The 57,671-nt window shown below is 37.4% G+C and carries 54 protein-coding genes, 2 tRNA genes and 2 pseudogenes (1 of these 58 running past the window's edge); 40 read left to right on the forward strand and 18 right to left on the reverse strand.

All coding sequences use genetic code 11. The features are described from left to right. Together FZ945_RS06335 and FZ945_RS06340 are read left to right on the forward strand one after the other, a co-directional pair. Positions 1-259: pseudogene (locus tag FZ945_RS06335) on the forward strand (methyl-accepting chemotaxis protein); the annotation flags it as partial. A gap of 163 nt (positions 260-422) precedes the next feature. Continuing rightward, positions 423-497, forward strand: a tRNA-Asn gene (locus FZ945_RS06340). 644 nt (positions 498-1,141) lie between these two features. Here the strand turns inward: FZ945_RS06340 and FZ945_RS06345 are convergent. Continuing rightward, complete coding sequence (locus FZ945_RS06345) at positions 1,142-2,164, reverse strand: hypothetical protein (protein ID WP_148803340.1); 1,023 nt, start codon at positions 2,162-2,164, stop codon at positions 1,142-1,144. 146 nt (positions 2,165-2,310) lie between these two features. On the opposite strand from FZ945_RS06345, the gene FZ945_RS06350 reads away from it, so the two are divergent. The 6 genes from FZ945_RS06350 (at position 2,311) to FZ945_RS06375 (ending at position 10,195) form a co-directional block, all read left to right on the forward strand. Then, complete coding sequence (locus FZ945_RS06350; RefSeq protein ID WP_148803342.1) at positions 2,311-3,789, forward strand: DUF2779 domain-containing protein; 1,479 nt, start codon at positions 2,311-2,313, stop codon at positions 3,787-3,789. A gap of 61 nt (positions 3,790-3,850) precedes the next feature. Beyond that, positions 3,851-4,693: an SIR2 family NAD-dependent protein deacylase gene (locus tag FZ945_RS06355; RefSeq protein ID WP_148803344.1), complete on the forward strand. Its 843-nt coding sequence runs from the start codon at positions 3,851-3,853 to the stop codon at positions 4,691-4,693. A gap of 11 nt (positions 4,694-4,704) precedes the next feature. Beyond that, a complete protein-coding gene (locus tag FZ945_RS06360) occupies positions 4,705-5,031 on the forward strand; it encodes a hypothetical protein (protein WP_148803346.1) in 327 nt (108 codons plus the stop codon). Between the two features lie 41 nt (positions 5,032-5,072). Continuing rightward, the gene (locus FZ945_RS06365; RefSeq protein ID WP_148803348.1) at positions 5,073-6,296 is read left to right on the forward strand and encodes a PDDEXK-like family protein; all 1,224 of its coding nucleotides are present in this window, start codon (positions 5,073-5,075) and stop codon (positions 6,294-6,296) included. A gap of 119 nt (positions 6,297-6,415) precedes the next feature. Next, on the forward strand, positions 6,416-8,410 hold the full coding sequence (locus FZ945_RS06370; protein WP_148803350.1) for an AAA family ATPase: 1,995 nt from the start codon (positions 6,416-6,418) through the stop codon (positions 8,408-8,410). Positions 8,411-8,512: 102 nt separating this feature from the next. Next, positions 8,513-10,195 (forward strand): DUF262 domain-containing protein, encoded by a 1,683-nt coding sequence (locus FZ945_RS06375; protein WP_148803352.1) that lies wholly within the window; start codon positions 8,513-8,515, stop codon positions 10,193-10,195. 63 nt (positions 10,196-10,258) lie between these two features. Here FZ945_RS06375 and FZ945_RS06380 read toward each other — a convergent pair whose 3' ends face one another. Together FZ945_RS06380 and FZ945_RS06385 are read right to left on the reverse strand one after the other, a co-directional pair. After that, positions 10,259-10,561 (reverse strand): vWA domain-containing protein, encoded by a 303-nt coding sequence (locus FZ945_RS06380; protein ID WP_148803354.1) that lies wholly within the window; start codon positions 10,559-10,561, stop codon positions 10,259-10,261. 66 nt (positions 10,562-10,627) lie between these two features. Continuing rightward, on the reverse strand, positions 10,628-12,055 hold the full coding sequence (locus FZ945_RS06385) for an arginase family protein (RefSeq protein WP_148803356.1): 1,428 nt from the start codon (positions 12,053-12,055) through the stop codon (positions 10,628-10,630). 115 nt (positions 12,056-12,170) lie between these two features. Between FZ945_RS06385 and FZ945_RS06390 the strand changes: the two genes are divergently transcribed. Beyond that, a complete protein-coding gene (locus FZ945_RS06390; RefSeq protein ID WP_148803358.1) occupies positions 12,171-12,503 on the forward strand; it encodes a hypothetical protein in 333 nt (110 codons plus the stop codon). Here the strand turns inward: FZ945_RS06390 and FZ945_RS06395 are convergent. Genes FZ945_RS06395 through FZ945_RS06410 form a run of 4 tightly spaced genes read right to left on the reverse strand, consistent with a single transcriptional unit; the run spans position 12,485 to position 15,406 of the window. After that, the gene (locus tag FZ945_RS06395) at positions 12,485-13,060 is read right to left on the reverse strand and encodes a metallophosphoesterase family protein (RefSeq protein WP_148803360.1); all 576 of its coding nucleotides are present in this window, start codon (positions 13,058-13,060) and stop codon (positions 12,485-12,487) included. The two genes, FZ945_RS06390 and FZ945_RS06395, sit on opposite strands and share 19 nt — an antisense overlap. Positions 13,061-13,066: 6 nt before the next feature. After that, positions 13,067-13,603 (reverse strand): type II toxin-antitoxin system death-on-curing family toxin, encoded by a 537-nt coding sequence (locus FZ945_RS06400; RefSeq protein WP_148803362.1) that lies wholly within the window; start codon positions 13,601-13,603, stop codon positions 13,067-13,069. Positions 13,604-13,616: 13 nt separating this feature from the next. Next, a complete protein-coding gene (locus FZ945_RS06405) occupies positions 13,617-14,534 on the reverse strand; it encodes a helix-turn-helix transcriptional regulator (RefSeq protein WP_148803364.1) in 918 nt (305 codons plus the stop codon). A 53-nt stretch (positions 14,535-14,587) separates the two neighbouring features. Then, positions 14,588-15,406 carry an SIR2 family NAD-dependent protein deacylase gene (locus FZ945_RS06410; protein ID WP_148803366.1) on the reverse strand — a complete coding sequence of 273 codons (819 nt, stop codon included), beginning with the start codon at positions 15,404-15,406 and terminating at the stop codon, positions 14,588-14,590. A 130-nt stretch (positions 15,407-15,536) separates the two neighbouring features. On the opposite strand from FZ945_RS06410, the gene FZ945_RS06415 reads away from it, so the two are divergent. From FZ945_RS06415 to FZ945_RS06455, 10 genes are all read left to right on the forward strand, one after another. Further along, entirely contained in the window at positions 15,537-17,228 is a 1,692-nt protein-coding gene (locus tag FZ945_RS06415; protein ID WP_148803368.1) for a DUF262 domain-containing protein, read from the forward strand. Between the two features lie 101 nt (positions 17,229-17,329). Further along, the gene (locus tag FZ945_RS06420; RefSeq protein ID WP_148803370.1) at positions 17,330-17,917 is read left to right on the forward strand and encodes a hypothetical protein; all 588 of its coding nucleotides are present in this window, start codon (positions 17,330-17,332) and stop codon (positions 17,915-17,917) included. Positions 17,918-17,926: 9 nt separating this feature from the next. After that, on the forward strand, positions 17,927-18,823 hold the full coding sequence (locus FZ945_RS06425; RefSeq protein WP_148803372.1) for a hypothetical protein: 897 nt from the start codon (positions 17,927-17,929) through the stop codon (positions 18,821-18,823). Positions 18,824-18,953: 130 nt separating this feature from the next. Further along, complete coding sequence (locus FZ945_RS06430; protein WP_148803374.1) at positions 18,954-19,298, forward strand: hypothetical protein; 345 nt, start codon at positions 18,954-18,956, stop codon at positions 19,296-19,298. A 226-nt stretch (positions 19,299-19,524) separates the two neighbouring features. Beyond that, the gene (locus tag FZ945_RS10630) at positions 19,525-19,674 is read left to right on the forward strand and encodes a hypothetical protein (RefSeq protein WP_410369046.1); all 150 of its coding nucleotides are present in this window, start codon (positions 19,525-19,527) and stop codon (positions 19,672-19,674) included. A gap of 217 nt (positions 19,675-19,891) precedes the next feature. Then, positions 19,892-22,321 (forward strand): type I restriction-modification system subunit M, encoded by a 2,430-nt coding sequence (locus FZ945_RS06435; RefSeq protein ID WP_148803376.1) that lies wholly within the window; start codon positions 19,892-19,894, stop codon positions 22,319-22,321. Then, positions 22,318-23,397, forward strand: a complete 1,080-nt coding sequence (locus FZ945_RS10250) for a restriction endonuclease subunit S (RefSeq protein ID WP_262367173.1) — start codon at positions 22,318-22,320, stop codon at positions 23,395-23,397. The genes FZ945_RS06435 and FZ945_RS10250 overlap by 4 nt, the downstream gene beginning before the upstream one ends. Before the next feature lie 3 nt (positions 23,398-23,400). After that, the gene (locus FZ945_RS06445; protein ID WP_148803378.1) at positions 23,401-26,478 is read left to right on the forward strand and encodes a type I restriction endonuclease subunit R; all 3,078 of its coding nucleotides are present in this window, start codon (positions 23,401-23,403) and stop codon (positions 26,476-26,478) included. Next, on the forward strand, positions 26,475-27,161 hold the full coding sequence (locus tag FZ945_RS06450; protein ID WP_148803380.1) for a M48 family metallopeptidase: 687 nt from the start codon (positions 26,475-26,477) through the stop codon (positions 27,159-27,161). The genes FZ945_RS06445 and FZ945_RS06450 overlap by 4 nt, the downstream gene beginning before the upstream one ends. Before the next feature lie 143 nt (positions 27,162-27,304). Beyond that, on the forward strand, positions 27,305-29,323 hold the full coding sequence (locus FZ945_RS06455; protein ID WP_148803382.1) for an AAA family ATPase: 2,019 nt from the start codon (positions 27,305-27,307) through the stop codon (positions 29,321-29,323). Between the two features lie 34 nt (positions 29,324-29,357). Here the strand turns inward: FZ945_RS06455 and FZ945_RS06460 are convergent, their stop codons facing one another. The 4 genes from FZ945_RS06460 to FZ945_RS06475 form a co-directional block, all read right to left on the reverse strand. Next, the gene (locus FZ945_RS06460) at positions 29,358-29,819 is read right to left on the reverse strand and encodes a DUF1643 domain-containing protein (RefSeq protein ID WP_148803384.1); all 462 of its coding nucleotides are present in this window, start codon (positions 29,817-29,819) and stop codon (positions 29,358-29,360) included. A 308-nt stretch (positions 29,820-30,127) separates the two neighbouring features. Beyond that, on the reverse strand, positions 30,128-30,409 hold the full coding sequence (locus FZ945_RS06465; RefSeq protein WP_148803386.1) for a hypothetical protein: 282 nt from the start codon (positions 30,407-30,409) through the stop codon (positions 30,128-30,130). Further along, complete coding sequence (locus FZ945_RS06470) at positions 30,390-31,280, reverse strand: hypothetical protein (protein ID WP_148803388.1); 891 nt, start codon at positions 31,278-31,280, stop codon at positions 30,390-30,392. Before FZ945_RS06470 ends, FZ945_RS06465 begins: the two co-directional genes overlap by 20 nt. Positions 31,281-31,339: 59 nt before the next feature. Further along, the gene (locus FZ945_RS06475; RefSeq protein WP_262367174.1) at positions 31,340-31,819 is read right to left on the reverse strand and encodes a macro domain-containing protein; all 480 of its coding nucleotides are present in this window, start codon (positions 31,817-31,819) and stop codon (positions 31,340-31,342) included. A 508-nt stretch (positions 31,820-32,327) separates the two neighbouring features. Here FZ945_RS06475 and FZ945_RS06480 point away from each other — a divergent pair. The 6 genes and pseudogenes from FZ945_RS06480 (at position 32,328) to FZ945_RS10635 (ending at position 35,801) form a co-directional block, all read left to right on the forward strand. After that, entirely contained in the window at positions 32,328-32,813 is a 486-nt protein-coding gene (locus FZ945_RS06480; protein ID WP_148803390.1) for a PepSY domain-containing protein, read from the forward strand. A gap of 44 nt (positions 32,814-32,857) precedes the next feature. After that, entirely contained in the window at positions 32,858-33,481 is a 624-nt protein-coding gene (locus FZ945_RS06485) for a hypothetical protein (protein WP_148803392.1), read from the forward strand. Positions 33,482-33,567: 86 nt separating this feature from the next. After that, positions 33,568-33,849, forward strand: coding sequence for a response regulator (locus FZ945_RS10255; protein ID WP_262367180.1), 282 nt, complete (start codon positions 33,568-33,570; stop codon positions 33,847-33,849). A 155-nt stretch (positions 33,850-34,004) separates the two neighbouring features. After that, on the forward strand, positions 34,005-34,181 hold the full coding sequence (locus FZ945_RS10260; protein ID WP_262367175.1) for a winged helix-turn-helix domain-containing protein: 177 nt from the start codon (positions 34,005-34,007) through the stop codon (positions 34,179-34,181). Further along, positions 34,165-35,151 carry a type I restriction enzyme endonuclease domain-containing protein gene (locus FZ945_RS06495; RefSeq protein ID WP_222862616.1) on the forward strand — a complete coding sequence of 329 codons (987 nt, stop codon included), beginning with the start codon at positions 34,165-34,167 and terminating at the stop codon, positions 35,149-35,151. The genes FZ945_RS10260 and FZ945_RS06495 overlap by 17 nt, the downstream gene beginning before the upstream one ends. Continuing rightward, positions 35,141-35,801: pseudogene (locus FZ945_RS10635) on the forward strand (M48 family metallopeptidase). Before FZ945_RS06495 ends, FZ945_RS10635 begins: the two are co-directional and overlap by 11 nt. A 117-nt stretch (positions 35,802-35,918) precedes the next feature. On the opposite strand, the gene FZ945_RS06505 reads toward FZ945_RS10635, so the two are convergent. The 5 genes from FZ945_RS06505 to aspS form a co-directional block, all read right to left on the reverse strand. Then, positions 35,919-35,995 (reverse strand) — tRNA-Ile (locus FZ945_RS06505). Between the two features lie 123 nt (positions 35,996-36,118). Next, positions 36,119-36,637 carry an inorganic diphosphatase gene (gene ppa, locus FZ945_RS06510; RefSeq protein WP_009294194.1) on the reverse strand — a complete coding sequence of 173 codons (519 nt, stop codon included), beginning with the start codon at positions 36,635-36,637 and terminating at the stop codon, positions 36,119-36,121. Between the two features lie 69 nt (positions 36,638-36,706). After that, the gene (locus FZ945_RS06515; protein WP_103612022.1) at positions 36,707-37,045 is read right to left on the reverse strand and encodes a NirD/YgiW/YdeI family stress tolerance protein; all 339 of its coding nucleotides are present in this window, start codon (positions 37,043-37,045) and stop codon (positions 36,707-36,709) included. 107 nt (positions 37,046-37,152) lie between these two features. Further along, on the reverse strand, positions 37,153-37,722 hold the full coding sequence (locus FZ945_RS06520) for an adenylate kinase (protein ID WP_103612023.1): 570 nt from the start codon (positions 37,720-37,722) through the stop codon (positions 37,153-37,155). A 186-nt stretch (positions 37,723-37,908) separates the two neighbouring features. Next, positions 37,909-39,666 (reverse strand): aspartate--tRNA ligase, encoded by a 1,758-nt coding sequence (gene aspS / locus FZ945_RS06525; RefSeq protein WP_103616351.1) that lies wholly within the window; start codon positions 39,664-39,666, stop codon positions 37,909-37,911. 92 nt (positions 39,667-39,758) lie between these two features. On the opposite strand from aspS, the gene FZ945_RS06530 reads away from it, so the two are divergent. From FZ945_RS06530 to mrdA, 13 genes are all read left to right on the forward strand, one after another. Beyond that, the gene (locus FZ945_RS06530; protein WP_148785069.1) at positions 39,759-40,634 is read left to right on the forward strand and encodes an NAD(+) kinase; all 876 of its coding nucleotides are present in this window, start codon (positions 39,759-39,761) and stop codon (positions 40,632-40,634) included. Continuing rightward, entirely contained in the window at positions 40,627-42,147 is a 1,521-nt protein-coding gene (locus FZ945_RS06535) for an AAA family ATPase (protein ID WP_187424174.1), read from the forward strand. The genes FZ945_RS06530 and FZ945_RS06535 overlap by 8 nt, the downstream gene beginning before the upstream one ends. 88 nt (positions 42,148-42,235) lie before the next feature. Next, positions 42,236-43,492, forward strand: a complete 1,257-nt coding sequence (locus FZ945_RS06540) for a diguanylate cyclase (RefSeq protein ID WP_148803394.1) — start codon at positions 42,236-42,238, stop codon at positions 43,490-43,492. After that, the gene (locus FZ945_RS06545; protein WP_148803396.1) at positions 43,489-44,274 is read left to right on the forward strand and encodes a TatD family hydrolase; all 786 of its coding nucleotides are present in this window, start codon (positions 43,489-43,491) and stop codon (positions 44,272-44,274) included. Before FZ945_RS06540 ends, FZ945_RS06545 begins: the two co-directional genes overlap by 4 nt. Positions 44,275-44,339: 65 nt before the next feature. Beyond that, a complete protein-coding gene (locus FZ945_RS06550) occupies positions 44,340-45,551 on the forward strand; it encodes a lytic transglycosylase domain-containing protein (RefSeq protein WP_148803398.1) in 1,212 nt (403 codons plus the stop codon). Then, entirely contained in the window at positions 45,538-46,398 is an 861-nt protein-coding gene (locus FZ945_RS06555; protein WP_148803399.1) for a septal ring lytic transglycosylase RlpA family protein, read from the forward strand. Before FZ945_RS06550 ends, FZ945_RS06555 begins: the two co-directional genes overlap by 14 nt. A 15-nt stretch (positions 46,399-46,413) precedes the next feature. Continuing rightward, the gene (hisB, locus tag FZ945_RS06560) at positions 46,414-46,989 is read left to right on the forward strand and encodes an imidazoleglycerol-phosphate dehydratase HisB (protein ID WP_187424175.1); all 576 of its coding nucleotides are present in this window, start codon (positions 46,414-46,416) and stop codon (positions 46,987-46,989) included. Further along, a complete protein-coding gene (locus FZ945_RS06565; RefSeq protein ID WP_004317467.1) occupies positions 46,986-47,474 on the forward strand; it encodes a KdsC family phosphatase in 489 nt (162 codons plus the stop codon). Before hisB ends, FZ945_RS06565 begins: the two co-directional genes overlap by 4 nt. Next, a complete protein-coding gene (gene lptC / locus FZ945_RS06570) occupies positions 47,465-47,992 on the forward strand; it encodes an LPS export ABC transporter periplasmic protein LptC (RefSeq protein WP_148803403.1) in 528 nt (175 codons plus the stop codon). The genes FZ945_RS06565 and lptC overlap by 10 nt, the downstream gene beginning before the upstream one ends. Further along, positions 47,965-48,441: a lipopolysaccharide transport periplasmic protein LptA gene (gene lptA, locus FZ945_RS06575; RefSeq protein WP_148803405.1), complete on the forward strand. Its 477-nt coding sequence runs from the start codon at positions 47,965-47,967 to the stop codon at positions 48,439-48,441. The genes lptC and lptA overlap by 28 nt, the downstream gene beginning before the upstream one ends. Further along, the gene (yihA, locus tag FZ945_RS06580; protein ID WP_148803407.1) at positions 48,438-49,049 is read left to right on the forward strand and encodes a ribosome biogenesis GTP-binding protein YihA/YsxC; all 612 of its coding nucleotides are present in this window, start codon (positions 48,438-48,440) and stop codon (positions 49,047-49,049) included. The genes lptA and yihA overlap by 4 nt, the downstream gene beginning before the upstream one ends. A gap of 1 nt (position 49,050) precedes the next feature. Then, entirely contained in the window at positions 49,051-49,542 is a 492-nt protein-coding gene (locus tag FZ945_RS06585) for a hypothetical protein (RefSeq protein ID WP_148803409.1), read from the forward strand. Continuing rightward, positions 49,539-51,359, forward strand: coding sequence for a penicillin-binding protein 2 (gene mrdA, locus FZ945_RS06590; RefSeq protein WP_148803411.1), 1,821 nt, complete (start codon positions 49,539-49,541; stop codon positions 51,357-51,359). Before FZ945_RS06585 ends, mrdA begins: the two co-directional genes overlap by 4 nt. A gap of 603 nt (positions 51,360-51,962) precedes the next feature. On the opposite strand, the gene lon is transcribed toward mrdA, so the two are convergent. After that, a complete protein-coding gene (gene lon, locus FZ945_RS06595) occupies positions 51,963-54,380 on the reverse strand; it encodes an endopeptidase La (RefSeq protein ID WP_148803413.1) in 2,418 nt (805 codons plus the stop codon). Between the two features lie 8 nt (positions 54,381-54,388). Beyond that, positions 54,389-55,036: an outer membrane protein assembly factor BamD gene (locus FZ945_RS06600; protein ID WP_009294177.1), complete on the reverse strand. Its 648-nt coding sequence runs from the start codon at positions 55,034-55,036 to the stop codon at positions 54,389-54,391. A gap of 112 nt (positions 55,037-55,148) precedes the next feature. Here FZ945_RS06600 and fliW point away from each other — a divergent pair, with 112 nt between their 5' ends. Both fliW and FZ945_RS06610 read left to right on the forward strand, forming a co-directional pair. Next, a complete protein-coding gene (gene fliW / locus FZ945_RS06605) occupies positions 55,149-55,535 on the forward strand; it encodes a flagellar assembly protein FliW (protein WP_021087648.1) in 387 nt (128 codons plus the stop codon). A 185-nt stretch (positions 55,536-55,720) separates the two neighbouring features. After that, positions 55,721-57,671, forward strand: partial view of a hypothetical protein gene (locus tag FZ945_RS06610; protein WP_148803415.1) — the 5' portion only. Its footprint extends 2,270 nt past the window's final position; only the first 1,951 of its 4,221 coding nucleotides appear in the window; the start codon lies at positions 55,721-55,723; its stop codon lies beyond the right edge, outside the window.

Below are 57,671 nucleotides of genomic sequence, written 5' to 3' on the forward strand. Positions count from 1 at the left end.
AAAGCTAGCTGAAAGAACTCAAAAATCTCTAGGTGAGATAGAAGCAAATACAAATGTCCTAGCTCAATCAATAAATGAGATGAGTGAATCAATCAAAGAGCAAAGTGAAGGTATAAATATGATAAATCAATCAGTTGCTCAAATAGATAATCTGACAAAAGAAAACGTAGTAATTGCAAACCAAGCAAACGAAGTAACATCAGAAGTAGATGAGATGGCTAAAGCTATAGTTGAAGATGTTAGGAAGAATAAATTTTAAAATACTTCTGGTTTAGAGTTTTAAATAAGTTTAAACAAGACTACTCATGCAAATTTGCTTGAGTAGTCTTAAATATATATTTTATAATAAAGCAGCTAAAATTTTTAGTTATTTAAGCTGTTTTTAAATGATTGCTAACTATAATACGACTTCTTTTAAGTGTTCCGGATTAGCTCAGCGGTAGAGTAGGTGACTGTTAATCACTTGGTCGCTGGTTCGAACCCAGCATCCGGAGCCATTCTTCTTTAAAAATCCTTTTAAAACCAGATTTTAACGATGTTTCAAGAACTTTAAGCTTCTTATTTTTTGCATTCCACCTTTATTTTCCATCAGGTCTATTTAATATTCTAAAATTCTTCTATTTTGATCTAATATGTTTTTTGTATATTATTTTTTGTTTTTAAAGAGTTATAGACAAAAACATAAAATATTTTTACCCTAATTCGCTCTAAGTTGTCCTATAATTGACGTTAATAAAGAATTAGACAACTTAATGCTACAAAAGCAAAATCCAAGAAGTTAAGAATGTTAGTAAAATTCTTTAAAGCTAAAAACGGCGGTAGTGTTGCGGGTATTAACTATCTTTTGCAACTAACAAACTTGAGCAAAAAATACGAAAATCATTCATTGTCACAAGAGCAATGTCAAGAGCTACAATAGAATTCAAAGAAGTCGCTAGAAGGTATGCATTAAGTCATGCGCAAAAAGATGTTAAGATCGATGTAGATGTGCCAAAAAAGAGAGATATTGGTGGTATGGGGTTTGATTTTTGATTGGGAGATTAAATATAAATTTTTATCTCCAAATATATCTATGCTAATATAAGTGCAATGATTAGGTTATCTATCTATTTAAAATCCTACATTTTATAAGCCCTCCACCCTAACAATAATCAAGCGGATCAAGATCACTATACTCTTTTTCATAGTCTATATCTTCAGCCCAGTAATCAAAGCACCCAAGTTCTTTTAACGCTAGTCTTAGCTTCTTTCGCTCAAGATACTCATATCTAAGGCTTAATGTACGCTTTAAAATCTCTCTTATAAATTTCCTGTCGCTGCCAAAATGTTGTGCCGCACTTTTTAAAGTTGCTATGACATTTTTTATAAATACACCTTTATAATAAGCCACACTTAGAGCCTGAAGCAACATTATTTTTGCCTTGTCAATAACTTTATTTTCATAGAAAATTTCTGCTATTTTTATACATATTAGCGTATCTGTTTCAAAGTAAATTTCGTTATCCCAAAGGCCAAATTCGCTTGATATTTTATGCAAACATATATTTTCTTCTACACTGCAGTTATTATAGGTGTCAAATTCGGCATCAGGTCTTAAAAACCACTCAAATTTTATCTTTGCATTTTTGCAGATGACGTAAGTTTGCCAGCTTTTTTTAGAAATTCTTATGGCATAGTTAAATAGCTTGTACTCGAGTTTTATGAAGTAGCACTTGCTTTTTAGTGGGATTATCTTCACTGCTTCGCTTTTTGAAATTTGGTCCGCGATCTCTTTGTAGTATGAGAGCGGTTTTATCTCTCTTTTGATATATTTTTCTGCCTCATCGGCTACAATGAAAAATTCTTCTTTTGTTGTGGCGGTTTTTATGAGTTTTTTGAAACATTCGCGAGCCCATTTATGAAAGCCTATGTGTGAAAAAAGATCGTCTTCTAGTTCATACACTCGCCCAAATATCTCAGCTTTTTTGTTCTTTTGCATGAGCTTAAAAATAGCAGCTGCGCCAGCTATGCCGTTTTCAGGCCTACCACACATCGTGCGGTATATCCATCTTGCACAGACGAAACATTGATTTGGTGCATCATTTAGCAAGTGACCTAACATATCCTTTGCTTGCTTCTCTTTGCCAGCTTCAAATAGCTCTTTTATCTGTTTGATCTTCTTCATCGCCACTCCTTTTTGGGATGAATTCTAAAGTAAAAAATGGACAAAATTTATTCCTATTTTGTTGGTATAATTTTGTAAAAGGATGTTAAAAGCAAAGATATTTTTGACGATATATAAAAATAAAACAAATTTTTAAGGCATAGATAATGGCACTATCTAAATCCCTCTACATCCGCGGTATTCAGTGTGAAAAGAGCTTGTGGCTTAAAAAGAAAAAGCCTGAGTTTTTGCAAGCCCCAGATGATGGTGCGCAGGCGATATTTGACACTGGTACATCAGTAGGCGAGCTAGCCTGTGAGCTATTTAGTGGTGGCGAGAGGATAGAATACACTGGCGACTTTGGCTCGCAGATGGCAAAGACCAAGGAGCTTATGGGACGCGGCACAAAGGTCATATATGAGGCTACGTTTTGCTTTGACGGCATCCTTGTGATGGTCGATATCCTTCGCATCTACGAGGATGGCCTCATCATCAACGAAGTAAAGAGCTCAACCTCGGTAAAAGAGGTCTATATCGATGATGCAAGCATCCAGTACTACGTCATTAGCTCGCTTGGCTACAAGGTGAGTGCCGTAAATATCATCCACATAGATAATAGCTATGTAAGAGGCGAGAAGCTCGAGCTTGAGAAGTTTTTTCACACCGAAGACGTGACCGAGCAAGTAAGGCAAAAACAAGCAGATATCCCTCAAATTTTAAGTAAATTTGATGAAAATCTTAGCAAAGACACTGAGCCAGAGGTTGATATCGGTCCTCACTGCTCAGATCCTTATAATTGCGACGCTTGGGAGTACTGCTGGCGCGGGCAGCGAGGCATCCCCGAGTATAGTATTTTTGATATTAGCGGCTTAAGAAGTAAAAAGAAATTTGAGCTTTATAAAAGCGGCATAGTTAAATTTGAAGATATCAAAGAGCTAGATAAATTTAACGCCTTTCAGCAGATACAAATCCGCTCTGAACTATCCAAAGAGCAGATCATAGACAAAGAGGCTATCAAAGAATTTCTAGACACACTTAGCTATCCGCTCTACCATCTTGACTTTGAGACCTTTCAGCAGGCCGTACCTGAGTTTGTGGGGCTTAGTCCATACGAGCAGATACCTTTTCAGTTTTCTATCCATAAAGATAACGGCAAGGGAAATTTAGAGCATTTTGAGTTCTTGGCTGAGGTCGGGGCCGATCCTAGATATGAGCTGGCACTAAATTTGATCAAATTTATCCCACAAGATGCTTGCGTGCTAGCCTATAATATGAGCTTTGAAAAAAGGGTGATAAGACGTCTTGCTGAAATTTATCCGCAAATTTCAAATGAGCTTATGGCTATCCACGACAACATAAAAGACCTGATGGCGCCATTTGCTAGCAAAAGCTACTACCACCCAAAGATGCAGGGCAGCTACTCTATAAAATACGTCCTGCCAGCGCTCGTGCCTGAGTTTGAGTCAGCGTATAAGGACCTAAATTTGATCCACCATGGCGGCGAAGCGATGCAGGCCTATGAGGCTATGGCATATATGCCAGCTGATGAGCGAGAGGCCTACAAAAAGGCACTTTTAGCATACTGCAAGCTAGATACCCTAGCGATGGTTAAGGTTTTAGAAAAACTGCGCGAAGTGGCAAAATAGACAAAAAAGTGTCTGCTTTGCCGGCTATAATGCCAAAAGCATTTAAGCCATAGGAGGCAACATGGACACAGATAAATTTAAGTCATTACAAGAAACAATACTTCAAGCAAAAGAGATCATCAAAAACGCAGACGCCATAGTCATCACAGCAGGTGCTGGTATGGGTGTGGATAGTGGTTTGCCTGATTTTCGTGGAGATCAGGGCTTTTGGAAGGCATATCCGCCGCTAAAAGATAAGGATCTGGGCTTTACCGATATAGCAAATCCACAGTGGTTTTTTGACGATCCAAAGCTAGCTTGGGCATTTTACGGCCATAGGCTAAAGCTTTACAACAAAACCGAGCCTCACGCTGGCTTTGCCATGCTAAAAGAGCTTTGCGCGCAGAAAAACGAAAACTACTTCATCTGCACCTCAAACGTCGATGGACACTTTGCCAAGGCTGGATTTAACAAGGATAAAATTTATGAAGTTCATGGCTCCATTCACTACGCTCAGTGTATCCACGACGACGATGGGACGATATGGAAGATGGATGAGAGTAGTGTTGAGGTAGATGAGGAGAAATTTATCGCCACAAAGATGCCAGTTTGCCCTGAGTGTGGCTGCGTGAGCCGTCCAAATATCATGATGTTTTACGATCACGAGTTTAATCCAAAAAGAACATGGGCACAGCGCAAAAGATATGAAGCGTGGCTAAGTGAAAATGAAAACTCAAAAATAGCCATAATAGAAATAGGCGCAGGCCTAGCGGTACCAACCATCAGAAAGCACGGTGAAGCACTGGTAAAACGCTTTAAAAATGCAACTCTTATCCGTATCAATCCAAAAGATAGTGACCTAAACCCACAGCTTGGCATCAGCCTAAAGCTAGGCGGCCTAGAAGCGCTAAATCAAATTTTATAGCAGGAGAGAGAATGGAGCACACCAGCATCTTTGAAACTTGGTATAAAAATGATAGTGGCGAGTCGAAGCACATGGCTATATTTAGGGCAAAGCAGGACATATATGCGCTTAGTCAAAGCATATCCGATAAGCTCTTGGCACTACTTGAAAATGCAAAGGGCATCGAGATAAATTTAAAAATTTCTAAAGATATGCCACTTGACGCTGTGATCAAGCTTTGCTTGGAGCAGATAAGAGATACGCTTTGTGATGAGTGTAAATTTAATGCGATCATCACTGATGATCTAGCTTATGTCGATGAGCGGATCATTGATATAAAGGCGACTATAAAATACTGAAAAATAGACGATATAGATATCAAATTCTAAAAGGAGAGAGGATGGAGATAAAGTCAAAAAAAGAGCACTTTAAAAAGCTTTTTGCAGATATGAGCAAAGGCTACATGGCGGCAAAATCGCAGGCAGACAGGCAAAGGGCCATGGGCAAGCACGACTATAATATCTTTACTTTGTTTCATGGTTTTAGCGATGAAGTAAATTTGCACTCAAATTTCATAGCTTCGCTACTTGATCCAAACGGTGATCACTACAAGAGTGATCTATTTTTAAAGCTATTTTTAGAGACGTGTGGCATAGATGACTTTGGCATAGACACGAGCAGGGCGACCGTTTTTAAAGAGTTTAAGCATATAGATATCTACATAAGCGACGGCAAGAAGCATATCATCTTAGAAAATAAAGTATATGCAAAAGACCAACCTACGCAGATAGCAAGGTATATCAAAGCTATTCAAAATGAAGGTGCTAAAGAGAGCGACCGCGTTAAAGATGAGGATATATATGTTTTATATCTGCATCCAGATGGAGAGCTACCAGATAAACAAAGCTTTGGCGATTATTATGCCAAGCTACTAGGAGAAAATCCGTCTATAAAATTTAAGGTCATTAGCTATGGCAAAGAAATTTTAGAGTGGATAGATAGGTGCAAAAATGAGGTGTCAAATATAACTGACCTAAATATATTTTTATCGCAATACAAGGACGTGATAGAGATGATTTATAATAGATACAAAAGGATAGATAAGATGGAAACAGCAAATTTGGTGGAAATTTTTAAAGAAAATTATACTGCGGTGTCGGAGATAGCAAATAAATATCAAGAGACGAGAAAGAAAATAATAGATGAATTTTTTAAAAATGTAAAAGACATTTTAGAAAATGACTTAAAAGATAAATATAGTATTGAATTAAATAGTGTAGCTTACAGACCTATAGTAATAAAGAATACAACATCTCAAGATAAAAAATGGAAAAATTTTTACTTCACAGTCGAATTTCAAAAATCAAGCACGTATTCTATGCCATATGTTGGTTTTCGTAGGGTAGATGATAATATAGACGATGAAAAATTAGAAAATCCATTCAAGCAGCAGCTCCCAAATCAAACAAAATATTTTTTGGCTTATAGTGACAAAATTTTTAAAGAAGATATTTGTGAAAATATAATAAAAGATAAGCTTAGTCCAGAAGATTTTGCAGGGATAATAAAAGGCATTTTAGAGCAGTTTGAAAAATATAACTTAGTCGAAAGAAAACAAAACTAACCCCAGATTTTAGTGGCTCTATGCCACTAAATTTCAAATTTAAGAGCAAATTTTATAAAAATAAGACATACAAAAGTCCAAAAAGCTAAGTATCATCTCAAAATAAAAAAGGAAATGAGATGAGAAATTTTGACAGACTTGTTACATTTTATCTGTTGCGTGCAGTGCTTTATTACGGGCTGTTTGACAAAGTAAATGGACATACAGCTGATAGGGCTATAGAGGGTCTTGGCTATGGCGAGGAGCAGATAAAAGCGATAGGCGGCATGTCAAATTTCTTAAAAGAGCTAAAGAAAAGGCATGATGATATCTTAAAAAATTTGCCAAAATTTCCTGCTTTGCTAGATAAAAATTTACAAATGCTTAGCGAAAAGTTAAATTTGGATGAGACGCAAAAGCAAATTTTAGGCTTTTTGATCGTCGTATCAAACTCAAATACGCTTGAAAACACTATCGGCAAGATAGCAGATATAAACAATAGAGATTTTAATAAAATGATCGCCACTATCTTAAATTTACCGCAACGCGCTGTAAATAACGCACTAAAATATGATGCGAAATTGCTAAGCTCAGGGCTACTCGTAATGGAGAGATATAAAATTAATTTTCTTGCTAAATATAGCTTTTTAAATGATGACTTTGCTTTTGAGATGTTTGATACCAAAAACTATATAAGCAAAATTTTCTCAAAAAGCGTAGTGCCTTGTGGCAAGGGCGATCTAAAGAGCTGTGACTTTGAGCACATAAAGGACGAGCTATCTCTTACGCTTGAGTATCTTAAAAATGCCATTAGCACAAAAAGGCATGGGATAAATATCTTGCTTTACGGACCTGCTGGCACTGGCAAAACAGAATTTGCAAAGCTAGTGGCAAAAGAGATCGGACTTGAGCTTTTTGAAGTGGCTTATAATAAATTTGAAAACGACAAAAGGGCTACAAAGAGATATCTCGCCTACACGGCGGTGCAAAATATCTTTTCTAATAATATTTTATTGATGTATGACGAGGCTGAGGATATATTTAGCCTGGATAATGGCATCATGATAAACAAGGCTGCGATAAATCGAGCCCTTGAAAACAATAAAATAGCGACTATATGGATAACAAATAAGGTGCAAGATATGGACGAGGCTGTCTTAAGACGCTTTGATATAGCCATAAATTTACCTATCCCAGATGAAAAAACACGCAAAAGGATAATAGAAAAATACTCAAACGGCCTTAGCACAAATGAGAGCATAAAAAGGCTTTTGGGCTACACTTCTCTCTCGCCAGCTGTCATACAAAAGGCAGCCAAAGTGGCGTTAAGTTTAGATAAATTTGACAAGCAAAAGGCGTTTGAAATGGTGATAGACAACACTCTAAAGTCGCAAGGACATGACAAAGAGAAAATCGCCGATCAAGGTCTATCTTTGCCACAAAGCTACAATGTGGAGTTTATAAACGCAAACACCGATCTTAACAAACTTGCTTGTGGCATAAAAGAGAGCTGTAACGCTAGGATATGTATATACGGCGCAGCTGGCACTGGCAAAAGTGCCTACGCTAAATACATAGCAAAGTCGCTAAACAAGCCACTTGTTCTAAAAAAATCAAGCGATCTAATAAACTCATATATCGGTGAAACAGAGAAAAATATAGCTCAGGCTTTTAAAGAAGCTAGAGAAAAAGGCGCTGTGCTTGTTTTTGATGAGGTCGATACCTTTTTGCAAGATAGAAATAACGCGGTTAGAAACTGGGAGATAAGTCAGGTAAATGAGATGCTAGTGCAGATGGAGAACTTTGAGGGCATATTTATCGCTACGACAAATTTGCTTGACAGGCTTGATAGCGCGAGTATGAGGCGTTTTGATATGAAGATAGAATTTAGCTATCTAAAAAGCGAGCAAGCACTTAGTCTTTTTAAAAAAGAGTGTGAAATTTTAGGGCTAAAGGCTAGCAGTAGCGATCTAAAACTTGTTGGTTCATTCGCCTTTTTAACGCCTGGAGACTTTGCAGCTGTGCTAAGAGCAAATAAATTTAGTCCGGTAGCAGACGCGAGCGAATTTGCAAATCGCCTAAATGACGAGATCAGATATAAAAAGATAGAAAACGAAAGAAGAGTTGGGTTTTAAAAATGTGATCTTTAGTTATAAAAATTATAAGTCAAAAGTAATCTAGGTTTATATAAACTTTTAGAAAAATGCTTTAAAACATTTTAAAAGGAGATAATTGTAATGGAAGCAAAAACAACTATTAGAAGAATGTTAAGTGGTAACTTTATTCGTGTGCCAAACTACCAGCGAGCTTATTCATGGGATAAAGATAAGCAAGTTAAGCAATTTTTGATTGATTTAGATGACTATATAGATAGTGGCTCTACTACTCCGTATTATTTCGGACATTTTCTTTTTGAGCAAAAAAGTGAAGATTTATACAACATAATTGATGGACAGCAACGTTTAACTACAATTGAAATTTTTCTCTCATCAGTATTTAAAAGACTGGCAAATATCAGATCTTTAACAGAGGATGATAAAGAAATAAAAGAAGATGTGATAAAGAGAAATAGTAAATATAGATTTTCGACCGTCGAATATGATAATCCATTTTTTAAGGACTATGTAATTGATCAAAAAGATATTTCAAGAGAAAGTCTAGAAACGTTATCGGCTGTTAGAATTATGGAAGCTTTTGATTTTTTTGAAAATAAATTAAAATCAAAAGATGAAGTAAGTTGCAGACAATATATAAATTGCGTAATAAATTCAGCTTGCACAACACACATTGTAAACGAAGAGGCTGAAGCTATACAAATGTTTATATTTCAAAATAATAGAGGAAAAGACCCTACAAAACTTGAGATTGTAAAAGCGCAATTCATGTATGAAATTTGGATTTCAAATATCAACCAAGAAGAAAAATCAGAAAAAATAAAAGAGCTTCAAGAGAGATTTGAACATATTTATAAGTCTATATCGGTTATTGAAAATAATCTTAGCGAAGATGATGTTTTGCTATATGCTCTACGGGTTTCTTTTAATACACTTGATATCGATGTCTCTATGGAAAAAATTGAAAAAGAGCTTAAAGATAAGAACAATGCTACAAATTTTATAATGAATTTTACACTTGAATTAAAAAATAGTTTTGATAGTCTAAAATTATTTTTTAAAAATAGGAAAATTTATGAGATCTATTCTTTAGCGCTTTTAGCAGAAACACAAGTAATGCCATTTGTAATAAAATCATATAAGTATAAGATATCAGATGAAGATAAAGCAAGGTTGTTTGCTGAGTTAGAATCACTTGTTATAAGACATAGAATAATTGGAACAAGAGCTCACCTTGAAGATAGAATTAAAAAGGTTTATGAAAAATTTACGGAAGAAAATAAAGATGTATATCAAATTATTGATCGTATTAGATGGCTAAAAAAAGAAACAAATAATAATGACTTGTGGTGGTATTATTATTGGTCTGATGCAAAATTTAAGGAGGCATTGCAAGGAGCCCTAGATCATAAAATAGCAAAGCATATTCTTTGGAAATATGAAAATTATCTAATATCGCAAGAAAAACAAGGCTACGGATTTATGCAAATGGAGCAGATCGCAAGCCCTGAATTAGAGCATATTGCGCCGATAACACCTTCAGACGGAACTCCTATTGCCAAATGGTATTGTGAATATGATGAAGAATTTAAAAATATGTATTTAGACTGCATTGGTAACTATCTTTTGATTTCAAAATCCCATAATTGCTCAATCGGAAATGTTTCATTTACGGATAAATTAAACTCTTATAATGTTTTAGCTCAACAAAGGGAGATAAAAGAGATAGCTAAAGATAAGTGGGATAAGAACGCTATCAAAAAACGCCATGACAAAATAGTAAAATTTGTGGTAGAAGAAATATAGTTTTACAGCGACAATTTTAAATGAAATAAAATATAAAAAAATATTTTATTTCATTTTTTTGTTTTAATAGTCTATCATCTCATCAAAAAACTCATCCTTTGCCTTTTCAAAGCCCACATTTAGCCCGTAAAATCTCGCTGTATCTATCTCATCTTTTGATAAATTTATCTTTGCAAACTCAAAGTTGCTTATCACTAGCATGTCTGCATTTTTAGTTAGATCAAACGAGCTGATATTTATACTAAAATTTATGAGATAGCATACACGTTTTTGGCTTACTGCGGTGTTTGCCATATATAGCGCAACGCTTTTTGCAACCATTTCTCGTTTGCCTATCATGCTACCGCTTGTATCTATGCAAAGCACCGCAGGACCTTATTTTCTAGGCTATTTTTGTAAAATTTCTGATGGTTTTTATATTTATCTCATATATCACGCCTTTTCATTTCTCTTTTGCACGATAACGCAGAGCATATCTTCTACAAGGCTTTTATAAAAATGCACCATCTCCTTGTGACGTGCATCTTGAAAGGGATCTGAACTAATGCAAACACAAAGAGGCATTTTGTTATCTCTTGCTAAAGCAGTCACGACTGCATCACGCTCGTTTAGCAAATTTGCATCTACATTAAAAAAACCAGACGTCATAGTCACATCTGAGCTATAGATGATGAGATCTGGCCTTATCTTGCTTATAGCTTTACTAAGCCCATCTTTTATATTTTGCAGATATTGCTCTTTTGTGGTATTTGGCAAGACGGAGTCACAATAGACATTATCTAATTTGGGGCATATATCCTTAGCAACTTCATAGCCTCTTGTGTAGACCTCATAGACCCAAAGGCTCTTATCATCTTGCGCTAGTTCAAAGACGCCTTCACTTTTTTTGTTGCCAAAATTTACATATAAAATTTTAAGATCTGGCCTATCTTTATGAAGCTTTATAACGCTTAGCGCTATGTCGTTATATGGGGCTCTTACTGCACCAGAGTTTTTAGTGGAATATCCAAAGCCACCACGAGCGTTTATGGCAAAGCCTAGCTCAAGCGCTAGTTTGCACGCATGTAAAGTCCCTTCGCACATCGCTTTATATGCGTCTAAAACGCTTCTTGAGATCATATCTAGCGGTACATATTTTGATATCATAAGCCCAGTTATTTGCTCAACAAATTCATAGTCTTTATATAGCTTTGATAAATACTCCTTGCTATGGAAACTATCTAGATCTATAAAGCTTTGAGTTGGTGTTTGTCTAAAACGGGTGATAAAATTTTTATAACTTTTTGGCAAAATTTTATATTCAAAATCAAACCAAGAGGTCAAAAAACTGTTACGAATATACATATTGTCAAAGTCTTTCAAGGTGCTTGCCTCTCTAACGCCCTTTGGCAGATATATGTTGTAGTCATCAGAGCTTACAATAGGCATCCAAATGAGCTTCTCGTTGAGCGCAGCACTTATTTTTTCCTTTTTGTAGTATAGCCTTGGCTCAAAATGCCAACATATATCATCAATAGATAAAATTTCTTCTATAGTTATTGAGGCGCTATGCATCTTAGCGAGTATGATCGAGCAGTCAAAGCCATGTGGTCGCCCGTCATAGCATAGCTCTATACCACTAAGATCATCATCATCTTCAAAGTAAAAGTCCTGTAACTCAACAGAGAGAATTTCCTCCTCGTAGTCTTTCATATAAAAACTAACCTCGCAGACAATGTCTATCATATCTTTATCATGGTCAAGATATGTCTTAAAAAGCTCCTTAATGCGCAGATACTCTGCCGTCATCTCGCGCTGTATCTCAAGAAGCTTTTGATCAAAAACTACCAAAAGTTCTTTTTCTTCTTTGGTACAAACCATTTTTTACCTCCTAAAAATTTAAGAGGATATTAGCGAGAGTTAAAGACATAAAAATGTCTGTTTTTGGGATATTTTTGTCCAAATTTTTATTTATAATAAAAAGATAGGAGCGAAAATGAGCGAGCAAAAACTTTGGCAAGAGTATGATGAGTTTTCTTTTTTGGCGCAGGCAAAATCAAGCTATGATTACGTAAATAATGCTAATTTTATGAAATATAGCAACACAGAGATGTCAAAAGATTTTTACAAGCAAGCTGTCAAGGCATTAAGCAACCCACATGATGTCATTGCTGAGAGTAAATTTATACTGCAAAATCTAAAAAACGACTTTGGCTGTGAGAGCGAATTTATAAAAGAGATATGCTTGCAAATTTTAAATATAAAAATGACCCCCTACGAGCACCAAGAAGTGGCTAAAATGATAGAGAACTATAGCTCTATCATTTGATAAAATGGCTCTTTTGTACCGCTACTTGCTGAGTTATAAATTTTAACTCCGTTTAAAGTATCCGCGTGTGATTTTGGCTCGTGGATATGCCCACAAAGGATGATCTTTGCATTTAAAAGATTATTCTTAATAAGCCTTGTAAGCTCTATATCTCCGTGATCCTTTTCGTTTTTGCTGATGCTTGTTTTTGTCTTTGCTGGCGGAACGTGAGTCAGCAAGATATCACACTCTGCAAATTCAAGCAGATCATCACACAAGTAAGGTGCGCAGCCAAATTTAACGCCGTTTATAGTCTTTATAGCGCCATCAGAGTATATGCCACTTATAGAATTTAGCCAAGATGGCGGCATATCGTGGTTGCCAGAACATACAAATACCGACTTTTTAAAGCTTTTTAGCCACAAAGTAGCTTGCTCTTTTTCTTGCGCACTCTCTTTGTATAAAAAATCACCGCTAAAACAAAAAATGTCAAATTTATCTTGAAGGGCCAAAATATAGTCAAAATAGTCAGCATTAAAGTGTAGATCGCTAGCGTGAAAAAGTTTTAAGCCGCTCATTTGTTTTTAATCCCCAAGCAAATTTGTGATCAAATTTACCACCATATCTTTTTGCTTTGGCTCACTTTGAGCGATGAACAGTGCAAGTGTAACAAGGGCGTTGTCGCTCATCCTTAGCTCGCCACTACTTTTAAAAAGAAGCTTGCACTTTGATAAAAACAAGATAAATATAAATGATCCGATGCGTTTGTTGCCGTCGCTAAAAGGGTGGTCTTTGATGATGTAGTAGATCAAATTTGCTGCTTTTTCTTGCGGGCTTGCTAAAAGATCAAGTCCGCTAAATGTCTGATATATATTTTTTATTATCCCTTCAAATTCATCTGCCTTTTGAACGCCAAAGATATTTGACGCCTCGCCCCTTTTTATAAGCTCTCTTTTTAGCTCATCCACTGCCGTTAGCGCTTCGTCATATCCAAGGGTAAAATTTTCGCCCACATCGCTTTTGCAAAGACCAAGTGAGCCATCATCAAATTTTTGCAGTAGCGACCAGCTCTTTTTGTAGTATCTAATAAGCTCTAGCGTCTCTTTATCGTTGCTGCTCATAGCGCCTCTTAGATTAGAAATTTATCTCTTTTAGATACTCGCTGACATCTTTTTTGACCTCGTCAGCCAGCTCTTTTGGCTCAAGCACCTTGATAAATGGCAGGTAGTAGTATATGAGCGGCTTTATCTCCATTATGTGCGTAAATTCTATCTCTATCTCGACTGAGCCGTCGCTATCTTGACCAGTTATGCGTTGTTTTGCGTGTGGCTTTCGCTCGAAGTATTTCGCCACTTCTGGCGCTAGTAGTAGTCTTACTATTTTTGGGGCTTCTAAATTTGCCCATGCTGAGTTCATCGCCTTTACACGCTCATCTAGCTCGCTACTTAGTTCAAATTTATCCCCGCTATGCTTTATATCTTTTATGCTTTTTAGGTGAAATTTCTTAAATTTATTACCCTTTTTGCTATCAAGCAAGAGCAGATACCAAAATCCCTCAAAAAGTGCTAGCTTTAGAGGCTTTACAAGAAACTCAAAGCCGTTATACGTGCATGTTATCTCCACTTTTTCTCTTATAGCATCCTCAAGCATTTGAAAATTTACAAGATCATCCTCGCTTAGCTTTTCGTTGTTTATGTTTGTCAGTATCGGGTGGTTTAGCTGCTGAGAAATTTGCTCTAGAAGCACGTGAGCCTTGCTGTAAAAATTTGAGCCCATGTTTTTTGCCACGTTATCAAGGATATTTAGCACCACTCTGTCATCGCCGTCTAGTCCGTCGCTCGCGTCCTCATCATTTAGGCTCCAGTAGTGCCCCTTTTTGACGGCACCATACTCTCTAAGTGTGTCGTAAAGGTCGCGCTGGATGGTCTTTGAGGTCACTCCAAGCATAGCTGTTAGCTCTTTTATCGTGTGCGGTCTCTCTCTTAGCTTTAGGGCTATAAAATTTATGCGTTCAAATTTGCTGTTTTCTTGTTTGGTTATGATGGGTTTCATTTGGCCTCCTAGTTTGGGGATTATATCCAAACTAGGACTAGAGGGTGTCTTTTCTAGCATAATATCTGCCTAAGACCATCTAGCGCGCCACATTTTAGACTTATGCCGATATACTCTGAGATGTAGCTATCTCGTGGGTTTATGCGGATAAGTGTTGCTTTTTCGGAGCGCTTGACAAATTTCTCACCAAAATTTCTGATTGTTGGCACCGCAAGACCTGCACCTAGCTCTATGATCACAAAGCGGCTATCTTTGTTTTGCTCTAGCCATGCTTCATATCTTTTGTGCTGTGCCAAGGTTCTTTTTGAGTTAAACTCATGATCGTAAAACATCATGATATTTGGGCGGCTCACGCAGCCACACTCAGGGCAAACTGGCATATCTAAAGCTATAAATTTTTCTTCATCTACTCTTATATCGCTACAAGTCTGCCATATAGCACCATCACGCTTGTGGATGCACTGAGAGTAGTGTATAGAGCCATGGCACTCATAAATTTTATCTTCGCTAAAGCCAGCCTTAGCAAAGTGTCCATCGACGTTTGAGGTATAGACAAAGTAGTTTTCGTTTTTGCTTTTTACAAGATCTAAAAGCAGCCTAAAGCCTTCGTGAGGCTCTGTATTTTTGTATAAATTTAGCCTGTGACCATAAAATGCCCATGCTAGCTTTGGATCATCTAAAAACCACTGCGGATTTGCCATATCTTCAAAGCTTAAATTTTTATCCATTAAAAGTGGATAGGCTCTCCAAAACCCTAGATCTCCCCTAAAATCAGGCAATCCACTATCCACGCCCATGCCAGCACCTGCTGTGATGATAACCGCATCGGCCTCTGCGATGATCTTTTTGATCCTATCTATCTTCTCTTGCATTTTGATCCTTTTGTAAGAAATTTTGGTAATTGTAATGAGTTGATCAGACATTTTTGTGTCCGATGTTTTTAATATATTTACTTTGACAAAAAGTAGTGATATAATCAATTATTTTTTTAAAGGAGATGCAATGAAGGCGAATGAAGGTAATTTTGGATTTATGGAACAAGAAAATAACATAGAAATTCCATTTTTTCAGCGTCCTTATGTTTGGAGTAAGCCACAGTGGGAACAGCTTTTTGAAGATCTTTTTTATAGCTTCAAAGAAAGAAGACCTCACTTTTTAGGTTCAATCATACTGAAGCAATTATCAAGCTCTATGGGAGATGGAAGTCGTAGAAGCTTGATAGATGGACAGCAAAGACTAACTACTTTTTCTATATTAGTTAAATCTATATATGATATGCTGGATGAAGTTAGAATGAATGATTATGCAGGATACTTATATGCAAAGCCAAGAAGTGAAAAAAATCCAAAAATTAAGCACTCACATATAAATAGAGCTTCTTTTGAATCTATTATAAAAGCAAAAAACTATTTGGAATTTTATGAAGCAAAAAATGATGACAAACTGATTTCATGCTATAAATATTTTTCTGAAAGATTAAAAAATAGTAATTTAGAAAGTAGTGATATTGTTCGTTTCTTGGACTATATATTAGAGATGAAGTTATGGGTTGTTATAAATTTAGATGAAAATGAAGATGAACAAAAAATATTTGACTCTATAAACTCAGCAGGTTTAGTTTTATCGTCAATGGATATTATCAAAAACGCAATATTTGATAGACTTATAAAATCTGGAAATATGGGTGATGAAAAAGCAAAGGAAATATACGATAAGTGCTGGAAAAGTATATTTGAAGGTTCAAATGAACGTTTAAAATTTTGGGAAGAAAAAGCTTCAAGAAGATATAGAAGTGAGATTTTACTTTATGCTTATGCGCTTATAAAAGGCTTTTTTAATATAGAAAAGCATACACAAGATGGACTTAGTATGCTATATAAAGAGTATATAAAAGATAAAAGCCAAGACGAGGTTTTGGGTATTATAAAAGAGATAAACTGGTATGCAAATCTTTTTTATGAACTTCCTTGGGCGGATAAGGGCGAAACCTTTAAATTTAGCGATAACGAAAAAAGATTGCTTCATATAATGAGTATATCGGAATATAATATTTTTATACCTCTCGTGTTAAAGCTACGTAGTTTAGAGCTTGATAAAAAAGAGCTTGACGAGTGCTATGCAATACTTGAAAATTTTATAATCAGACACTGGATGTGCGGGAAAGTAACAAATAGCATAAATAAAGTTATCGGTAGGAATATTAAAAATATCAAAGGTAAAGTTGATATGCAAAAATTTATCGCTAACTTTGAAATAACCAACGATGATGAGATAAAGGAAGCATTGTTGGATATAGACAATAAACGTGCCAGCTTAGTGCTATTTTGGATAGAGTTATATAATTGTAGAAGCGAAAAAAATGATATTAGCGAGTTGCAATATACCTATACGCTAGAACATCTTATGCCGCAAGCTTGGCAAGAAAACTGGTCAAATGTTGGTAAAAATGAGGAAACGGCAAATGAACTAATATATCAAATAGGAAATATGGCGCTTCTAAAAAGCAAGCTAAATACCGCTATACAAAACAACAACTGGGATAAAAAAAGAGAAGAGATACAAAAACATGCAATGCTTAAAATAACGCAAGAAGTTATAAAAAATAGAGTTTGGAATAAAAGTAAAATAGAAGAACGCTCAGAAAAAATATTTAATGATTTTCTTGAAATTTGGCAAAATCCAACAATAAACTAACTCTCTAAACTAGAATGGACATTTTTTGTCCATTCTAGTTGCTATAATTTCACAAATCGCAAAAAATGTATCGGCGATAAAAATCAAAAAAAGGATAATCAATGATCTACGAGCAACTTAAAATTCTCACACAAACAAGCGACAAAAAGGCTCTCTCAAAAGCACTTGGCTATGTTAGAGAGCAAAATTTCACAAGAGCACTTGCAAATTTAGAGACAGCAAAGAGCCTTGATGAGTTTATCACAAAGGGACACTTTGACTGGGCGCACAGCTCAGAAACGCTCATCCTAGCCCTTAGCAAGCACTTTGCTCTTAACATAGACACAGAGCTTGGCGAGGTGCAAAAACTCTACAACGAGCGAGTAAAATTTAGAGGCTCATATATCTATATAGATACGGATTTTAAGCGCAAGAGTGAGCCTATATTTGCCCTTGCTATGGCGCAGCATCTAAGGTATATCAGCCTAACACCATTTTTAGATGAGCTTTGTTTTAAAGCATTAAATGAGCAGCTAAAAGCTATCTCAAAGATCACTAAAAACTACTATCAAAAAACGCAAACTTTGCCTATTTTTGGAGCTATAACTGGCTTTAAACTCTATTTTTTAGGCAAAAACTACTCGATTGATACGGATGGCAAATTTGTTGATAAAGAAATTTACGAACAAGTTGCGACGATTAAATTTTAAAGGACAAAAATGAGACAATTTACAAAGGAGCAAAGGCGAAAGCTAAATAGCATAAACGAAAGACTTTATGATTTTGAACAGCGAGTTGTGCCACGTGCAAAGCAGATAAATATGTCGGTAAAAGATGTAAAAGAGGCATGGGATCATGAATGCAGCCTTATACTCTCTTTTTACTCAAAAGATGAACTTCTTATGCGATATTGGGAGTATATGAAACTCATAGATGACTACTTTTATACGGAAAATCAAAACGAATTTAGAAACTGGCCCACACATGAGATGTCTGGCGAGTGGCACTGCTGGTTTTACCACTGCTTATATGACCATACGGATCTTAGCTGGGATGAAATTTTAACTATCGACAGGATGGAGGGCAAGCTTCGCTCATGGTACGACTATACGCCCATAGATCTTTGCCTAAAAAAGCTAGAGTGCAGCGAGAGAGAAGAGTATATCTCTGATGCCAACAAAGATCAGTGGGAGCAGATAGAGAAGATAAATAAAGCGCTAGCTAGCTATCAAGATATTCTAATAAGAGATGCAAAAATGCTTGAAAATAGGCTAAAAGCAAGGGTTGAGGGTGGATTTATTGAAGACTATGCTATGGAATTTCGTTTGGTCTTTTATTTGCGCGAAGACGATCCAGATTATGATGAAAATGACGATAATTTCTTAGCCATCATCAATGAGCCTATCGTTCCTGGCGAAATGAGCAAGCAAAAGAGCCGCTGGACACAAAACTGCAATGAATATTTTGGTAGCTCTGTCTATTTTGATAAGAAGGCATATTTTTGCTATCTATTTGCAGCTTTTAACAATAACACACATATCAATAAGATCAAAGATATACTTCGTATAGGCTCTGTTGATATGGCACTTTGTTGGGATGAGTACTATGAAATTTAAAGTAAGATAAAAAATATTAAATTTTTAATTCAAATTTCTAAATATGGACATTTTTTGTCCATTCTTCTTATTATAATTTCACATGTCACAAAGATATCTTGACAAAAAAGATTAAAACAAAGGAGAAAAAATGGCAAATAAAAAAGTTGTTAAAACCGCTCCAATAATTGAGCAGTTTGCAGATTTGGCTAGCACACAAAGAGAGCTAGCAGATGAATTAGGAGCTAAGTTTTTAGAATTTTGTAATGAATATCTAAATGAGGAATGTGTTCTTACTAGAAGTGAATTTTCATATCAAAACTTTTTACCTACAAATATAGATATTGAAGCCTACACTAAAAAACCGACTTCTGACGCAGCAGTAGTAGATGCGCACATTTGTAATGTGCGTTTTGTGTTAAATTATGATTATACATATAAAGAGTATCATGATGACCATTTTAAAGATGAATTAATTAAGTTCTTAAATAAATAACATTTTATAGTAAAAATGAACCTCTACAATATAAGATCGTGCTAGTCTAGTGCAAAAGCTTGAGATAGGTGAAATTTTGCTGTACTAAAAGCAGGGATGAAAATCCCTGCAACAGTCATCTTGGTGACTAATTTATTCTACTTTCGTACTAGCTTATCATGCTGGTTTTGAAAAAGGAGTAGTATAAAATTTGGCCATATTATTTCCGCAATTTTCATCTCACCTTATGAATATACATAGCAATATCAAAGACCTTGAAATTACATTTGTAAAGAAATTTTACTACCATCCAAAAATGTGCGTAAGTTCATCTATTAAGAAAGTTCTACCAGCTATAGTGCTTAACTTTAAAGATGCGTATGTAAATTTGAATTAATCCATAACGGTGGAGAGGCAATGAATGAGTATGCAAAGTTAAATAGCAAAATAAAAAAGAACAAGATGTGATTATAAAAGCGCTTTGGGGGTATTGTAAACTAGATACACTAGCTATGGTTAAGGTTTTAGAAAAGCTAAAAATATATAGTGCATTGTCTTTTATAATTTAATGATATAATTTAATTAAATTTTTTAAGCAAAAAAAGGTGATTTATATGGCATTAAAAAAGACAGAACTTTATTCATCGCTTTGGGCTAGTTGCGATGAACTGCGCGGCGGCATGGACGCAAGCCTTTACAAAAATTATGTTCTAACGCTCTTATTTTTAAAATACATCTCAGACCGCAAAGACAGCACGGTTTTGGAGCTACCTACGGGTACAGATTACGCAAGCATTGTCGCGCTTAAACACAAACCGAGCATAGGCGATGAACTAAACAAAAAGATAGCCTCTATCGCAGAAGCAAACGACCTTCAAGGCGTTATAAATCAAGCTGATTTTAACGACGAGGATAAATTAGGCAAAGGAAAAGAGCTGGTTGATAGGCTTAGTACGCTAGTATCGATTTTTGAGAACCTTGACTTTTCGTCAAACAGCTCTGAGGGCGATGACTTGCTGGGCGATGCATACGAGTACCTCATGCGCCATTTTGCGACGGAATCCGGTAAATCAAAAGGACAATTCTATACCCCAGCCGAAGTATCGCGCATCATGGCGCAAATCATAGGCATTCCGCCTACCGCCAACCGTTCTACAACGGTTTACGACCCAACTTGCGGGTCTGGCTCACTCTTGCTTAAAGCTGCCAATCAGTCAGAATTAGGACTTAGCATTTACGGTCAAGAGATGGATGTAGCCACATATGCACTTGCTCGTATGAATATGATACTCCATGGCAACGACACTGCCGACATCCGACAAGGAAACACTATAGCTAAGCCTGCATTTGCCGATAAAAATACGCTAAAACGTTTTGATTTTGCTGCGGCAAATCCGCCGTTTTCTAATAAAAACTGGACAAACGGCATAGTTCCGACATCAGACGTATATAACCGCTTTGAAGTTGGCATTCCGCCAGAAAAGAACGGCGATTACGCATTTTTACTTCATCTTATAGCGAGCCTTAAAACTACCGGAAATGGTGCTATTATCTTACCTCACGGCGTACTTTTTCGTGGCGATGCTGAGGCTCGTATTCGTACGGAGCTACTTCGCCGAGGCGTTATCAAAGGTGTTATAGGACTACCGACAAACCTATTTTACGGCACAGGTATACCGGCATGCATTATAGTTATAGATAAGCAAAATTCATTTGACGCTACATTTAACGAAAAAGGCGAAGTTTTAAGCGGTCGGGGCGTCTTTATGATAGATGCATCAAAAGGCTTTATAAAAGATGGCAACAAAAATCGCCTTCGAGAGCAAGACATACATAAGATAGTAGATACCTTTACGACGCAAAAAGAGCTAGAACGCTATAGCCGCTTAGTCTCATTGGATGAAATTTCTCGCAACGACTACAATCTAAACATACCACGCTATATCGATAGTGCCGACAAAGCAGATACGCAAGACTTACATGCGCATCTATATGGCGGCGGGATTCCAAAAAGCGACATTGATGACTTGGGCGAATTTTGGAGTATTTTTACACAAACAAAAACTAAAATTTTTACGCCTAATGGCTCGCTTTATTCGCCAAATTTTGCCCCAAGCGAACTAAAGGCAACGATACAAGCATCAAGCGAATATGCAAAATTTGAGAACGAAATTTTATCGCATTTTGAGAATTGGCACGATGAAAATGATCTAAAATCCATAAAACAAAAAGACCATCCAAAAGAGCTTATTAAAACATATGGCGAAAGCCTTTTAAAACACTTTAAAGAAACTAAGCTAGTGAGTGATTATGACGTTTACCAGGTCTTTATGGACTATGTCGCAGATACATTAAGCGACGACATTTATGCTATCACGCAAAACGGATGGCTGACGGCGCGCAATCTAACGCCAGTAGAAAAAGGCGATAAACAAACGCCAAATCTAATCCTGTGTTCGGGAAAAAATGCAAAGAAATTTGTAAGCGAGATCATCCCGCCGGAGCTTATAGCAAAACGTTATTTTGCACAAGATATAGATCAAATTTCGCTCCTTGAAACCAAGGTTAGTAAGAAGCAAGATGAATTTATAAATTTTGTAGATGAGTTCGGAGAGGACGAGCTATCAAACGCCTATGACGATAAAGACAAGATAACCCTAAAAAGCCTAAAAGAAGCTATAAAACAAACTAGCAATAAAAATGAGCAAGAAATTTATAACAAAGCACTTCAAATTTTAACCAACCAAAAAGAACTCGAAAGCACGCTAAAGGCCGCCGCTGGAGAGTTAAATCAAAAAGTATTTGACAAATTTAAAACCCTTGACGAGAACGAGATAAAAACTTTAGTCGTCGATGGTAAATGGCTAAGCGAACTCAAAGAGCAAATTTTATCCATCGTAGAACGAGCGGTACAAGAGTGCATAACTCGCATAAGTACGCTTGCAGCTCGCTACGACAAGACACTAGATGAACTCACTGAGCGCGCTAATGCTCTATCGCTTCGCGTCAAAGCCCACCTTGACACAATGGATAAAGCAAAATGAGTAGTCATTTTTATAACGATCAAATTCCACAAGGCTGGGAAGCCGCCATAATTGGCGTTTGCATAGAAACTATTACACCACCATCAAAAATAAACACTATTGAATACAGCAAAAGTGGAAAATTTCCAATCATAGACCAATCACAAGATTTTATTTGCGGATGGACTGACGACGAAAAAAAAGTGATTAAAATTTCAGAGCCTGTAATAATTTTTGGTGATCATACCTGTGTAACAAAATTTGTAAATTTTGATTTTGCACAAGGTGCAGATGGGATTAAAATTTTAAAATCTAAAAAATTCTTAAATCCAAAATTTTTATATCAACTATTACAATTTGATCCGATTGTTCCTGAGATGTATAAAAGGCATTTTTCGAAACTAAAAGGTAAAAAAATTTTATATCCAAAGGATAAGGCGGAGCAGAAAATGATATCCCAGGTGCTGGGCGATATGGACGAGCTTATCAGCGTAAAGTGCGAACTTTTAGACAAAAAACGTGCGATAAAACAAGCCGCCGCCCAGCAACTTCTCACCCCAAAGCCCCACTGGCACACTGCAACGCTTGGTGAAATACTACAATATGAACAGCCGACGAATTATATTATTCAAGATATTAAAATTTTAGAAAAAGGCAGTGTGCCCGTTTTAACGGCTGGAAAAAGTTTTATTCTTGGCTATACAGAGGAGGAATTTAATTGTTACGAAAATTTTCCTGTAATTATCTTTGACGATTTTACCACCGATAGTAAATTTGTAAATTTTCGCTTTAAAGTCAAATCATCTGCAATGAAAATGTTAAAACCAAAAAATGACAAAATTTCAATCAAATTTGCCTTTATGCTTTTACAGAATATCAATTTTTTTGTTGGAGATCATAAAAGGCATTGGATAAGCGAGTTTTCTAAATTTGAAATTTCCTTTCCGGATATCACCGAACAAACCAAAATCGCCCAAATTTTAAGCGATATGGACGATGAAATTTTGGCTTTGCAAGATGAGATAGAAAAGCTAAAGATGATAAAACAAGGCGCTATGGACGAGCTGTTGAGCGGTAAAATAAGGCTAAAGGGGTAAGCTATGCAAGAAAATACGGTAGAAAAAGAGATAAAAACGCAAGAGCGAGTCATAGATCTTTTTAAAAACGAGCTTGGCTACGAATATATAGGCGATCTGCAAGGACTTGACAATAAAAACATAAGAGAAGATGAGCTTAAATCATGGCTAAAAAGTCGTGGCTACAGCGATAAGCTTATAGATAAAGCCTTAAAAAAACTACAATATGAAAATCACACAAGCGGCGGTCGAAAACTATACGATGCAAATGAAGCCATATACTCACTTTTAAGATACGGTGTAAAAGTAATAGAAGAAGTAAGCGAAAATAATCAGAGCGTCTGGCTCATCGACTGGGATAATCCGCTGGCAAATAAATTTAGCATAGCTGAGGAAGTAAGCGTGAAAACTACAAACGGCGAGTTTGACAAACGCCCAGATATAGTGCTTTATATAAACGGTATAGCCGTTTGCGTGCTAGAGCTAAAGCGTTCAAACGTGTCGGTTAGTGAAGGCATAAGGCAAAATTTATCAAGCCAAGATAAGAGGTTTATAGAGAGCTTTTTTACTACCGTGCAGCTTGTAATGGCTGGAAACGAGAGCGAAGGACTAAGATACGGCGTGATAGAGACACCTGAAAAATACTTCTTAGAATTTAAAGAAAATGGCGAAAAACTAAGCTTGTATGGCGGACTTAAAGCGATTTGCGGGCGAGAGAGACTGGTTGAAATTTTACACGACTTTATCATATACGACTGTGGGGTAAAAAAGACTTGTCGGCACAATCAATATTTCGGTGTAAAATGCGCGCAGGAGTTTTTACGCACTAAAAAAGGCGGTATCATCTGGCATACACAAGGTAGCGGCAAAAGCCTAAGTATGGTCTGGCTTGCAAAATGGATAAAAGAAAATTTAAACTCTAGGGTACTTATAATTACAGACAGAACCGAGCTTGACGAGCAGATAGAAAATGTCTTTAACGGTGTAAAAGAAAGCATTTACAGAACAAAAAGCGGAGCTGATTTACTAGAAAAATTAAGCAACGCCAAGCATTCACTCATATGCTCGTTGGTGCATAAATTTGGCAGAAACGGCGCGGAAGACGAAAGCGATGACGGTGCCATGAGCGCATATCTGGACGATATAAAGCGTAGAGCGGGAAATTTTAAAGTGAACGGCGATGTAGTTGTATTTGTAGATGAGTGTCACAGAACGCAATCCGGAAAGCTACACGAAGCTATGAAAATGTTAATGCCTGATGCGATTTTTATCGGCTTTACAGGAACACCGCTTTTAAAAAACGACAAAAAAAGCTCGGTGCAAGTATTTGGCGAGTTTATACATACATATAAATTTGACGAAGCGGTGCGTGACGGCGTGGTGCTAGACCTTGTATATGAAGCTAGAGACATCGAGCAGTGGCTAGGCTCAAAAGATAAACTAGACAAAGAATTTGAAAACAAAACAAGAGGACTAAGCGACCTAGCTAAGGGTGAAGTAAAGGCTAGATGGGCGACTTTACAAAAACTGATGAGCTCAAAACAAAGGCTTGAGAAAATCGCAGGCGACATACTTTTTGATATGGAGAATAAAACTAGACTAAGAGAGCGCGGAAATGCGATATTTGTCTGCTCTAGCGTATATGAAGCATGCGAGGCGTATAAGATTTTTAGCGATAACGGATTTGAACAAAAATGCGCCGTGATATCTAGCTACAGACCAACTGCGTCAGCGATAAGAAACGAAATAACTCCAGATGGTATGAGCGACGGCGAATATAAGTATAAAATTTACAAGCAGATGATAGCTAACTACTACGATATAAACACTAAAGATGTAGATGATGCTAAGGCTGATAAGTTTGAGCTAGACGTAAAAAAAGAGTTTAAAGAAAAACCTGAACAAATGAAGCTTTTAATCGTCGTCGATAAACTCTTAACTGGTTTTGACGCACCAAGCGCGACATATCTATATATCGATAAACCTATGCGCGATCACGGTCTTTTTCAAGCTATATGCCGAGTAAACCGACTAGACGGAGAGAGCAAAGAGTATGGATATATCGTGGATTATCGCGATCTTTTTAAGAGCTTAGAAAAAGCGTATAGCGACTATACAAAAGAGGCATTTGATGGGTACGACGAGAGCGATATAGTTGGGCTTTTAAAAGACAGACTCGAAAAAGGCAAAGAAGACCTAGAAAATACATGGGAAATCTTGGACGCAATATGCGAGGGTGTAAAGTCGCCAAAAAGCGATAAAGAATTTATAGAGTATTTTTGCGGCGATAGTAGGGAAAATTTAAAAGATGAGATGCAAACCAGAAGGCTTAGCTTCTACCGTGCGGTTGCGAGTTTTATCAGAGCGTATGACGGAGTAGCAAATGAACTTTTAAAGCTAGGTTATAGTACAGAGCAAGAGCAGCAATGGGCTAATCGCGTAAAGAACTTCTCTATGCTAAGAGATACCGTCAAACTAGCAAGCGGAGACTACGTGGATATGCGCAAATGGGATAGTGACATGCGTACGCTTATCAATAGATATGTAAATGCCGGCGACAGTAAGGTCTTAGCAGAATTTGAAGACAAAGGCCTGCTTGAAATTTTAATCCAAAATGAGGGCATCAGCGAAGAAGAAAATGGTGCACTAGGCGGCAATGAGGCGGTTGCCGAGGCGATAGAAAATAACATAAGGCGTATAATAGTCGATAATAATCCCCTAAATCCAAAATTTTACGAAAATTTATCCCAAATACTAGACGAACTGATAGAACAACGTAAAAAGGGCGCGTTGGACTATGAAAAGTATCTAAAAGAGGTTATAAACCTAGCAAAACAGCTACAAATAAAAAATACAAACAACATATATCCACCAGAGATAAATAGCGACAGCAAACGAGCTATATATGATAACTTTAGTCAAGATATAGACTGGATCGCCAGACTAGATGAGACAATCAAAACATATAAATCAGACGGATATATCGGTAACAAAATGAAAGAGCGCGAACTAATGCGTACCATAAAACTACTATCGGATGAAAAAGGCGTGGATATAGATAAGCTTTTTGAGCTTATAAAACTACAAGAAGAATACCAATGAAAATAGGCTCGATTGATGTTGCGGTAGCGCGAAAAGACATAAAAAACCTACACATCTCCGTAATGCCGCCAAATGGCGAAGTAAGAGTAAGTGCGCCGTTCGATGCGAGTGATGATAGAATTCACATGGCTGTGGCTGGCAGGCTCGCGTGGATACGTAAACATCAAAATATTTATAACTCGCAAGAGCGCATAGGTGCAAGAGAGATAGTAAGCGGCGAAAGTCACTATCTGTGGGGCGAGCGGTATCTAATGCAGGTAATAAACGGGGTCGGTGGCGTGACGGTAAAGCATAATAAGATGGTATTAAGCGTGCAAGATGGCGGAAATTTTGAAAGTAGAAAAAGAATTTTAGAAAAATTCTACCGAAATGAACTAAGGACAAAAATCGCAAAAATACTAGAAATTTGGGAAACAAAAATAGGAGTAAAATCAAGCTCGGTAAGAATCCTAAAAATGAAAACCAAATGGGGAAGTTGTAATATAAAAGATGGCAATATTGTTATCAACTACGAACTCGCAAAAAAACCGCTAGAATGCCTAGAATACATAGTCGTTCATGAGCTTGTGCATATGCTAGAAAGACACCATAATAAAAATTTCATAGCATACATGGATAGGTTTTTGCCAAACTGGCGAACGATCAAAAATATGCTAAATGCATTGCCACTAGAGCATATATAAAGTCAACACCATAAAATAAAGATAAAAAATGGTTTATTGAGTTTATCTTTCACAACAAATTTCTCAAATTTTATCTTTATGGACATAAAAATGTCTTTTCTGCTAAGTAAAATAGCTCCAACAAAAGCAAAAAGGAGCTTGTCATGCAAAAAGAAAATTTTTTCGTAGATAGTGAGATATACGAGCTTACGACACTTTGGATACTTCGTGCCATTTTTTATGCTGGAGGAGAGAAAGAGTTTTTAAGATGTAGAAGCGATGATGTTTTAGAGTTTTTGGATATATGCACAAGTGAACCCAAAGAAGAAGACATTGAGGCTCTAAAAAATAGACTTTGGCTCCTTGAAAAAAGCAAAATTTCATGCGAGCTAAAAGAGCTTGAGCACAACCTAAATTTACTTCAAGAAAATTTAGGCCTAAATGAGACCGAGAAAGAGATCTTGAGATTTGTCACTATCATGTATAACTATGAAGTAGTCTCAAACGCTTGCGATCTGTTAGGAGAGCTAAACACCAGACAGGCCATAAAAGCGATCTCAAAGATACTAAAACTAAAATTTAGCGATGTGCAAAATGCCTTTAGAAAAGATGGAGTTTTTGCTAGGACCTCGATACTAAAAATAGATAGTTACGGACGCAGTCTAAGGTCAAAAACCGATGTTATAAATAATAGTTTCATGGGTGATTTATTTATTGAGTGCAAAAGCATAGACGAGATATTTGAAAGTGCGATAAAGCCATGCAGCAAGACAAATTTAACTACAAAAAACTACCCTCACATAAAAGAAGATGTGAAAATTTTACTCTCGTTTCTAAAAAATGCCATTCGCAAAAAGCAAAAAGGAGTAAATGTGCTCCTTTATGGCTCTGCAGGAACCGGCAAAACCGAGTTTAGTAAAGCAGTAGCTAGTGAGCTAAATTTAAAACTTTACGAAGTAGCTTATGATGATGGAGATGGCTATGCAAATGAGTACCAAAGGATAAGATCATATTGCCTTGCGCAAAGTGTATTGTCTGCTGGGTTAAATTTACTCATGTATGACGAAGCAGAAGATATATTTAATACCAAAAATGATGAGAAAAGGCAGTATGGCAAAGCCTTTATAAATAGATCCCTTGAGACTAACGAAGTGCCAACTATCTGGATAACTAATAATATCCTTGATATGGATGAAGCTGTGGTTAGAAGATTTAACCTAGCCATAGAGATAGGCATACCTACTGAAGATGTAAGAGCCAAGATCATAAAAAAATATAGTGAAAATTTGATAGATAATAAGCTTGTTAAAAAACTAGCTAAAAATCGATTTGTAGCGCCAGCAGTCGTTAGTAATGCAAGCTTAGTCGTTTCAAATTTAAACACAAAAGACAAAAACAAAGCCTTTGAGCGAGTGATAAGCAATACTCTAAAAGCGCAAGGCTACGATGAGATAGAAAAAGATGAGAAGCCAAGCATTGATCTGCCAAGCAGCTATGATCCAAATTTTGTAAACTCAGACTGCGACCTAAACGAGCTAATGCAAGGCATAAAAGTAAGCAAGAACGCAAGGATGTGCCTTTACGGTGTGCCTGGAACTGGCAAAAGCGCTTACGCCAAATTTATCGCTAAAAGCCTAAAAAAGCCGATCATCATCAAAAAAGGAAGTGACCTTTTATCTATGTATCTGGGAGAAACTGAGAAAAATATAGCACTAGCCTTCAAAGAGGCCAAAGAAAAACATGCTGTGCTAGTCTTTGACGAAGTAGATAGCTTTTTGCAAGATAGAGGCATGGCTACAAGAAGCTGGGAGATAACTCAGGTAAATGAGATGTTAGTGCAGATGGAGAGCTTTGATGGTATCTTTATCGCCACGACAAATTTGATAGATAATCTTGATAAAGCCTGTCTTAGAAGATTTGATCTAAAGCTTGAATTTGGGTACTTGTTGCCAGAACAAGCAAGAAATTTGTTTAAAAAAGAGTGCGCTTTGCTAAAAGTCAAATTTGACGAAAACGCAAGCAAAAAGGTCTCAAACCTTGGCTTGCTAGCACCTGGAGACTTTGCCAGCGTGAGAAGACAAGCTAAATTTAGACCTATAAAAAATGGCGAAGACTTTTGCCATAGACTTGAGCTAGAAGTCGCACTAAAAAATGAAGAAAAGAGTGTGAAGATAGGGTTTTAGGAGATGCTTTATCTCCTAACCCATACAGAGTGGTTTAAAATTTTTGAGGTTTTAAGTCACCTTTTAAAAATAATGGATGAGCAGGTTCTCCGCTGGCATTTAGTTTTATGTAAAATTTATTTTTTAAGGCATCTAGTACCTCTTTGCTCCTGCTTTGATACGATCCATTATTTCCCCAAGCGCATACTACTTTATCTACTTTGCTTGAATAATCTGCAAGCATTTTGTCGTTTTCTTTGCCTATTGGATCTTTTACAGAGCAGATTGCAGATGGGTCTGTTGAGACTATTGCAAATAAATTAAGCATATAAAAACCGCCGTAACCCCAGTATTGAGCAAATTTTATACATTTTTTTATAGTGGGATCATCTTTGGTTTCATCTGCAATGGATGGATTTAATCCTACAAAAACAAGCATTGGTTTATTTTTATCCCAAACTCTTGTTAAAACATATCTATATTTCCTATCTTGTGAGAAAACTGCTGAACATTCCATTGTGTTGTCCTTTCAAAAAAATATTTTTCAATTATATCAAAAACCATTATTAGTTAAAAAACAATATCTTTTGCATTGTAAAAATTATCTTTAATAATATTAAAGTTTTTATCCACCAAACTAAGATAGTTGTTCTTTTTTATTACAATCTTTTCATCATAGATAAATTCATAATCATCACATTCGATTGTTACTATAAAATCGTTTCTATAAAGCCTATATTTCCCATTGGCCAAGGAGTGGCTAAAAATCCCATTGCAAACATGGAGATTATCGCTTGCTTCGATAAAAATTTCAGCATTATCGCCCTAGCCGCTTTTTAGAGTATATTTGCCTTCTTTTTGAATGACAAAATTATCTCTATCAACCATCCAAATTTCATCAATATCATCCTTTTGTATCACGGTATGATCTTTTAGTACAAATGCTTTTTTATCAAATTCTTCACCGTTTATCAGCTCTGTACTAACAGCTTTTATCGTGGCGATATCATCATCATAAAAAGATATAGAAATTTCGTCATATTCTTCTTCTAAAAGCACATTGCCTTCTGTATCACAAAGTCCAAATTTAGGCTGATAAAAAATCATATGGATTTTTTTCGGATCGGCTAAAAGCAAAAAGTCCAAAAGCCAGATAGTTAAAAGAAAAATAGTTCGCCTCTAATTTAATATTTTCTTGGTGGTCTATCAAGCCTATTTTGTGATTTTTTTCATAATAAAATATCTCTCCATTATAAATATCTTGTTCTATATCAGTTTGCACTATTATTTTGCTGATATAAAAGTAGTCAGTAAAAATTGGTTTATTATTAGCTAGATCAAAGTATTCATTTTGACATTTTTCGTTACGAAGTTTTACAATCGTATCGCAAATCATACTAACATCTAAATATTTTGATGGTACTTTTATATTTCCTTCTAAATCACTAACACCAAAAAAATTTTCGTTCTCTGGATTTTTTACCGCAACTAAATTTTTTTCTAAAAATTGACCAGAAATAACCTCTTTTATAGTTTTTGTTATCGGATCAAAAAGTTCTATCTTGCTATTGCTAAAAGCATCTTCGTTGTCACTTTTGCTAATGTATACCCCATCCAAATAACTATAATAATATGCAGTTTTATAGCCCTCAAGTGCTATTGGATCGCCATACCCATCAAAAAATTTAAGCTCATCACCACATCTGATCCAGGCGATATCCCAGTGGGCTTTAAATAAAATTTTAGTAAAAAAACAATCCAAAAGTTCTAAATCAATTTTATGATACGCCAATAGTTTAAGCTTTTTGTGTTTGTAATTATATGCAAAAAGTTTCTCTGGCGTTATAATGAAATAAGTATTGTATTTTTTATAGGTTTCTGATACTTGAAAAATCTCTCCAATATCTCTTATCTCGTTTCCATTTAAATCGATAGCAACCTTCTTTTTGCCTTTTTTACTTAAAAAAATTAACTCCATTATCTATCCTTTTAAAATTTGCTCTATCAACTCAAAGTCGTTCTGGTTGTAGCCATAAATCATGACATTACACTTTTTATCCGCATTTTTTGATGTGAGAAGAAGTTTTTGTATTCTAGTATAACTTCGCTTTTTTCAAGACCACCGATACCACAACCAATAAGTGGCAATGCAAGGCTTAGATTATCTTTTTGTTCGAGTAGTAAAATTTGCTGTAAATTTTGCAAAATTTCTCTTATGGTCTGTATAGTTGGCATTTTGGATTTATTTTTTTTAGTATAGTTCATTACTGCAGCATGTAAAACATATGGGAAATTTTTATAGTTTGATGCGGTTTTTATAACGTCACCTTGGTTTATTACTCCACGATTTTTTAGTGCGTCTTGCATATATTTTTCTAGTATTACACCGCAACTTCGTTTAAATGCCATCGATATACCGCTTCCAAGCAGCATAGCCGTATTTGATGGATTGACTGCAAAATCAGCTTTTGCAGTTAGTAAATCTCCTTGTTTGGCAAAAAGTTTATACGATATCATGCAATGCCTCTCATATATTATCTTCTTCTTACTTTTGTCTAGAATTATAGTAAAAAAATGGAAATAAAAATGTCCTATTTGGTACACATTTACCAGTGGCTATAAACAGACAAGATTTTAAAAAATGTCAATACGTTACACGTGTTTTGTTTCATTTTGATTGTATATTTTTAGTATTGTTGAGCGATGTGTATTCATAAATATAGGGGTTTTAGGTATAATCCCTAACGAGGTCTTTTGTCTGACTTGTCAGACAAAAGTATCCTCACTCAGATGAAATAGAAGAGCCTTGTGTAGTTTTGGTGTCATAATTTGGTGAAGTTTTTGTGTAAATTTATTTATTAATACTAGTGCCTCATCGCTTAAAATCTTGTATACCTCTTTTCTTTGTATTTAATATGCCATCAAACCCAGTTCTTATTTTATTCATTCATCCTAGCTTCATTTTAGGTTTTTATAATGCGCTCATCCAAACGAAAGTTGGAAATCAAAAATAAAAGGATCAAAAATGAAAAAGGTATTAGGTGCAGCAGTTTTAGCAGCAGTTTTAGGAGCGATAGGCTTGCAAGCAGCCATCACGTCAAAAGAGGCTTTAAACATAGCTGAGAAAAACTTCCCAGGCTCAAGCATCAAAGATATCGAGATGAACGTCAAAAAGGGCGTGACTTTTTACAAGATAGAGTCATTTAAAGATGGTGTCAAACAAGAGATCAAGATCGATGCTAACAGCGGTCAGATCGTTAAAGTAGAGAATAAAAATAAAAAACATATCTTGCCGATCGAAGCGGTAGATTTTTCAAAATTTGCTCTTAGCATTGACGAGGCTGTGGCTAAAGCTCAAGCGCTCGAGGCTGGCTGGAGCCTTGATGAGGCAGAGCTTGATAATAAAAATGGTGCTTGGATATACAAAGTAGAGCTTAAACGCGACAGGAGCGAGAAAAAAGTGATCATAAACGCTCAAACAGGCGAGATAATCGGCAACTATACAAAGTGATCTAGCGCCCTTTTTGGGCGTTAAATTTTATAAAGGTGAAAAAGATGAGTGAAAATTTAGAGCAAAATTTAAACGATAACGTTGGCGAGCAGGTTTTAGAGAAAAATTTGAACGAAAATTTTAGCCAAAGCGCGAGAGAAAATTTAAGTAAAAATGCAAAGCCTAGCGTTTATAAAAATAGCTACAAAAATTTAGGCAAGAGCGAGCAAAGCCCTGAAAATTTAGATAAAAATTTAAGCCAAGCTTTTTCAAAATGCAAAGCTCAAAATTTCTTTAAAAATGCGCTTGAGTTTTCGCTTCAAGGTGTAGCGGATGCACTTATCTGCGCTGGCAAGGCTGGAGTGTGGCTATTAAACGTTTCAAACTGCCTAAAAGACGAGGTGCAAAGAGCGGAGCTATCAAAGATAAATGAAGAGCACGCTAAATTTGAAGGGCTAACTCACATCTTGCCAGAAAGAGTTAAAGAGCTCATCTTAGAGCGCCTAAAAACAAAGCCAGAAGAGGTGGAATTTGAGCCGATCTATCTAGCGAAAAAACAAAGCTTTGGCACGCTTGGAGCGGAGTATTTTTATGACGCAAGGGCTAAATTTAACGGCTTTTTATATGATTTTAAGATAGGCGCAGCAAATGGCGAAATTTTAAATCTAAAAATAAAAAGTCAAATTTGATAAAATAGCTGGCAAAACCAAGTGAGGTAGGTAAGGCAGGGATGAAAATTTTAGTCGTCTAGGACGAAGTAGACCTAAATAACGTCATAGTAAAGCACCTAAAGAAAAACGGATATAGCGTCGATAGCGCGTTTAACGGCGAGGAGGCGATGGACTTTACCGCCGCCGTGCACTACGATCTTATCGTGCTTGATCTTATGATGCCAGTGATGGACGGACTTACATTTTTGCAAAGATCGCGCGCCACAAAGCTAGCGACACCTGTGCTGATACTAACGGCAAAGGACGATGTAGATGACGTTGTAAAGGGGCTTAACGCGGGCGCTGATGATTACTTGGTCAAGCCATTTGACTTTAAGAGCTGCTAGCTAGAGTGCGCACGCTCATTCGCCGAAATAGCGGCAATGCGGCTAGTGAAATTTGCGCAGGCGAGCTAAAGATTGACCATTCTAAAAAGTCCGTAGAGTTTAGCGGCTAGCAGGTCGAGCTCACCGGCAAAGAGTATGAAATTTTAGAGTTTTTGATGCTAAATAAGGGCAGAATTTTAACTCGCGAGCAGATCAAAGAGCACGTCTGGGACTTCGACTATACGGGCGGCTCAAACGTCATTGATGTGCTTGTTAAAAACATAAGAAAAAAGCTTGGCGAGTGCGATGTGATCCAGACTAAAAGAGGGCTTGGCTATGTTGTTAAGGATTAAGCAAGCGCTTGCAAACGTCCCAATAACAGCGCGCGTAACGCTTTGGTACTCGTTTTTTATCATCGCTATCGTATCAGCTCTTGTTGCTATCTCTGCGGTCGTGGCGGATGAAGTTTTTGAGGACGTGCAAAAAAGAGACGACTTTAAAGAGTGGCTGTCGCAGTTTGCTAGAGCTTTTAAACTAGCGCTTTCGAGTGAGAAAATTTGCGATATCTTAAGCGAAGAGGAGATAAAAGCTTATAAGCAAAGAGTTAAATTTTATAACGAACTAAGAAAGGCGGTGCAGCTAAGGTATCACGAGGCTTGCGACTTTGGCAAATACGAAGCACAGATGCAAAAGTTGCTTGATACTTATGTGAGCGCAAAAGAGGTCAATGAGCTTACGAAGCTTGTAAATATCTTTGAGACGGAATTTGACGATGAGGTGCAAAGAGTAGAGGGTAAAAATGCAAAAGCCGATACGATAATCAGCGCCGTAAGTGCGGTGGTAAAAGAGAAAATGGACTCAAATCCAGCATTTTATAAATCAATAGCCCAGCAAATACAAGATATCATTGACGAATACAAGGCAAAAAGGCTAAGTGAAGAGGAAAAACTTACCAAAGCAAAACAGCTAAAAGATCTCATAACTGGGGCTTTAAAGCCGAGCGAAGATAGGTATCCAAAAGAATTTAACGGCAAGAAAATTTTATTTGCTATTTATGATAATTTGCTTGATATTTTAGGCGACGTGGGGCTTTCGGATATAGAGACGGTCGCTAAAAATTTGAGTATGAAATTTTATGAAATTTATGAGCAGGCCTCAAAGAAACCAGAATGGCACAAAAATATGGACGTGGAAAACGAGATAACAAGCGCGATGGAAGATGCTCTTTGGGATGTCGAGGACGAATACGGCGTATCTATCGATGATAAAGAGAAAATTTATCAAACTATCCGTGGAATAGGGATAAGCTTTTATGCAAAGTGATGTAAAAATCATCAAAAAAGATGTAAAAAATATCACTTTAAAAGTTAGACCAAATGGCGAAGCGATCCTAACTGCGCCAAATTCGGCAAGAGATGAGCATATAAAATTTATCATGCAAAAAAGAGCTAAGTGGATAGCTAAAAAACGGGCGTTTTTTGCTTCGTTTAAGACGCCGCAAAAAGAGTACGTAAGCGGCGAGGATTTTAGATATCTTGGGTGAAGTTATAGGCTAAAAGTATTGCAGTCTAAAGAGGAGTGCGTAAAGCTTCAAAGGGGTTATCTAGAGCTATTTGTAAAAGATAAAAGCGACCTAAAGCGAAAAGAAAATTTGATTTATGGGTGGTATTACGAAAAGGCGATGATCTTATTTTTTTAACATCTTGCAAGAGTTTAACAAGATAGTAAAGCAAGATATCAAAAGCGTAAAAATAAGGCAGATGAAAACAAGATGGGGAAGCTGCAACCCATATAAATCATATATAAATTTAAATATAGAGCTTATCAAAAAACCAAAGGCGTGCATCGAGTATGTCGTATTTCATGAGCTAGTGCATCTTCTCTATCCTGATCACTCAAAGAAATTTTATGACTATCTAGCGCTTTATATGCCTGACTGGCAAAAGCGAAAGGAAATTTTAGAGAGAGCTTAAAAATTTGGCTTATATTTTGGAATATTTAAAATTTTTACATTTTTAAATTTTGAAAAAAATTTTAAAATTTAAAGAAAAAATGGTGAAATCTCGATCTTATGATGTTGGTGAAATAGGTGGTGGGTTCACCAGGACTCGAACCTGGGACCATCCGGTTATGAGCCGGATGCTCTAACCAACTGAGCTATGAACCCACAGTTGAAAGAAAATCGTATTATACAAGAAAAAGCTTATCTAAATATAAAAATAGCCTTTTTAATATGGCGTATAAAAACGAACAAATTTAAAAAGAAAAAGCCCTAAAATAGGGCTTAAAATTATTTATAATTTTTTATCGCAGCGTCTAAAATCTCTTTTGCAGCGTTTGCGTCTTTAAATTCTTTCACCTTTACCCATTTGTTTGGCTCAAGAATTTTATAAGTTTCAAAGAAATTTTTGATCTTATTTAGTGTCGCAGTTGGCAAATCTTCGTAACTTTTTATCGCCTCATACCTTGGATCGATCTTTGTAACTGGCACAGCCAAAAGCTTCTCATCCATGCCTGCTTCATCCTCCATCACCAAAACGCCTATCAAACGGCAAGGGATGACGCTACCAGCTTGGAGTGGATACTCGTTTAGCACCAAAATATCAGCTGGATCGCCGTCAGCTGCAAGTGTGTTTGGCACAAAGCCGTAGTTTGCTGGGTAGAACATCGCTGAGTAAAGCACGCGATCAACTACGACTGCACCGCTATCTTTGTCGATCTCGTATTTGATATTTGAGCCATAAGGTATTTCGATTACGGCATTGATTTTATCTGGGTTTGAGCCAAATTTGATCTTTGAAACGTCCATATATTTGTCCTTTTTATTAGAAATTTTCGTGATTTTAGTATTTTTTGCATTAAATACTCGTAAATTTAACTACTTTACAACCTCTACGCTATCTACGTCGATCTTTGTTTTTGTAAGGTCTTTATCTACTTCGCCTCTTATTCTTAAAAGCGTGTCCTCGTTAGCTGTTGCATTGCCCCACTTGTTATTGTCAATCTCAACAACGATAGTGTCGCCATTTTTATCGGCAAATTCATATTTGTCTGATTTTATTTGCGACTTTATCTTGCCCTCAAGTACGACTTTGGCATCGTCATTTAGCTTTAAAGCCTCTTTTACGCTTATAACATTTTCGCTTTGGTGTTTTGAGACAAAGCCTCCAGCCATTGCGATGCTAACAGCCAGTGAAGCGATGAAGATTTTTTTCATTTTTATCCTTTTTTGGTTGGTTGTTAAATTTAAAGGATATTACATTTTTGGTGTTAATAAATGGTAAGTTTTAAAACCTTGCACCTTTTTGATGCAAGGTCTGTGAATTATATAAGTTTAGCTAGTAAATTTTTGATGTCAGCTACGATCTCGTCGATGCCACGCTCGCCATTTACCACGTGAAGTAGCTCTTTTTCGCTGTAAAATTTGCGGATAGGTTTGATCGGATCAAGATAGACTTTCATGCGGTTGTTAAAGACTTCGTTGTTATCGTCAGCGCCTCTTGCACGGCCAAGCACTCTAGCCCTTGCCACATCTTCGCTAACATCCACTTCGATGACGCCTTTTAGAGAAATTTCATCTTGCTCGCTTAAGACTTTGTCAAGCTCGGTCATTTGCTCAACGCTTCTTGGGTAGCCGTCGATTATGATGTTTGATTTATTTGAGCTTTTGATGGCTGATACGATCGCATTTACGACAACGTCAAGTGGGACCAAATTTCCTTTTGAGATAAAGCCGTCTATTAGTTTGCCAAGCTCGCTACCACTTTCGACTTCGGCTCTTAAAAGATCGCCAGTTGAAAAGTGAGCAAATTTCTCATCATGCTGTGCGATGATTGATGCGTCTGTTGTTTTGCCGCTGCCTGGAGCGCCGATGATTAAAAATAAATTCTTCATTTTTTCCCTTTTTGTATTTTTTGAGCGCCTTTGAATGAGTTTGAAAATTTCACCCTGCAGCAGACTATATGTCTAGCTTTGGGATGAAATTTTCTGCACAACATCCAAAATCATCTCAAAAATTTAATCTTTAAAATAAAATAACTCAAATTTAGACATCTAAAAGTCTAAATTTATTGCAAAATTTTAAGCCTTTTGCTCTTTTTCTCTTATCCTTAGCCCTAGCTCCCTAAGTTGTTCGTTGCTAGCGTAGCTTGGTGCTTTTGTGAGTGGGCACTGAGCGCGCTGTGTTTTAGGGAAGGCTATGACGTCGCGGATCGAGCTTGCTTTATTTACAAGCATATTTAGTCTGTCAAAGCCGATCGCGATACCACCGTGTGGAGGCGCACCAAATGTCAAGGCATCAAGCAAGAAGCCAAATTTCTCACGCTGCTCGGCTTCATCTATGCCAAGAAGCTTAAAGACTTTTTGTTGGATGTCGTTTTTGTGAATTCTTATACTTCCGCCGCCAAGCTCAAAGCCGTTTAAGACGACGTCGTGAGCGATAGAGAGGATATCTTCAAGATCAGGCTCGTCTATATTTTTTGGCATTGTAAATGGATGGTGCATCGCAGAGTAGCTGCCGTCGTCGTTTTGCTCAAACATTGGGAAGTCAAGCACCCATAAAAACTCAAGTCTGTCTTGATCGATGATGCCCATTTGCTCAGCTAGGAAAATTCTAAATCGTCCCATATAATCAAGCACAATTTTTTTCTTACCAGCACCAAAGAATACGACATCGCCAACTTTTAGCTCACATCTTGAGACGATCTCATCAAGATCGCTTTGCTCGAAAAATTTACAAAGCGGGCCTTTTAAACCATCTTCTTTCATCTGGAAGTAGCCAAGGCCTTGTGCGCCAAATTTACGTACAAATTCCTCAAATCTATTCATCTCGCGCTTACTAAAGATATTGTCGCCATTTGGCACTTTTAGAGCTTTTATGCGGTTTTTCTTCTTATCTTTTGCGATCCCGCTAAAAATTTCATTGCTTGAGCGCTCGAAAATATCGATCACGTCGATCATTTTTAGATCATATCTAAGATCAGGCTTGTCTGAGCCGTAAGTCTCGGTCGCCTCTTTGTAGCTCATACGTCTAAATGGCGTTTTGATGTCGTATCCGCAGGCTTTAAAGATATCTTTTAGCATCGTCTCAGCCATATTTATGATATCTTCTTGCTCGACAAAGCTCATTTCGATATCTATTTGAGTAAATTCTGGTTGGCGATCAGCCCTTAAGTCCTCGTCGCGGAAGCATTTTGCTATCTGAAAATACTTATCAAAGCCAGAACACATTAAAAGTTGTTTAAATAGCTGCGGGCTTTGCGGGAGCGCGTAAAATTGACCTGGATATACGCGGCTTGGCACTAGATAGTCTCTCGCACCTTCTGGAGTTGCGCGTGTTAAAACTGGAGTTTCAAACTCGATAAAGCCCATTTTATCTAGGCTGTTTCTAGCTGCTATCGCTGCGCGAGAACGCATTTTAAAGATATTTTGCAAGCGCTCGCTTCTAAGGTCTAAAAAGCGGTATTTTAGCCTGATGTCCTCATTTACGCTCTCATCACCTATCATAAATGGTAGTGGCTCGCTTGGATTTTCGATGATGAGCTCGCTTACTATCACCTCTATCTCGCCAGTTTTTAGCTTTGGATTGGTTAGTCCTTCGCCTCTAGCTCTTACTTTTCCTTTTGCTTTTAAGACATATTCATCTCTTACTTTTGCAGCCACGTCGTGTGCTTCTTTGCTGTCAGCAGGATCACAAACTAATTGTATAAGCCCGCTAACGTCTCTTAAGTCGATGAAAACAACGCCACCGTGGTCTCTATATGTGTTTGCCCAGCCACAAAGTATTACTTCTTTGCCGATATCAGCTTTGCTAAGATCGGTGCAATAATGACTTCGCATAAAATGCTCCTTTGCAATGTTTTTTAGGCAATTATAATCGCTTTTTTCTTTTGAAAAGCTTTGTTAAAATAAAATATGTTACAATCATTTCTATGAAAAATGAACAAAAATTTAATACCACAAACGCCAAAAAAGTGGGACTTATCGCGAAAGATTATCCATTATTTAAGCAGGATTTAGCAAAGCTAGAAAAAATTTTAAAAAAGTATAACGCAGAAATTTTGCTTGAAAAAAGCTGTGCAAAACAGGTGAAAAAAAGTGGCTTTGAGCTGATAAAACTAGCCAAAGAGTGCGAATTTCTTATCACGCTTGGCGGCGATGGCACGATCATATCAACCTGCAGAAAGCTAGCTCACATCTCGCCACTAATCCTTGGCATACACGCTGGCAGGCTCGGCTTTTTGACAGATATCACGATAAATGAGAGCGAGAAGTTTTTTAAAGACTTTTTTGATGATAAATTTGAAGTAGAAACGCCTTTTATGCTTGATGTTACGCTTCATAAAAATGATGGCAAAACTGAGAAAAAGATAGCATTTAATGATGCAGTCATCGTTAGTAAAAATGGCGGTTCGATGACGCATATCGAGGCACTTTTAAATGAAAAGTATTTTAACTCATATTACGGGGACGGCGTCATAGTGGCAACTCCAGCTGGCACCACGGCATATAATATGAGCGCAAATGGCCCGATTATATATCCGCTAAGCGAGGTCTTTGCGCTAACTCCCATCTGCTCGCACTCGCTCACGCAGCGTCCAGTCGTGCTTACGAAAAATCACACGGTTAAATTTAGAACAAAAAGCGACGCCATTTTAGTCATAGACGGACAAGACCGCTTTGATATGAGTAAAATTTCAGCCGTTAGCATGAGTCTGAGCGATAAAAAAGCGAGGCTGATACGCCACATCGGCAGGGATTATTTTCAAATTTTAAAAGAGAAACTTCACTGGGGTTATAATGATTGATCGAATTTTGATTAAGGATTATCTAAATTTTAAAAATGTTGAGCTAAATTTCAAAGAGGGTCTTAGCGTCTTTACGGGCGTTAGTGGTGCTGGTAAGTCGGTGCTGATGAGTGCCATAATGGCTGTTTTTGGGCTAAAAGATAGCGAGGCAAGGCTGATAGAAGCTGACGTGGAGCATAAATTTGAGCTTGATGAGTTTGGCATAGAAAACGAAGAGGTCAATATTTTCAAGCTTTTAAAAGATAAGAGCACGAGGTATTTTATAAACCAACAAGCCATCTCAAAGAGAAATTTAGCCCAAGTGGCGCGCGAGCACATCAAATATCTCTCGGCAAAAGAGGCAAATGAATTTGAAAATGAGAAATTTCTAAATTTGCTTGATAGGCTTGAAATTTCAAAAAATGAGAAATTTAAAGAGATAAAGCAGGAATTTGAAGAGGCATTTTTGGAATTTTCTAAAATTTCAAAAGAGCTAGCCACTATAAAAGAGGAAGAGAAAAAGGTCGAGGAGCTAAAGGAGCTTGCTAGTTTTGAGATTGAGAAGATAAGAAGCATCGGGCCTAAAAAAGGCGAGTTTGAAGAGCTTATGGAGACCAAAAAAAGGCTTAGTAAAAAGGATAAGATAAATGAGGCGTGGGCTAGGGCTGAACGGATATTTGAGCTAGAGCACAGCGTAAATGAGGCGCTAAGCATCAGCGACCTTGACAACGGCTTTTTTGAAGATGCGATGAACGAGCTGAGGGTCGCAAGAGATAGCCTAAATATGGAGGAGCTTGACGATATCGACGTGGAGAGCGTGCTTGATAGGATAGAAGCTCTTAATGCCATCATCAGGCGCTATGGCAGCGAAGAGGAGGCGTTAGAAGCGCTTGCTAAAAAAGAAAAAGAGCTTGCCAGATATGAAAATTTAAGCTTTGAAAAGAGCGAGCTTGAGAAGAAATTTGAAATTTTAAGCAAAAAGGCAAATGAGCTAGCCAGCACTTTAAGCAAGGCAAGGAGCGTAAATTTAAAAGAGCTTGAGGCGATGATAAATTTATACCTAAAAGAGCTTTATATGCCAGATATCACGCTAAGGATTGAGGGCAAAAAGCTTGATATTTTAGGCGCTGATGAAATTTGTCTAAATTTAAACGAAACCTCGCTTAAAAATTTAAGCTCAGGCGAGCTAAACCGCTTAAGGCTGGCCTTCATAGCTGCTTCTAGTGAGATCACGAAAACTGGCGGAGATGTCATCATTTTAGATGAAATAGATGCAAATTTAAGTGGAAAAGAGGCGATGAGTATCGCAAATGTCTTGCTTAAGCTTGCAAATTTCTATCAAATTTTTGCCATTTCGCACCAGCCGCAGCTTAGCTCAAAGGCAAATTCGCACTTTTTAGTAGAGCGTCACGGCGAGAGCTCAGTCGTAAGAGAGCTTGACAAAGAGGAGCGTGTAAATGAGCTTGCGCGTATGATAAGTGGCGAGCATATCAGCGAAGAGGCGATAAATTTCGCAAAAGGACTTTTAAAATAGCTTGAAATTTAAGTTTTAAATTTAAGCTTTGTGATTAGGTTTATTTGTTAAAATCCGAGCTAATTTAATAAAAAATCGCAGGAATAATATGGAAAGAATTCTAGTAGTTGATGATAATAAGGCACTTGCTAAGCTAATCGTCATGCAGATGGAAAAGAGCATTGAGGATATGGCGATCGACGTTGCGTACGATTTTGCCGAAGCTCAGATGCTAATTAGCGAGCACGGCAAAGATTATTTTATGACTATCTTGGATCTAAATTTACCTGACGCACCAAATGGCGAGATCGTTGATTATGTCCTTGCTCAAGGGCTCTGTGCTATCGTTTTAACTGGCAGCATCGATGATAAGACGAAAGAATTTTTTATAAACAAAGATATAGTTGATTACGTCTATAAGGGCAACATGGATGATATCAACTACATCTTTCAAATGATAAACAGACTAAGCAAAAATAGACAATACAAGGTCCTAGTCGTTGAGGACTCACTACCTTTTAGAAATATGATAAAAAAAATCTTAACTAGCCTTCAGTTTAAGGTCCTAGCAGCGGCTCACGGCGAAGAGGCGATGAGCTATTTTGCTGATAATCCTGATATAAATTTAATCATAACTGACTATAGAATGCCTGTCAAAGATGGTTTAGAAGTCTTAAAAGAGGTTAGAAAAGAGAAAGATAAAAACCACCTTGGCGTGATCGTCATGACCTCGCCTAGCGAAAAGACTGATGCTTCGATATTTTTAAAAAATGGAGCTAGCGACTTTATAGCAAAGCCATTTTCAAAAGAAGAGCTCATTTGCCGTGTAAATAACACCATTGAGGCGATGGAAAATATAAATAAGATAGCAAATTTTGCCAACCGCGACTTTTTAACTGGCGCTTACAATAGAAGATTTTTTTACCAAGATATAGAAGAGTACGTTCAAGCAGCTGAAGAGCTTGATGAGCCTTATGCGTTTGCTATGCTTGATATAGATCACTTTAAAAAGATAAATGACACATACGGACATGATGGTGGCGACAAGATACTAAAATCACTCGCAAAGATACTAACTGACAACACAAAAGGAAGAGATGTGGTCGCTAGGTTTGGTGGCGAGGAGTTTTGCGTCGTTCTTAAAAAGATAGCAAAAGAGGAGGCGATTAAATTTTTTGTAAATTTAAGAGCAAAAGTGGCTGAAAATGAGGTAATCATAAAAGATAAGATCGTAAGAATCACTGTTTCTATCGGCATATCTTTTGGAAAAGGTCACTGCGAGATAGATGATATGCTAGAAGCTTGTGACTCAGCGCTTTATGTCGCTAAAGAAAATGGTAGAAATAGGGTAGAAATAGCTTTATGATTATAGATACGCATTGCCATTTGGATAGTAAAGTTTATGATTTTGACCTAGAGCAAATTTTATCTGAAGCTAGAAATTTAGGGCTAAAAGGCTTTATTATCCCTGGAGCTGATATTAATGATTTACCAAAAGCGGCTAAAATAGCGCACGAAAAAAATGACATTTTCTTTGCCGTTGGGGTTCATCCCTATGATAAAGAGAATTTTGATATTGAAACTTTAAGAGAATTTGCCAAAGATAAAAAGTGCGTGGCTATCGGTGAATGTGGGCTTGATTATTTCCGCTTGCCAAAAGATGAAGAAGAAAAGATAAGAGAAAAGCAAGATCAAAAACGTGTTTTTTTAGCTCAACTAGATTTGGCTGTTGAGTTAAACAAACCCGTTATCCTCCACATCAGAGAGGCTAATGAGGACTCTTTTAACATTTTAAAAGAGTATGCACCAAAGCTTGAAGCTGGAGCGGTCTTGCATTGTTATAATGCTTCGCCACTTCTTTTAGAGCTTTGTAAATTTGGGAATTTTTACTTTGGCATAGGTGGTGTTTTGACGTTTAAAAACGCTAAGAATTTAGTTGAAATTCTGCCAAAAATTCCTTTTGATAGGGTATTAATAGAGACTGACGCTCCATATCTTACGCCAGAACCGAATCGTGGCAAGAGAAATGAGCCGGCGTTTACGACATTTGTTGCTAAAAAGATAGCTGAAATTTTAAACCTTGAATTTGAAGTAGTTTGCAAAACGACTTCAGATAATGCCAAAAGGTTATTTAAGTGCTTTGCCTAAATTTTGGGCATTGTGCTTGCTTAAGATGCTAGCATCATTAAGCTTTGACACGAAAAAGGATAGAAATGAAAGCAATGCTTAAGATATTTTTATTATTTGCATGTAGCACCTTGCTACTAGCAAACGCCCCTGAGAAGAGCTCTTATGACACTCAGGTTAAAATTTTAAAAGAGCTAGACATCGATGCTAGCTTTATGAAAACTTCTCACTATGCAAAGATGAGACAAGGCACACAAAACTCACAGGTAAGAACATTTACAGATGCCTTGAAAAACGGCTATATGTATATACCAATGATTAAAGAGCAGATTAAAAAATCAGGCGTACCTGAGTCATTTTTCTACCTAGCGATGATAGAGTCAGGCTTTTCAAATCACACAGTATCAAACGCAAAAGCTACTGGTATGTGGCAATTTATGGAGCAAACAGCTAAAATTCACGGCCTAAAAGTAGGACAATACACCGATGAGAGAAAAGATCCAGTCGAATCAACTGTAGCCGCTACAAACTATCTAAGATCACTTAAAAATCAATTTGGCAAATGGTACTTGGCAGCAATGGCATATAACTGCGGCGATGGTGCATTAAAAAAAGCTATACAAAAAGCTGGTACAGATGATCTTGTAACACTTCTTGATGCTGAGAAAAAATACCTTCCAGCTGAAACTAGAAATTTTATCATTAAAATTTTAAGAGCGGCATATATAGCAAAAGATGCGGACTTTTTGATATCTAAGGAGTCGTCTTTACTAAACATAAATGGTGGATTAAGACTTACGAAAGTAAAAGTGCCAGGCGGTACAAATTTAGCTCAGATAGGCGACAGCATCGGTCTTAGCACAAAAAAGATGAAAAGCAATAACCCGCATTTAAAATTTGTATTTACTCCTCCTACTTTAAAAGATTATTACGTTTATATCCCTGAAAATAAAAAGCAACTTTTCTCAGATAATTTCAAACCATTTAATGGCAAAAATAACTTCTATGCATATACAGTAAAAAAAGGCGAGACCTTGCTCTCTATCTCTAAAAAAACAGGCGTTAGCCACAGAGCGATCAAGGACTACAACGAGCTTAGCACAAATGCAGTAAGCTATAATCAAAAACTAATCATCCCTTTTTCTACTCAAAACAAATCTCACAACTATGTAGTTCAAACAGGCGATACGATCGCATCTTTATCAAAGAAATTTAATGTAAGCGAAAAAGATCTAAAAGATGCAAATTCTTTGGCTAGTTCAAATTTAAATGTCGGAGCAAGTATTGTCATACCGTAAGAGCCTAAATTTCTACTTAGGACTAAGTTTTACACTTCTAATCACTGGCTGTTCTTGGAGTGGGGCTCCATTTACTCCAAGTGGCCCAACTAATGTAAGAGGCAACAACTCCGCCTCAGTTCAAAAAGCAACAATGAGACCATACACCATAAATGGCAAAACCTACTACCCAACCGTCGTAAGTGTCGGCGACAAAGCTAGCGGAACGGCAAGCTGGTATGGCCCAAATTTTCATGGCAAAACGACCTCAAATGGCGAAGTTTATAATATGTACAATATGACTGCGGCGCATAAGACTTTGCCGATGAATACAATACTTAAAGTAACAAATTTAAGAAATCAAAAAAGTGTTATCGTGCGTGTAAATGACAGAGGACCTTTTGTGGCTGACAGGGTGCTTGATCTTTCAAAAGCAGCCGCGATGAAGCTTGATGTCATCGGCACTGGCACAGCTCCAGTTAGTATGGAGGTTATCGGCTTTAATGAAGACATTAACGCTGTTACAACTGCTAGCGTGCAACCAACAAAACCAACAAGCACTGGCATAAAAGTGCCAAATCCAGTCTCTCCAACAGCTCCGGTTGGCGGCATCGTGGTCTCATCAGAGCAACGCGTTGTGGGTGGAGATTTTATGGTGCAAATTGGCTCGTTTAAAAACCTTGAAGGCGCAAATAGATACCAAAGAGAGCACAAAAGTATAGATGGCTATAGATCAGTCGTTAAGACATTTACGATAGATGGCTCAACTATTTATAGGGTATTTTTAAATGGCTTTAGAAGCGAGGACGAGGCTAGGGATTACGCAAGAAGCGGTAAATTCCAAGGCGCATTTATAGTAAGAGGTTAGGGCGTGAGAGAGGAAATTTTAGAACTAACTAGAAACACAAAAGAGACGCAAATCTCGATGAAACTTAAAATTTATGGCTCTGGAGTTGCAAATATTAGCACAGGCATAGGCTTTTTTGATCATATGCTTGAAGCTTTTACCAAGCACTCTTTACTTGATCTTGAAATTTCATGCAAGGGCGACACGCATGTGGATTTTCACCACAGTGTCGAGGATGTTGGTATTGTTTTGGGACAGCTTTTAAAGGAGGTTCTATATCCATTAAGCGGTGTTGAGAGATTTGGCGAGGCGAGCGTTGTTATGGACGAGGCGGCTGTTTTTTGCGCGCTAGATCTTAGCAACAGAGCCTACCTTGTATATGAAAATTTTAATGAAAATGCCAAAGTTGGTGAGTTTGACACTGAGCTTGTGGAAGAGTTTTTTAGAGCAGTTGCTATAAATTCAGCCATCACTCTTCATCTAAATCAAATTCGTGGCAAAAATACTCACCACATCATTGAAGCAACGTTTAAATCATTTGCCGTAGCACTCCGCAGAGCGCTTGCTAAAAATGCAAGGATCGGCACTCCAAGCACTAAGGGCGTTTTATGATAGAAATTATATTTTTAGACGTTGATGGGTGCCTCACTGATGGCAAGATCATCTATAATGCAAATGGCGAAGAACTTAAATTTTTTGACGTAAAAGATGGCTATGCGATAGAGAGCTGGCTAAAGCTTGGCAAAAAGGTGGCTATCATCACTGGCAGAAAGTCGGCTATCGTTGAGCGAAGGGCTGAGGATCTAAAGATAAATCACGTCTATCAAGGCGTTGGAGATAAATTTGAAGTAGCAAGCGAGATACTAAAATTTGAAGGGCTTAGCTTTAAAAATGCAGCGGCTATCGGCGATGACTATAACGACTATAAAATTTTAGACGCAGTTGCTTGGAGCTTTAAGCCAAAAGATGCCATTAAAGAGCTTGATGTAAAGACAAAGCTAAAGCACAAAGGCGGCAATGGCGCTGTTAGAGAGATGATCGAGATGATCATAAAATCAGAAAATTTATACGACGAGTGGTCTAAGCGTTGGTTGTAAAAATTTTCTACTTCGTCGTGGCTATTTTTAGTGCTGTGATGATATTTTTAGCGGCTCAAGACCCATATCTAGCAAATGTTCTAAAGGTTGATACCAAGATATCAAATATGCAGGTAAATGACGTGGTTGATTACGAGATAAACTCAACTAAGATAAGTGGAGTTTATGAAAGTGACGAGCTAAACAGATATAGTGGCAGGGATGAGTTTTTAGACTTTAAAGCGAGAATTTTAAGGGGAAATGTAAGACATTTTCTAAGCTCAGACAAGGCTATCTCGCAAAATGATGAGATAATCTTTCAAAAAAATGCAAACTATGAAAACAACGATAGTTTGAAATTTAAAAGCGATGAAGTTATATATAACACAAATACAAAAATAGTAAGATCAGAGGCAAATTTCACCATCACTAGAAACGGCGACAAAGCACTAGGTGATAGTGGAAGTTACGATCTTGGTAAAAAACAAACGCAGATAAAAGGGTTAAGGGCATGGGTAGAAGAAAAGCAGCGATTTTAGCGATGATTTTGGGCTTTACATTTTTAAATGCAGAGCAAGTTGAGATCACTTCAAATGATTTTTTCGCAGATGAAAATAAGCAGATCAGCGAATTTGTAGGCAATGTAAATATCAAAAAAGGCTCATACGACGAGCTAAAAGCAAACAAAGTCGTTGTGCATTTTGATAAAAAACGCCAGCCAGTAAAATATGTAGCCACAGGCAACGCTAGAGCTAAAATTTTCATGAAAGATAAGCACTATGACGGCAAGGGCGACACGCTCATTTATGAGCCAGCAAAGCAAACATACACAGTAACTGGCAACGGCTATTTGCACGAAGTGGAGACTGACAAAAATGTCTATGGCGACAAGATCGTAGTCAATCAAAAAGATGGCACATATAGTGTAAATAGCGACGAGAAAAAGCCGGTTAAATTTATCTTTCAGATCGAGGATAAAACCAAGTGATAAGAGCTCTTGGCGCTAAATTTATCACTTCAAGCCCAAGCATAAAAGAGGCTCCAAGCTTTGTGACAAGCGAGGTGGTCTTTTTGGGTAGGTCAAATGTAGGTAAAAGTAGCCTCATAAATGCACTTGTAAATCAAAAAAATTTAGCCAAAAGCTCATCAACTCCTGGTAAAACGCAGCTTATAAATTTCTTTGAGGCTGAGTTTTGTGAGGAAAAAGAAGATGGCGAAAAAGAGAAATTTAAACTCATCTTGGTCGATCTACCAGGCTTTGGCTACGCAAAAGTGGCAAAGTCAAAACACGATGAGTGGCGTAAAAATTTAGATGAGTTTTTGAAATTTAGAAGCGACATCAGACTTTTTATACATCTAATCGACGCTAGGCACTTTGACCTAGACATCGACGTGAACGTGGATTCTTACCTAAAAAGCTTTTTAAGAGCTGATCAAAAAATCTTAAATTTATACACAAAAAGCGACAAGCTAAATCAAAGCCAAAAGAGTGCGATAATGAAATTTGACCCAAGCGGCATTTTGGTCTCGACACTCAGTAAAAGTGGCATCGACAAGGCACGGGAAGCTATCATAAACCACGCTCTTGGTAGGTAAAATGCAAACCATAAGCAGCTTAGACATTAAAATTTTTAAAGGCTTTTGGTTGGCCATTTTTTTGCTCTCTTATGAGATCGCAACTACGCAGTTTGGCTTCTTGCCGCCACTTATTGGCATTTTTTTTACATATATGATTTTGGAGTATTCAAGAAAACAAAAGCACTATGATGAGTTTAAGCCATCATGGTATTTTTCGCTCGTTTTCTTGGTCTTTGCTGAGCAAATTCATGGCTTTTATCTCTTCTCAACAATCATTGCGTTTTTGTTATTTTACAACTTTGTGCTAGACTGGCTCTATGCGACGATGAAGTGGCGAAACTGCCTGCTCATCATCTTTGTCGCCTCTGGCTATGTGCTAACTTTTCTTATAAATAATCTTTTTGCCTACGTCTTAAACGAGCCAAATTTGACTTTTAGCACAGAGTATCTATTTTTTATAGGGCTTGAAAGTGTGCTTGCTATCGTGCTTTTTAGGGATAAAGTGCTATGAGGATGCGTATCGTTTTTGGCGTGATCGCTCTTTTTTGGATCATGCTTTTGGGGCGAATTTACCACCTAAGTGTAAATTCAAACACCTACTACAACGAGATCGCCGAGCAAAATGCGATCAAAACTATCTATATCCCGCCAGTTAGAGGCATCATCTTTGATGCGCACGACAAGCCTATGGCGGTCAATCGCCTTGGCTTTTCTATCTATGTAAAGCCACACCTTAGCGCAAACAAAAAGGTGAAAATTTTAGACGATGAGCTAGCTTACATCGGATCGCTATTTGGCGATTTAAACGTCACAAAGCTTAAAAATGAATATATCAAAAACGACTCAGCTTACAATCAAGACTTCATAAACGTGGTCGAATTTGTTGATTATGATAAATTTTTGCCATTTTTTGCGCCCCTTTCTCTGCGTGAAAATTTAGAGATAAGACCCGCTTCAAAGCGCCACTACCCATACAACGACCTAGCTTCACACATCATCGGCTACGTCGGTAGAGCAAATCAAAAAGATATGGAAAACGACCCTTTAACAAAGCTTACAAACTATATCGGTAGAAGCGGCGTAGAGCGCTTTTATAACCCGATCTTGCAAGGAATTCAGGGTTTTAAAAAGATCAAGGTAAATGCACTAAATGAGGAGATCGAGCAGGTGAGCTATCAAGCGCCACAAAGCCAAAACATAAAGCTTGCCGTCGATCTTGAGCTGCAGCAGTTTGTCGCTGATGTCTTTGGCAAAGATGCAGGAAGCGTCATAGTTATGAGCCTAAAAGATGGCGCTATCATTGCCGCTGGAAGCTTTCCAGAGTATGATCTAAACCCATTTGTGCTTGGTATCAGCCAGGCTGAGTGGGAGGAGCTTGTAAAAAACGTCGATCACCCATTTACAAATAAGCTGATAAACGGCCTTTATCCGCCAGGATCTGTCGTAAAAATGGGTATGGCGCTTGCCTTTTTGGACAATGGCATGAGCAAATATGATAGCTTTTTTTGTAGTGGCTCGTATGAGCTTGGAGGGCGTAAATTTCGCTGCTGGAACTCGCATGGTCACGGCACGGTCAATATGAACACGGCCATTAGAGAGAGCTGCGATGACTATTTTTACAAGGGTAGTCAAAAGATAGGTATAGACGCCATTGTGCCGATACTTGAGCGCATGGGCTTTGGTAGGAAAACGGAGGTTGATTTGCCAAACGAGTTTGTGGGGACGCTGCCAAGCAGGGAGTGGAAGATGAGGAAGTATGGCAAGGCGTGGTTTCAAGGCGAGACGCTCATCACCTCTATAGGACAGGGAAATTTTCTAGTCACGCCTATGCAGGTGGCTAAATACACAGCTGGCCTTGCAACTGGGCTAAATGTGACGCCGCATTTTTTAAAGAGCATAGATGGCAAGGATGTTGATTTTACGCCAACAGATGATGCTTTTACGCCGTTTGAAAAGTCGCAGCTACCTGCCATTAGGCATGCGATGTATGAGGTGGCAAATCACCCAAGAGGCACGGCAAATAGGCACTTTGTGGGAAGTCTTGTAAAGGTTGCGGCAAAGACTGGAACAGCTCAGGTCGTTGGCATCTCACAAACTGAAAAGAAACGTATGAAAGAGGAGGATATGGCGTATCTGCAAAGATCTCACGCGTGGATGACGACCTATGCGCCTTATGAGGATCCACAATACGTCATCACAATGGTTGTCGAACACGGCGGTCACGGTGGTAGCGCTGCTGGACCAAAAATCTCTCAAATTTATAATAAGCTAGTTGAAATGGGATATATAAAGCTAGATAAAGTCCAGACTGAGAAAGATAAAAAATAGAAATTTTTTGGCGAGTAGAGGTAAGTATTAAGGCTTGAAGTTAAAATAAATTCTAAAATTTACAATGAAGTCTGAGTTGTTCTTTTTTAGATTTTGATTTGCGAGCCACAAACAGAATGTAATTTAAGCTCTCCCTTGTCTTCCTTTTTAATAAAAATTTTAGAATTCAAAGTTTTTTCTGTGAAAATAATATAAAATTTCTATTATTGCAAATTTTAAAATTCCATTCACCCCTAAGAATTGACTACTAAAATTTGGCTTCGCTTGCAGCTTGGTTCAAATTTTAAAGCCGAAATTACTCGTTCATGAAATTTTAAAATTTGCCTGACGCTCATCTGATTTAACAAAAAAATTTATAAATTTTTAAAATCCTACTCACTCGTCTTAGCAACTTACTAAATTTAGGACTCATAGTCATTCGCCACTAAATTTATAAGCGTGATATGCTCGCTCATAAATTTTAAAATTTGTTTTTCTCTAGTGTGCCGCATGTGCTTATATTGTTTAAATTATTAGTTGCTTTTATGCGTTATATGGCTTTTTATTTGGTTTTTAGGATAGTGAATTTAGCCCCAAGTGAGACAAAATGGGGCTAGAGAAAGATTATTTTTTAGCTACAAGAGCGTTTTTTAAGACGTCATCGATCGTATCAACTGCGATGATCTTCATATCGGCTTTTACTTCAGCCGGGATATCGACAAGGTCGCGGTCATAGTTTTTACTAGGTATGAGAACTGTTTTGATGCCAGCTTTGTGAGCGGCGATAAGCTTCTCTTTTAGCCCACCGATAGGCAGCACCCTGCCACTTAGTGTGATCTCGCCAGTCATCGCTACATCGTGTCTGACCTTTGTATCGGTTAAGATCGATGCAATCGCAGTTGTCATCGTGATGCCAGCGCTTGGGCCGTCTTTTGGCACCGCACCCTCTGGCACGTGCAAGTGAAGATCATAGCGTCTATAAACGTCGCTGGCTTCTAGCTTGTTCTTGTCATCGTCAAATTTTGGCACGATAGCCATTGGCACTTTTAGTTTTTTGTTATCGATCAGCACTTTTACAACGCTAAATGCGATCTGAGCGCTCTCTTTCATCACGTCGCCAAGCTGGCCGGTGATTTGCATATTGCCTTTGCCTTGTATCCTGATAGCCTCGATCCTTAGCACATCGCCGCCGACACTTGTCCACGCTAGGCCATTTACCAAGCCGATCTGATCTTTTTTATCAGCTGGCTCTATCTCATAGACCTTTTTCTCTAAAAACTCTTTTAAATTTTTAGCCGTGATGCTGATCTTGCCTTCGTTCTTTTTAGTGAGGATATTTTTGGCGACTTTTCTTAGTATATCAGCGATCCTGCGGCGTAAATTTCGCACACCACTCTCTCTTGTGTAGTCACTAATTATTAGCTCAAGTGCCTCTTTGCTGATGCTTACATCGCTTGGTTTTAGGCCGTGTTTTTTAAGCTCCTGAGGCAAGAGATATTTTTTAGCGATCTCAAATTTCTCTTGTGGGGTGTATGAGCTAAGCTCGATAAACTCCATCCTATCGCGAAGCGCGGCTGGTATCATACTCACGTCATTTGCTGTGGCGATGAAGATGATCTTGCTAAGATCGATGTTGAAATTTAGGTAGTAGTCTCTAAATTTGTTGTTTTGCTCTGGGTCTAAAATTTCAAGTAAAACAGCGGTCGGATCGCCTCTGTAGCTTCTGCCGACCTTGTCGATCTCATCTAGTACAACCACTGGATTCATCTGCTTGGCTTCTATGAGCCCTTGCACGATGCGGCCTGGCATAGCGCCTATATAGGTGCGGCGGTGGCCTCTTAGCTCGTTTACGTCCTCAAGTCCGCCAAGTGCGATCCTGACTAGCTCGCGCTTTAGCGCCTTTGCGATCGAGTTTGCAAGGCTTGTTTTGCCCACGCCTGGAGGGCCTGCAAAGCATAAAATGGCGCCGTTATTTACCTTTTCGCCAACACCTCTAAGCTCCAAAAGCTCGCGCAAAGCAAAATACTCTTCGATGCGCTCTTTTGGCTTCTCTAAGCTGTAGTGGTCGGCATTTAGGTGCTTGCTCACCTCGGTGATAGATGACTTTTTCTTAGCTATATTTTCAAATGGAATTTCCAAAACCCAGTCAAGGTAGCTTTGCAAGGTGTTTGCGTCTGCTGAGTCTGGGTGTATGCGCGAAAGCTTGTCTATTTGTTTTTTGATCTCTTTATAGGCGTCCTCAGCCATAAATTTCTTCTTCGCATCAAGCTTTTTATTATACTCTTCAAGCTCTTCTTCTCGGCTCGTGTCCGCCCCAAGCTCAGCTTGAATTTGCTTTAGCTGCTCTTTTAAAAAGTACTCTTTGTTTGTCTTGTCGATCTTTGAGTGAACCTTATTTTTTATCTCTTTTTGAAGCTTGTTTGCCTCGATCTCTTCGATGACGTAGTCGATGAGCTTTAGTAGACGCTGCTCTAAATTTTCTTCGACAAAAAAGCTATAAGCGATCTGTTTTTTTAGGCGAAGTGCGCTTGAAACTAGGTCACAAACTCTGATCGCTTCAGCGCTCTCTTCGATCGTCTTTAAAAGGTCAGGCGGGAAAAAGTGGCTAAACTGCGAAAGCTCTCTTACTTTTTCTCTTAAAACTACGATGAGAGCATCAGTTTTGACCTGTGATGGGCGCTTGACGTGGAGCATATCGACGATGCCACGGAGTGGGTTTATGCCTGATTGTTTTAAAATTTTACCTTTGTCGATGCCCTGAAATAGCACTTTTACGCGTCCGTCAGGTAGCGGCACACGGCGCATTATCGTGCCGATCACGCCTGCGTCATATATGCCGTCAAAGTCTCTAGCGCCGTCTTGCTGGGGCTTTGTAGGAACGACAAGGATCGGCGTTTCTCCTTGTATGGCAAGCTCAAGCGCTTTTAAATTTTCTTCGTCGCTTAAAAAAAGCGGCGTTATCATAAATGGATATAAAAATAGCTCGTCCTCAACTATGATAGGGATCTCAGTTGGGAAGCCTTTGTTTTCGTTTATTTGCAAAATTTCTCCTATTCAAACAGTTTTCTATACCATGCCACGTCAGGTTTGATAAGGTCTGAGTTTTTAAACGGCGACTCTTCTAGCTTTTGCTCGTAAATTTTAGCCGAAACGTCACGGCCAGTTCTCTTGTAAAGATCTGCTATTTGCATGTCTAAGAAGTAAAGAGCAAGTTTAAATTTGATAAGCATTGTCTCGATAAGCGGCTTATACTCGGTATTTGGATACATATAAAGAAATTTCTCGATCTCAGTTACGCTATCCTCCATTAGCTTTTGGTTGCGGTTTGGCTGGGTAAATGAGTCAAAATTTGCTTTTATTTTTAGATACTGGGCAAATTCTGTTTTTGGGCCGTTATCGCCGTATCTTTTGATGTATTCATCAAGATAGTGATTTGCCATAAGATACTCTTCGTCATTTGCGTGAGCTTGGGCAAGGATGAGTAAAATTTGCTCCAAAAGTGGGCTTGCAACGTGCTCGCTAGCCATTGAAACGTAGTGTTTATCAGCTGACTCCAGATCGCCATCTTTTATGTCAGCGATGACCTGAGCGTACCACTCGTCTGGAGTTAGATTGTAAAGTTCGGTGTATTTTTCAGCACAACCACTAAAAAGCCCTAAAAGAGCTACGACTGCTAGAAATTTAGAAAATCTTTTCATGCTTTTCCTTAAAAATTTTAAATTCGCTTATTTTACATTTTTTGGCATTATTTTTGTATAAATTTTTTAAAACTATGCTAAAATAAGGCAATTTTACAAAACAGGAGTTAGTATGATTTTTAGTGTTAAAAGCCCTATTTTAGGCTTCGAGCATATCAAGACGATGGAACTTATTGAGCTCGATAAATTTTTTGTTAAGCTAGCGAGCAAAGATGATGAAACATCTTTTACAATGATAAATCCTTTTGCGTTAAGAAGTTATGAATTTGACATCCCAAGCTACTACGAAGAGCTTATGGACATTAAAGAGAGTTCTCAACTTAGAATTTATAACATCATAGTAGTTGCCCTCCCTCTTGAGAAATCAACCGTGAATTTCGTGGCTCCTATCGTTTGCAATATGGACAATATGACTTTATCTCAAGTAGTGCTTGACGTTACAAAGTATCCACAATACGGACAAGCTGAAATGATAGAAAATTTCATACAAAAGCAGTAAAACATCTATAAAATCAATGATTGATTTGTTATTGTTATAAGGAGGGCATTTTCTTGCGTAGGATAGTATATCTACTCTGTTTTGTTGTTACATTTAGTTTTTCTGCAGTTAGAGAGTGCACACCAAGTGAAAAAATTTCTATCGGTTGCAATCTCCCCCCACGTGGAAATATAAGCTATAAATGTATGATAGATGACGAAAAAGATAACTCTGGCTCTTCTAAAAATATCCCACATTGTATAAAAAAATTTAATAGAACTTGGAGCATATATACGACAAGTTTTTCTGGTGGTGATGTCGATAATGGCGGCATGGCCAATAATGGATACTATGTATATGTTCCAAGTAATAGCGCAAAAAGAGACTTGGTTGGAGCGGTAGATAATAATGCAAAAGATGGCTTAACCATAAGAAAAGTAAATGGTAAAAATATCACTAGAGTAAATGGAGATATGGCTGTTATTGGTGCTACCATTTTGTTACCAAACTCAGCTTATTATGGTGATGGGTATAAATTTACACCTTCGACAGGCTCACTTAGGTCTAGTATTGTAAAAAAATCTTTTATAAATAATGCAAATTTTCCTGCAAATAGCTCAAAAATTTGTCAAACTTCTTTTATATATGATCCAAATGATACTTCTTATTGTCAAAATTCAGAGGAATCCACTTTTGATTTTAGTGAAAAAAACACTTTTATACAAAATAACCTAAAAGGTGAAAACATAGTCTATGCTAGGCTTTATTGGGCTGGGTCTATCACACAAAACTGGACTGTTCCATACAATACAGCAGATAGTGGTATAAATTTTTATTCAAATGCTATGAAATTTTTAAAAGGCTACTCGCAAATAGATTTTAAAGTCCCTGGTAAATCACAAGCGATAACTATAGATGCCAAGCCAGAAGATATAAAATGGCTTGGCTCTTTTAGCGAGTATCGTCCAAAATCTATGTCGTATTCTGTTTTTATGGCAGATTGGTCTGCTCCTCAGCAAATTGCTGTTAAAGCTGGCATAACTTATCTATATACAGCGAGTGCAGATGTGACGAAAGAGGTAAGAGAGAGTTTTGGAACTACTTCGCAAGATAGAACATTTGCAGCTGGAAATATAAGGGCTACCTCGGTTGATCCTAGAAGTGATTTTATAAGTATAAATGATACTGAAGCGGTTATTAGAGGAGGGTATAATTTAAAAATATCAGATTATCCAGGTTTTTCGAGAACCGGTTCTTTGCTATATTTTCTTGGAAAAGATAGTAGTGGCTACTGGGATCAATACTCTCCTTCGCAATACGCTGGTTGGACTTTACTTATCATATATGATTTTGATGATAAAACTGCTAAAGAGAAAAATATAGATACAAAGCTAGTTACTATATATGATGGGCTTAAGATGTTAGCACCTGAGCCTATAAAAGATAGTTCTAGCAGTGCTAACTTTGATGATGTTGAGTTGAGATTTGATGATATATATACTCCAAAGAGTGGAGATATAGATGCGACATTTACTATGTTTGCTCTTGGCTCTAAACGTGAAGTAGATGGAGAAAAGATACAGATACAAAAAGCCTATGAACCTTTTCATGATAATGACAATAGTGATACGGTCTATAATGCAGAAAACCCAAGCAACAATCAATTTAACTCGTCTTTTACAAAATTTGGCGCTCATATGAATACAGATAGAGTTTATAATAACCAACTAGATTTAGATGTTTTTAACATATCAAATTTTGCTTATAATTCACAAGATTCACTTAAGATGAAGGTAACGGTTGCTGAGAGGAAATATACTGATTCCTCTGGCAATAATATAACAACAAGTGAAAATATAAATTTAGCACTTGTTGCCTTTTCTAACCGCGTGTATAAACCACATGTATGCTATGTAGAAGATATCAGTTATAAAAAAAAGCCAGATGACCCGAATTTTATACCATTAGCAAAAAACTCTTTTATAAAGTTGCCAAAAGGTGCTATTTTAAAAACTATCTTAAAAGTAAAAAATCCCACAAATGAGGCTGTTACTAATTTTGCTCTTAGAGCAAAGATAAGTGAAGGACAAATTTATAAAGACGATACATCTGCCGCGATAAGAGTTGTCGCAGAACCATCATCCTTTTCTGAGAGTA

This window comes from Campylobacter concisus (assembly GCF_902460535.1).
In the GTDB taxonomy this organism is placed as follows: Bacteria; Campylobacterota; Campylobacteria; order Campylobacterales; family Campylobacteraceae; genus Campylobacter_A; species Campylobacter_A concisus_AS.

Coding starts and splice junctions, on each gene's coding strand:
- FZ945_RS06345 (WP_148803340.1), bottom strand. CDS start 2,164: ATGAAGAAGATCAAACAGATAAAAGAGCTATTTGAAGCTGGCAAAGAG.
- FZ945_RS06350 (WP_148803342.1), top strand. CDS start 2,311: ATGGCACTATCTAAATCCCTCTACATCCGCGGTATTCAGTGTGAAAAG.
- FZ945_RS06355 (WP_148803344.1), top strand. CDS start 3,851: ATGGACACAGATAAATTTAAGTCATTACAAGAAACAATACTTCAAGCA.
- FZ945_RS06360 (WP_148803346.1), top strand. CDS start 4,705: ATGGAGCACACCAGCATCTTTGAAACTTGGTATAAAAATGATAGTGGC.
- FZ945_RS06365 (WP_148803348.1), top strand. CDS start 5,073: ATGGAGATAAAGTCAAAAAAAGAGCACTTTAAAAAGCTTTTTGCAGAT.
- FZ945_RS06370 (WP_148803350.1), top strand. CDS start 6,416: ATGAGAAATTTTGACAGACTTGTTACATTTTATCTGTTGCGTGCAGTG.
- FZ945_RS06375 (WP_148803352.1), top strand. CDS start 8,513: ATGGAAGCAAAAACAACTATTAGAAGAATGTTAAGTGGTAACTTTATT.
- FZ945_RS06385 (WP_148803356.1), bottom strand. CDS start 12,055: ATGGTTTGTACCAAAGAAGAAAAAGAACTTTTGGTAGTTTTTGATCAA.
- FZ945_RS06390 (WP_148803358.1), top strand. CDS start 12,171: ATGAGCGAGCAAAAACTTTGGCAAGAGTATGATGAGTTTTCTTTTTTG.
- FZ945_RS06395 (WP_148803360.1), bottom strand. CDS start 13,060: ATGAGCGGCTTAAAACTTTTTCACGCTAGCGATCTACACTTTAATGCT.
- FZ945_RS06400 (WP_148803362.1), bottom strand. CDS start 13,603: ATGAGCAGCAACGATAAAGAGACGCTAGAGCTTATTAGATACTACAAA.
- FZ945_RS06405 (WP_148803364.1), bottom strand. CDS start 14,534: ATGAAACCCATCATAACCAAACAAGAAAACAGCAAATTTGAACGCATA.
- FZ945_RS06410 (WP_148803366.1), bottom strand. CDS start 15,406: ATGCAAGAGAAGATAGATAGGATCAAAAAGATCATCGCAGAGGCCGAT.
- FZ945_RS06415 (WP_148803368.1), top strand. CDS start 15,537: ATGAAGGCGAATGAAGGTAATTTTGGATTTATGGAACAAGAAAATAAC.
- FZ945_RS06420 (WP_148803370.1), top strand. CDS start 17,330: ATGATCTACGAGCAACTTAAAATTCTCACACAAACAAGCGACAAAAAG.
- FZ945_RS06425 (WP_148803372.1), top strand. CDS start 17,927: ATGAGACAATTTACAAAGGAGCAAAGGCGAAAGCTAAATAGCATAAAC.
- FZ945_RS06430 (WP_148803374.1), top strand. CDS start 18,954: ATGGCAAATAAAAAAGTTGTTAAAACCGCTCCAATAATTGAGCAGTTT.
- FZ945_RS10630 (WP_410369046.1), top strand. CDS start 19,525: ATGAATATACATAGCAATATCAAAGACCTTGAAATTACATTTGTAAAG.
- FZ945_RS06435 (WP_148803376.1), top strand. CDS start 19,892: ATGGCATTAAAAAAGACAGAACTTTATTCATCGCTTTGGGCTAGTTGC.
- FZ945_RS10250 (WP_262367173.1), top strand. CDS start 22,318: ATGAGTAGTCATTTTTATAACGATCAAATTCCACAAGGCTGGGAAGCC.
- FZ945_RS06445 (WP_148803378.1), top strand. CDS start 23,401: ATGCAAGAAAATACGGTAGAAAAAGAGATAAAAACGCAAGAGCGAGTC.
- FZ945_RS06450 (WP_148803380.1), top strand. CDS start 26,475: ATGAAAATAGGCTCGATTGATGTTGCGGTAGCGCGAAAAGACATAAAA.
- FZ945_RS06455 (WP_148803382.1), top strand. CDS start 27,305: ATGCAAAAAGAAAATTTTTTCGTAGATAGTGAGATATACGAGCTTACG.
- FZ945_RS06460 (WP_148803384.1), bottom strand. CDS start 29,819: ATGGAATGTTCAGCAGTTTTCTCACAAGATAGGAAATATAGATATGTT.
- FZ945_RS06465 (WP_148803386.1), bottom strand. CDS start 30,409: ATGATTTTTTATCAGCCTAAATTTGGACTTTGTGATACAGAAGGCAAT.
- FZ945_RS06470 (WP_148803388.1), bottom strand. CDS start 31,280: ATGGAGTTAATTTTTTTAAGTAAAAAAGGCAAAAAGAAGGTTGCTATC.
- FZ945_RS06475 (WP_262367174.1), bottom strand. CDS start 31,819: ATGATATCGTATAAACTTTTTGCCAAACAAGGAGATTTACTAACTGCA.
- FZ945_RS06480 (WP_148803390.1), top strand. CDS start 32,328: ATGAAAAAGGTATTAGGTGCAGCAGTTTTAGCAGCAGTTTTAGGAGCG.
- FZ945_RS06485 (WP_148803392.1), top strand. CDS start 32,858: ATGAGTGAAAATTTAGAGCAAAATTTAAACGATAACGTTGGCGAGCAG.
- FZ945_RS10260 (WP_262367175.1), top strand. CDS start 34,005: ATGCTAAATAAGGGCAGAATTTTAACTCGCGAGCAGATCAAAGAGCAC.
- FZ945_RS06495 (WP_222862616.1), top strand. CDS start 34,165: ATGTTGTTAAGGATTAAGCAAGCGCTTGCAAACGTCCCAATAACAGCG.
- ppa (WP_009294194.1), bottom strand. CDS start 36,637: ATGGACGTTTCAAAGATCAAATTTGGCTCAAACCCAGATAAAATCAAT.
- FZ945_RS06515 (WP_103612022.1), bottom strand. CDS start 37,045: ATGAAAAAAATCTTCATCGCTTCACTGGCTGTTAGCATCGCAATGGCT.
- FZ945_RS06520 (WP_103612023.1), bottom strand. CDS start 37,722: ATGAAGAATTTATTTTTAATCATCGGCGCTCCAGGCAGCGGCAAAACA.
- aspS (WP_103616351.1), bottom strand. CDS start 39,666: ATGCGAAGTCATTATTGCACCGATCTTAGCAAAGCTGATATCGGCAAA.
- FZ945_RS06530 (WP_148785069.1), top strand. CDS start 39,759: ATGAAAAATGAACAAAAATTTAATACCACAAACGCCAAAAAAGTGGGA.
- FZ945_RS06535 (WP_187424174.1), top strand. CDS start 40,627: ATGATTGATCGAATTTTGATTAAGGATTATCTAAATTTTAAAAATGTT.
- FZ945_RS06540 (WP_148803394.1), top strand. CDS start 42,236: ATGGAAAGAATTCTAGTAGTTGATGATAATAAGGCACTTGCTAAGCTA.
- FZ945_RS06545 (WP_148803396.1), top strand. CDS start 43,489: ATGATTATAGATACGCATTGCCATTTGGATAGTAAAGTTTATGATTTT.
- FZ945_RS06550 (WP_148803398.1), top strand. CDS start 44,340: ATGAAAGCAATGCTTAAGATATTTTTATTATTTGCATGTAGCACCTTG.
- FZ945_RS06565 (WP_004317467.1), top strand. CDS start 46,986: ATGATAGAAATTATATTTTTAGACGTTGATGGGTGCCTCACTGATGGC.
- lptA (WP_148803405.1), top strand. CDS start 47,965: ATGGGTAGAAGAAAAGCAGCGATTTTAGCGATGATTTTGGGCTTTACA.
- FZ945_RS06585 (WP_148803409.1), top strand. CDS start 49,051: ATGCAAACCATAAGCAGCTTAGACATTAAAATTTTTAAAGGCTTTTGG.
- mrdA (WP_148803411.1), top strand. CDS start 49,539: ATGAGGATGCGTATCGTTTTTGGCGTGATCGCTCTTTTTTGGATCATG.
- FZ945_RS06600 (WP_009294177.1), bottom strand. CDS start 55,036: ATGAAAAGATTTTCTAAATTTCTAGCAGTCGTAGCTCTTTTAGGGCTT.
- fliW (WP_021087648.1), top strand. CDS start 55,149: ATGATTTTTAGTGTTAAAAGCCCTATTTTAGGCTTCGAGCATATCAAG.